This window comes from Streptomyces rubellus (genome assembly GCF_036323805.1).
Lineage (GTDB): Bacteria > Actinomycetota > Actinomycetes > Streptomycetales > Streptomycetaceae > Streptomyces.
This window is the reverse complement of record NZ_JAZDCX010000012.1, coordinates 115,344-172,701: the sequence shown is the minus strand read 5'-3', so window position 1 is coordinate 172,701 and position 57,358 is coordinate 115,344. Positions and strand designations below refer to the sequence as shown.

47 protein-coding genes and 4 pseudogenes (1 of these 51 running past the window's edge) are annotated in these 57,358 nt (G+C 72.8%); 19 read left to right on the top strand and 32 right to left on the bottom strand.

All coding sequences use genetic code 11. The features are described 5' to 3' along the window. Positions 1-170 precede the first annotated feature (170 nt). Both V1L54_RS16480 and V1L54_RS16475 read right to left on the bottom strand, forming a co-directional pair. A complete protein-coding gene (locus tag V1L54_RS16480) occupies positions 171-1,136 on the bottom strand; it encodes a hypothetical protein (protein WP_330118758.1) in 966 nt (321 codons plus the stop codon). A gap of 23 nt (positions 1,137-1,159) precedes the next feature. Further along, complete coding sequence (locus V1L54_RS16475; protein ID WP_330118757.1) at positions 1,160-1,954, bottom strand: transglycosylase SLT domain-containing protein; 795 nt, start codon at positions 1,952-1,954, stop codon at positions 1,160-1,162. A 218-nt stretch (positions 1,955-2,172) separates the two neighbouring features. On the opposite strand from V1L54_RS16475, the gene V1L54_RS16470 reads away from it, so the two are divergent. From V1L54_RS16470 to V1L54_RS16435, 8 genes are all read left to right on the top strand, one after another. Beyond that, positions 2,173-2,802 (top strand): DUF6668 family protein, encoded by a 630-nt coding sequence (locus V1L54_RS16470; RefSeq protein ID WP_330118756.1) that lies wholly within the window; start codon positions 2,173-2,175, stop codon positions 2,800-2,802. Beyond that, on the top strand, positions 2,799-3,182 hold the full coding sequence (locus V1L54_RS16465) for a hypothetical protein (protein WP_330118755.1): 384 nt from the start codon (positions 2,799-2,801) through the stop codon (positions 3,180-3,182). The genes V1L54_RS16470 and V1L54_RS16465 overlap by 4 nt, the downstream gene beginning before the upstream one ends. Before the next feature lie 39 nt (positions 3,183-3,221). Beyond that, positions 3,222-3,563, top strand: a complete 342-nt coding sequence (locus V1L54_RS16460; RefSeq protein ID WP_330118754.1) for a hypothetical protein — start codon at positions 3,222-3,224, stop codon at positions 3,561-3,563. A 29-nt stretch (positions 3,564-3,592) separates the two neighbouring features. Beyond that, positions 3,593-4,357 (top strand): DUF8175 domain-containg protein, encoded by a 765-nt coding sequence (locus V1L54_RS16455; RefSeq protein ID WP_330118753.1) that lies wholly within the window; start codon positions 3,593-3,595, stop codon positions 4,355-4,357. A gap of 1 nt (position 4,358) precedes the next feature. Next, complete coding sequence (locus tag V1L54_RS16450; RefSeq protein WP_330118752.1) at positions 4,359-5,516, top strand: hypothetical protein; 1,158 nt, start codon at positions 4,359-4,361, stop codon at positions 5,514-5,516. 227 nt (positions 5,517-5,743) lie between these two features. Next, a complete protein-coding gene (locus V1L54_RS16445) occupies positions 5,744-7,240 on the top strand; it encodes an SCO6880 family protein (protein WP_330118751.1) in 1,497 nt (498 codons plus the stop codon). A 233-nt stretch (positions 7,241-7,473) separates the two neighbouring features. Continuing rightward, positions 7,474-8,919 (top strand): putative type IV secretion/conjugal transfer ATPase, encoded by a 1,446-nt coding sequence (locus V1L54_RS16440; RefSeq protein ID WP_443076659.1) that lies wholly within the window; start codon positions 7,474-7,476, stop codon positions 8,917-8,919. After that, entirely contained in the window at positions 8,916-10,748 is a 1,833-nt protein-coding gene (locus V1L54_RS16435) for a type IV secretory system conjugative DNA transfer family protein (RefSeq protein WP_330118750.1), read from the top strand. Before V1L54_RS16440 ends, V1L54_RS16435 begins: the two co-directional genes overlap by 4 nt. A gap of 15 nt (positions 10,749-10,763) precedes the next feature. On the opposite strand, the gene V1L54_RS16430 is transcribed toward V1L54_RS16435, so the two are convergent. From V1L54_RS16430 to V1L54_RS16410, 5 genes and pseudogenes are all read right to left on the bottom strand, one after another. Beyond that, positions 10,764-11,966: a DUF418 domain-containing protein gene (locus V1L54_RS16430; protein ID WP_330118749.1), complete on the bottom strand. Its 1,203-nt coding sequence runs from the start codon at positions 11,964-11,966 to the stop codon at positions 10,764-10,766. A gap of 212 nt (positions 11,967-12,178) precedes the next feature. Next, positions 12,179-13,882, bottom strand: a complete 1,704-nt coding sequence (locus V1L54_RS16425; protein ID WP_330118748.1) for a hypothetical protein — start codon at positions 13,880-13,882, stop codon at positions 12,179-12,181. Between the two features lie 263 nt (positions 13,883-14,145). Then, positions 14,146-14,358, bottom strand: a complete 213-nt coding sequence (locus V1L54_RS16420; protein WP_330118747.1) for a DUF397 domain-containing protein — start codon at positions 14,356-14,358, stop codon at positions 14,146-14,148. Beyond that, positions 14,337-15,183: pseudogene (locus V1L54_RS16415) on the bottom strand (helix-turn-helix domain-containing protein). Before V1L54_RS16415 ends, V1L54_RS16420 begins: the two are co-directional and overlap by 22 nt. Positions 15,184-15,303: 120 nt before the next feature. Beyond that, positions 15,304-16,707, bottom strand: coding sequence for an MFS transporter (locus tag V1L54_RS16410; protein ID WP_330118746.1), 1,404 nt, complete (start codon positions 16,705-16,707; stop codon positions 15,304-15,306). Positions 16,708-16,916: 209 nt separating this feature from the next. On the opposite strand from V1L54_RS16410, the gene V1L54_RS16405 reads away from it, so the two are divergent. Continuing rightward, entirely contained in the window at positions 16,917-17,744 is an 828-nt protein-coding gene (locus tag V1L54_RS16405; protein ID WP_330118745.1) for a PaaX family transcriptional regulator, read from the top strand. Positions 17,745-17,805: 61 nt separating this feature from the next. On the opposite strand, the pseudogene V1L54_RS16400 reads toward V1L54_RS16405, so the two are convergent. Beyond that, a pseudogene (locus V1L54_RS16400) lies at positions 17,806-18,063 on the bottom strand (DNA-binding protein); the annotation flags it as partial. On the opposite strand from V1L54_RS16400, the gene V1L54_RS16395 reads away from it, so the two are divergent. From V1L54_RS16395 to V1L54_RS16385, 3 genes are read left to right on the top strand one after another with little or no spacing between them, the layout of a single operon-like run. Then, positions 18,061-18,690 carry a hypothetical protein gene (locus V1L54_RS16395; protein ID WP_330118744.1) on the top strand — a complete coding sequence of 210 codons (630 nt, stop codon included), beginning with the start codon at positions 18,061-18,063 and terminating at the stop codon, positions 18,688-18,690. The pseudogene V1L54_RS16400 and the gene V1L54_RS16395 overlap by 3 nt on opposite strands. A gap of 60 nt (positions 18,691-18,750) precedes the next feature. Continuing rightward, complete coding sequence (locus V1L54_RS16390) at positions 18,751-19,587, top strand: alpha/beta fold hydrolase (protein ID WP_330118743.1); 837 nt, start codon at positions 18,751-18,753, stop codon at positions 19,585-19,587. 22 nt (positions 19,588-19,609) lie between these two features. After that, positions 19,610-20,149 (top strand): TetR/AcrR family transcriptional regulator, encoded by a 540-nt coding sequence (locus tag V1L54_RS16385; RefSeq protein ID WP_330118801.1) that lies wholly within the window; start codon positions 19,610-19,612, stop codon positions 20,147-20,149. 258 nt (positions 20,150-20,407) lie between these two features. Here the strand turns inward: V1L54_RS16385 and V1L54_RS16380 are convergent, their stop codons facing one another. After that, the gene (locus tag V1L54_RS16380) at positions 20,408-20,989 is read right to left on the bottom strand and encodes a CGNR zinc finger domain-containing protein (RefSeq protein WP_330118742.1); all 582 of its coding nucleotides are present in this window, start codon (positions 20,987-20,989) and stop codon (positions 20,408-20,410) included. Between the two features lie 130 nt (positions 20,990-21,119). Between V1L54_RS16380 and V1L54_RS16375 the strand changes: the two are divergent. Together V1L54_RS16375 and V1L54_RS16370 are read left to right on the top strand one after the other, a co-directional pair. Beyond that, positions 21,120-21,521: pseudogene (locus V1L54_RS16375) on the top strand (MFS transporter); the annotation flags it as partial. A gap of 94 nt (positions 21,522-21,615) precedes the next feature. Then, on the top strand, positions 21,616-22,491 hold the full coding sequence (locus V1L54_RS16370) for an MFS transporter (RefSeq protein WP_330118741.1): 876 nt from the start codon (positions 21,616-21,618) through the stop codon (positions 22,489-22,491). On the opposite strand, the gene V1L54_RS16365 is transcribed toward V1L54_RS16370, so the two are convergent. The 12 genes and pseudogenes from V1L54_RS16365 to V1L54_RS16310 form a co-directional block, all read right to left on the bottom strand. Then, positions 22,427-23,971: a fused MFS/spermidine synthase gene (locus V1L54_RS16365; RefSeq protein ID WP_330118740.1), complete on the bottom strand. Its 1,545-nt coding sequence runs from the start codon at positions 23,969-23,971 to the stop codon at positions 22,427-22,429. The two genes, V1L54_RS16370 and V1L54_RS16365, sit on opposite strands and share 65 nt — an antisense overlap. A gap of 118 nt (positions 23,972-24,089) precedes the next feature. Beyond that, complete coding sequence (locus V1L54_RS16360) at positions 24,090-24,248, bottom strand: hypothetical protein (RefSeq protein ID WP_330118739.1); 159 nt, start codon at positions 24,246-24,248, stop codon at positions 24,090-24,092. Between the two features lie 29 nt (positions 24,249-24,277). After that, positions 24,278-25,276 carry a type I glyceraldehyde-3-phosphate dehydrogenase gene (gene gap, locus V1L54_RS16355; protein WP_330118738.1) on the bottom strand — a complete coding sequence of 333 codons (999 nt, stop codon included), beginning with the start codon at positions 25,274-25,276 and terminating at the stop codon, positions 24,278-24,280. A gap of 136 nt (positions 25,277-25,412) precedes the next feature. Beyond that, on the bottom strand, positions 25,413-26,372 hold the full coding sequence (locus V1L54_RS16350) for a GlxA family transcriptional regulator (protein ID WP_330118737.1): 960 nt from the start codon (positions 26,370-26,372) through the stop codon (positions 25,413-25,415). Positions 26,373-26,464: 92 nt separating this feature from the next. Then, on the bottom strand, positions 26,465-27,889 hold the full coding sequence (locus tag V1L54_RS16345) for a non-reducing end alpha-L-arabinofuranosidase family hydrolase (RefSeq protein WP_330118736.1): 1,425 nt from the start codon (positions 27,887-27,889) through the stop codon (positions 26,465-26,467). A gap of 800 nt (positions 27,890-28,689) precedes the next feature. Continuing rightward, positions 28,690-29,091 (bottom strand): annotated as a pseudogene (locus tag V1L54_RS16340) (ATP-binding protein); the annotation flags it as partial. A 334-nt stretch (positions 29,092-29,425) separates the two neighbouring features. Beyond that, positions 29,426-29,869 (bottom strand): PIN domain-containing protein, encoded by a 444-nt coding sequence (locus V1L54_RS16335; RefSeq protein WP_327190768.1) that lies wholly within the window; start codon positions 29,867-29,869, stop codon positions 29,426-29,428. Beyond that, positions 29,866-30,126, bottom strand: a complete 261-nt coding sequence (locus tag V1L54_RS16330; RefSeq protein WP_330118735.1) for a ribbon-helix-helix domain-containing protein — start codon at positions 30,124-30,126, stop codon at positions 29,866-29,868. Before V1L54_RS16330 ends, V1L54_RS16335 begins: the two co-directional genes overlap by 4 nt. Before the next feature lie 581 nt (positions 30,127-30,707). Further along, positions 30,708-36,788, bottom strand: coding sequence for a hypothetical protein (locus tag V1L54_RS16325; protein ID WP_330118734.1), 6,081 nt, complete (start codon positions 36,786-36,788; stop codon positions 30,708-30,710). Between the two features lie 112 nt (positions 36,789-36,900). Next, a complete protein-coding gene (locus tag V1L54_RS16320) occupies positions 36,901-39,102 on the bottom strand; it encodes a hypothetical protein (RefSeq protein WP_330118733.1) in 2,202 nt (733 codons plus the stop codon). A gap of 682 nt (positions 39,103-39,784) precedes the next feature. Then, the gene (locus V1L54_RS16315) at positions 39,785-41,176 is read right to left on the bottom strand and encodes a class I SAM-dependent RNA methyltransferase (RefSeq protein ID WP_330118732.1); all 1,392 of its coding nucleotides are present in this window, start codon (positions 41,174-41,176) and stop codon (positions 39,785-39,787) included. A gap of 68 nt (positions 41,177-41,244) precedes the next feature. Beyond that, positions 41,245-43,299, bottom strand: a complete 2,055-nt coding sequence (locus V1L54_RS16310; RefSeq protein WP_330118731.1) for an APC family permease — start codon at positions 43,297-43,299, stop codon at positions 41,245-41,247. A 137-nt stretch (positions 43,300-43,436) separates the two neighbouring features. Here V1L54_RS16310 and V1L54_RS16305 point away from each other — a divergent pair, with 137 nt between their 5' ends. Beyond that, positions 43,437-45,101: an SDR family oxidoreductase gene (locus V1L54_RS16305; RefSeq protein ID WP_330118730.1), complete on the top strand. Its 1,665-nt coding sequence runs from the start codon at positions 43,437-43,439 to the stop codon at positions 45,099-45,101. Here V1L54_RS16305 and V1L54_RS16300 read toward each other — a convergent pair. After that, positions 44,998-45,423 (bottom strand): MarR family winged helix-turn-helix transcriptional regulator, encoded by a 426-nt coding sequence (locus V1L54_RS16300; protein WP_330118800.1) that lies wholly within the window; start codon positions 45,421-45,423, stop codon positions 44,998-45,000. The two genes, V1L54_RS16305 and V1L54_RS16300, sit on opposite strands and share 104 nt — an antisense overlap. Positions 45,424-45,588: 165 nt before the next feature. On the opposite strand from V1L54_RS16300, the gene V1L54_RS16295 reads away from it, so the two are divergent. The 3 genes from V1L54_RS16295 to V1L54_RS16285 all read left to right on the top strand — a co-directional run bounded on the left by V1L54_RS16295 (position 45,589) and on the right by V1L54_RS16285 (position 49,311). After that, positions 45,589-47,736, top strand: a complete 2,148-nt coding sequence (locus V1L54_RS16295; RefSeq protein WP_330118729.1) for an MMPL family transporter — start codon at positions 45,589-45,591, stop codon at positions 47,734-47,736. Between the two features lie 110 nt (positions 47,737-47,846). After that, positions 47,847-48,515 carry a potassium channel family protein gene (locus V1L54_RS16290; RefSeq protein ID WP_100200003.1) on the top strand — a complete coding sequence of 223 codons (669 nt, stop codon included), beginning with the start codon at positions 47,847-47,849 and terminating at the stop codon, positions 48,513-48,515. Positions 48,516-48,597: 82 nt separating this feature from the next. Further along, positions 48,598-49,311: a potassium channel family protein gene (locus V1L54_RS16285; protein ID WP_330118728.1), complete on the top strand. Its 714-nt coding sequence runs from the start codon at positions 48,598-48,600 to the stop codon at positions 49,309-49,311. Positions 49,312-49,422: 111 nt separating this feature from the next. On the opposite strand, the gene V1L54_RS16280 is transcribed toward V1L54_RS16285, so the two are convergent. From V1L54_RS16280 to V1L54_RS16255, 6 genes are all read right to left on the bottom strand, one after another. Beyond that, the gene (locus V1L54_RS16280; RefSeq protein WP_443076652.1) at positions 49,423-50,220 is read right to left on the bottom strand and encodes a DUF3159 domain-containing protein; all 798 of its coding nucleotides are present in this window, start codon (positions 50,218-50,220) and stop codon (positions 49,423-49,425) included. A gap of 3 nt (positions 50,221-50,223) precedes the next feature. Further along, the gene (locus V1L54_RS16275; protein WP_330118727.1) at positions 50,224-50,622 is read right to left on the bottom strand and encodes an OB-fold nucleic acid binding domain-containing protein; all 399 of its coding nucleotides are present in this window, start codon (positions 50,620-50,622) and stop codon (positions 50,224-50,226) included. 93 nt (positions 50,623-50,715) lie between these two features. Further along, the gene (locus V1L54_RS16270) at positions 50,716-51,438 is read right to left on the bottom strand and encodes an ABC transporter ATP-binding protein (protein ID WP_330118726.1); all 723 of its coding nucleotides are present in this window, start codon (positions 51,436-51,438) and stop codon (positions 50,716-50,718) included. 333 nt (positions 51,439-51,771) lie between these two features. Then, complete coding sequence (locus tag V1L54_RS16265) at positions 51,772-52,551, bottom strand: DUF3710 domain-containing protein (RefSeq protein WP_330118725.1); 780 nt, start codon at positions 52,549-52,551, stop codon at positions 51,772-51,774. A 1-nt stretch (position 52,552) separates the two neighbouring features. Further along, positions 52,553-53,104: a dUTP diphosphatase gene (gene dut / locus V1L54_RS16260; protein WP_330118724.1), complete on the bottom strand. Its 552-nt coding sequence runs from the start codon at positions 53,102-53,104 to the stop codon at positions 52,553-52,555. Next, complete coding sequence (locus V1L54_RS16255; RefSeq protein ID WP_330118723.1) at positions 53,101-53,685, bottom strand: PaaI family thioesterase; 585 nt, start codon at positions 53,683-53,685, stop codon at positions 53,101-53,103. The genes dut and V1L54_RS16255 overlap by 4 nt, the downstream gene beginning before the upstream one ends. Positions 53,686-53,777: 92 nt before the next feature. On the opposite strand from V1L54_RS16255, the gene V1L54_RS16250 reads away from it, so the two are divergent. After that, positions 53,778-54,266, top strand: coding sequence for a DUF3093 domain-containing protein (locus V1L54_RS16250; RefSeq protein ID WP_330118722.1), 489 nt, complete (start codon positions 53,778-53,780; stop codon positions 54,264-54,266). A gap of 97 nt (positions 54,267-54,363) precedes the next feature. Here the strand turns inward: V1L54_RS16250 and V1L54_RS16245 are convergent, their stop codons facing one another. From V1L54_RS16245 to V1L54_RS16230, 4 genes are all read right to left on the bottom strand, one after another. Beyond that, a complete protein-coding gene (locus V1L54_RS16245) occupies positions 54,364-55,209 on the bottom strand; it encodes a hypothetical protein (protein WP_330118721.1) in 846 nt (281 codons plus the stop codon). 16 nt (positions 55,210-55,225) lie between these two features. Next, on the bottom strand, positions 55,226-55,525 hold the full coding sequence (locus V1L54_RS16240; RefSeq protein WP_031508810.1) for a DUF4193 domain-containing protein: 300 nt from the start codon (positions 55,523-55,525) through the stop codon (positions 55,226-55,228). Positions 55,526-55,976: 451 nt separating this feature from the next. Beyond that, a complete protein-coding gene (locus V1L54_RS16235; protein WP_330118720.1) occupies positions 55,977-57,242 on the bottom strand; it encodes a sensor histidine kinase in 1,266 nt (421 codons plus the stop codon). Between the two features lie 95 nt (positions 57,243-57,337). Then, positions 57,338-57,358, bottom strand: the end of a protein-coding gene (locus V1L54_RS16230) for a response regulator transcription factor (protein WP_330118719.1). Its footprint extends 633 nt past the window's final position; the window shows 21 of its 654 coding nt (coding positions 634-654); its start codon lies beyond the right edge, outside the window — the gene reads right to left on this strand; the stop codon is at positions 57,338-57,340.

Below are 57,358 nucleotides of genomic sequence, written 5' to 3'. Positions count from 1 at the left end.
ATTCGCAGGGAGTCTTGCGAGGGGAGTTCCACATCGTGTTGACGGGCGATTGACGGCACGATTGACGGCGCGAGCGGCGGGCAACGCCTGCGCGGGGGCGGGGCCGCACATCTCGCGGCGTCCCGCCCCCACTGCCCGGCTGAGGCCCGGCTGAGCTGCTCTTCTCCGTGTCAGGCCGCTCCGGTCACACCGGTGGCCGACCCGGCGGTGAGGGCGTGCATACGGCGATTGACGAGGTGCGGCACCGCGGCGTCGGGCACCGCCGCCCCGCCCTGTTCCGCGTGCTCGGGCCATACGGCGAGCACCGCGGCCAGCAGCGTTCGGCCATGGTCGACGGCGGACGGCAGGTCGTCGTTCAGCAACCAGGCCGCGGCCGCGCGCGTCAGGTCCGTACGGACCCGGGGGTCGCCCTGCCGGTGGCGGATCCGGGCGAGTTCGAGGCAGGTGACCGTGGCGAGACGGTGGTTGCCGCTGCGGTGCGCGACGAACGCCTCCAGGGCGTGGGCCTCAAGCGTGTGGGGGTGTTCGGGACCGAAGGCGCGCACGGTGTACTCCCGCAGCCGGAAGGCGAGCGCCGCGGCCCGTTCCCGTGCGCCGGCGTCCAGGGACCGGCACACGAGCCCGACCAGTTCGGCCAGTTCGGGCGGGACCGCCTCCGGAACCCGCGCGTCCGCGGCACCGGTCGGTGCTCCGTCCGGGTGCGCGGGCCCGGCCGGAGCGGGTTCGGGCGGCGGGACGTCGGCGGGTGGCCGTCCGGCGGCGGGGCGGGGCTCCGCCCCGGGCGTCCCGCCGTGTTCCTTGTCGTGTTCCCCACCGTGTTCCTCGTGGCGCAGCAGCCGACTGGAACCGTCGGGGGCGACCTCGACGAGTGTGACGTCGCCCTCCTGCCCGTCGAGGATCACCGCCTCGACGGGCTCGCCCCGGGCCCGCGCCCGGCGGTGCACCGCGTCGAGCACCGCGACGTGGACCGGCTCACCCTCCGGCACGCGGAGGGGTTCGCCGTCGATCGTCGCGCTGCCGTCGGCGCCGATGAGCACGCCGACGGGGGACTCCGGCCGCCCCGCCGTGCCGCCTCGGGCCCCGCGGTCCCGTTCGCCGTGGTCCTGCCGGTCCTGGCCGGTGTGTGTGTCCGACACGTGGTGGCTCCCTGCTGTACTGGTCACTGCTCGGGCAAGGGCAGCGGGGTGATGGTGGGGTACGGCGATCCGGACGGCGGTGCGATGGCCCCGGAGTACAGGGCGAACGACGTCCTGACGCCGATGATGTAGCTCTGCGCCCGCGAGCCGTCCGGCACGCCCTTCGCCTGCTTGACCGCGTCCAGGCCCAGGTCGTACGCCGCCAGGGTCATGTCCAGGCGGTCGCCCTCGACCTCGTTGTTGGCGATGAGCGTGTCGATCTCCTCGGCCAGCGAGCACATGTACTTGCCCTGCGCCCCGATCGAGTCCTCGAAGTCCAGGGCGGAGGTCTCGTCGTTGTCGTCCTCGTCCTCGCCGAACTCCTCGAACTTGTCCGGCGGCACCTGGGAGATGCCCTCGGCCCCGTCGGGGCCGACCAGGCTCTCGTTGAAAGCGGACTCCTGCTGGATCTGCGCGGCGATGACGACGGGGCCGATCTGCGTGCACTCCGCCCCGGCGTCCTGGATGGGCTGGTGGTACTTCGAGGGCAGGCTGTCGTAGTACAGCTCACCCCCTCCGTCGCCCTGGAACGCCTCCACGACCTGGTCACTGTTCACCTGCGCCGAACCATCGCCGTCTCCGCAGCCGAAGATGTCGCAGATGATCACAAGGGGCCACAGGATGAACCCGATGGCGCACACCACGAACACCCCGATGAGGAGCAGGGTGATCAGGAGGAGGCCCCCTCCCATGGACCCGAGTCCGATACCGGCGCCGATGAGCGCGAGGTTCCTCCCCTTCTCGGCTGAGCTCTGCTCCTCCTCCGCGGTACCACTCACGACCAGTCACATCCCTTGCGTTCGCCTGCACGACACGGATCCTCGGCGGCCTTGAACCGGGTCACCCGATTTCCCGTAGTGGCTGCCCGACGGATCACCGCGAGCCCGCACGCCGCAACGGACACGGCGGCCCATCAGTTCAATTCAGTTCATTGCGGGGCGATACGGGGTCCGTCGCGATACGCGACACGAGGGAACACGAGGAAGGGGGGAGGCACATGGACGTCCCATCGGCGACGTCCGCCGGCCGGCAGTTGTGGGTCCGCGGACCGACCGCTCAGCAGGCCGCCCCGGCACCGGCCGCGCCGAACACGCGGGCCCGGCCCGCGGCGCAGGCCGCACCGCCGCCCGCGGCGGTGACCGGGCCGGCCGGGCCCGCCGCGCCGGCCGAGCGGTCCGGGTCGCCGCACCGGGGACAGCCGGTCGCCTGGGTCAACGCGCACGGCGGTGCCGGGGCGAGCACGCTCGCGCACGCGCTGGGCGGCGCGGACGTGGGCCGCCGGTGGCCCGAACCGGCCCGGGGCGAACCCGGCCGGGTGCTGCTCGTCGCCCGCACTCACGCGACGGGCATGCGGGCGGTGTCCCAGGCACTGAACGCACTGCGCAAGGGGGACCACCCCACGGGGGTGCGCCTGATCGCCGTCGTACTCGTCGCCGACGCACCGGGGCGGCTGCCGCGCCCGCTCGGCCGACGCGTGCGCGTGCTGCGGTCGGCCGCCAAGGTCCACCGCGTTCCCTGGGTCCCGGCCTGGCGCCTCGGCGAGGAGGCCGACCCGCCGCCGAGGGAAGTGCGCAGGCTGGCCGGCCTCGTCCCGGACTCTTCCGGACGTACGGGGGGGCCGCGGTGAACTCCACCGCCACCCCGGACGGCTGCGCGGCCCGGCGCGAAGCCCTGGAGCTGTCCGGGGAATGCCCCGACGGGTGGGTGACGCTGGGCGCGGCGTCGCCGGCATCGATCCGGCCCGAGGACTTCGGGCCCAACGGCCCCTTCAACCCCAGTCCCCAGGCCGAGCAGTTGCTCGGCTACCTCGCCTGGTGCGTCTCGGCCGCCGCCGTGGCGGGCCTGATCATCGTGGGCCTCCAGATGGCCATGCAGTTGCGCCGCGGCGAGATGGGCGAGGGGGCGACGTACTTCCGGGGGGCGTTCTTCGTCCTGGGTGCCTGTGTTCTCGGCGTCACCGCGGGACCGATCGTCCAGTTCGTGGTGTCGCCCTATCTCCTCCGCTAGCGGCACCCACCCTGACTCATTGCGACAACGGAGAATCTCATGAAGGACACCCTGCTCTCCCTCCACCCGGCCGGGGAGAACTACCTGGCCGCCCCCGACGGCGGTACGACCGGCGGCACCGACGGAACCAACAAAGTCCCCGACCCGACGCGAAACGCCCCGGGCGCCCTTGCCGACGCGGTCGACACCGTACTGGGAATCGCCGCGTGGGCCGGCACCGCCGCCGGTGTGGCGGGCGTGATGATCACGGGGGTCATGATGGCCGTCTCCATGAAGCGCGGAGAGGGCTCCGAACACCTCAGCCGCCTCGGCATGGTGCTGGGCGGCTGCGTCCTCGTGTCCACCGCCGGACCCGTGGTCCGGTTCCTCTTCGGCGCCTAGGGCCGGTCGACCGCAGAGAGGCCATCGACGTGTTCGGCACAAGACGCAAACAGGCCCCGCCCGACGGGCCCTTCTACAAACAGCGCGGCTGGATCAACTCGGCCGCGTTCCTGGGTGTCCTCGTGGCCGTGTCGCTGCTGGCCCTGGTGACGGGCGGCAAGGGCGCCGACATCACGGCCGGCAGCCAGGAGGCCCTCGCCGGGCTCAGCGGCCCGCTGTCCCCCGGCGACCCGCACGGGGTCCGGAGCGGTCCGGACGGGCGGCCGGAGAACTGCCGCACCGACGACGGGGACACGGCGCGGCCGACCACCGCGCCGGCGGACGTGCGGTGGCGGAAGCTCGTCGTCCTCATGGTGCCCACCTCGCCCTCGGCCGGGCCGCTGCGCACCGGCACCGCGCCGTGGTGGTGCTTCGCCCGTACGCCCCTGGGGGCGGTGCTGGCGGCGCACATCATCCCCGTCCAGTTGAGCGGCGCCGGCTGGCGCGCCGTCGCGGAGCAGCAGCTCGTGCCAGGGAAGGCGCGCGACCGGTTCGTCATCAGCAAGACGGCCCAGGAGACGAGTTCGGAGGAGAGTGCCGTGGGGAGGTTCACGGGCTTCTCCCTGACCTCGTACTCGGGCGACTCCGCGACCGTACGGCTGCTCGTGACCAATCCCATCGGCGGCCACCTGTCGACATCGGTGTCCGTGCGCTGGCGGGACGGCGACTGGAAGGTCGTGCCCCGGGACGACGGGTCCCTCTATTCCCTGGTGCGGCGGGCGGAGCCCGGCGGTTTCGTCCTGTGGGGAGCGTGACATGCACCTGGCCGACAAGTGCGAGGGCGGCATCGACTTCCTCGGGATGTTCGGTGACCCCGTCGGGGAAATGATCGAGATGGTGGCCAAGATCGTGATGCGCGGCGCCATCGGGATCTTCGAGGCCGTGGGGGACATCGACTCGACCGATCAGGCCGTGTCGGACAAGATCGGCAACCAGACGCAGTGGATCATCGTGTATCTCGCGTTCGGCTCGATCCTCTTCGCCGCCGTCAAGATGGCTCTGGACCGGCGCGGCGACGCGGGCCAGACCGCGCTGAAGGGCGTGCTGCGCATCGTCGTGGTCAGCGCCGCCGCGAGCACCGTGATCAACACGTTCGCCATCCTCATGGACAGGTACTCCGACCACCTGTTCAGAGGCAGTCTCGACGCCCTGATGTCGTCCATCGACTGCGACGACTCGATCCCGGACATGCTGCTGCTGGTCATCGGGTGCCTGCTGCTCATCGCCGGCATCATCCACGCGCTCCTGATGTGGATACGGCTCGGCGTGATGATCATCCTGATGGGCACGCTCCCCATGGCCGCCGCCGCGTCCATGACGGACTGGGGCGGCACCTGGTGGCGCAAGCACATCGGCTGGCTGGTCGCCTGGCTGCTGTACAAACCCACGGTCAGTCTCGTGCTGTACTCGGGGGCCGTCATGGTCAACTCGGCGGGCGAGGACCAGATCGACACGCAGATCGCGGGCATGGGCGTGCTGCTGCTGTCGGCCATCGCCCTGCCGGCGCTGATGAGAGTGGTCGTCCCGGCGACGGCCGCTCTCGGCGGCGACTCGGTCGGGAACGCCACCATGGGCATCGCCACCGGTGCCGCCTCCTGGGCGAAGGGAGCCGCCGAGGACAGTACCCGTGGCGCGGCCGGCGGCGGATCGCCCTCCGGGGCCCAGGGCCCGTCGGGGGCCCAAGGCGGGTCGGGGGCCCAGGGCGGGTCGGGGTCCGGGGGCGGCCACTCCACGGGCTCGTTCGGCGGAGGCGGAGGCGGAGGCGGAGGCGCCTCGTCGGGCGGAGGCCAGGCGGCCGGCGGCGCCACCGCGGCCACCGCGGCGATCGCGGCGGCGGCCGTGGTGGCACAGGGCGCCAAGGGCGTCGCGGACATCACCAAGAGCGGGGTCGAGGGCGCCAACCGGGAGGACTGACACTGACTGCGGCCGGGTCGGGTGCGGAGGTCCCCGGGACCCCGCCACGCCCGGCCCCCGGCCCCGGTCCGCAGGCCGCACCGTGAGCGCCCGCTCCGCCGCGGAGACCCCACGGCGGAGCGGGCGGGTGCCCGCCGGCGAGAGCCCGGGAACGCGGGCGCAGTGCGGGCCCGGCCCTTCCCGCGGAACCATCACCCCACGACCATCCAGAAAGGGACAGGTATCCCATGTCCATCGAAGCCGCTGTCGTCGACCCCACCTACGGGAACTGGCGCAGGCCCCGGCGGGCCGGGCTGGGGCCGTTCGGCCTCATCGGCACCGTCGGAGTGTTCGGCGGGATCGTCCTCGCCCTGTTCGTGTCACTGGCCTCGCTGAAGGCCGCGCTGGCCGTGGTCGTCCTCCTCTCCGCGGTCCTGCTGCCGATGGCGGTGCGCACCCAGGACGGACGCAACATCTACCAGCTCCTCGCCGTGCGCGTCGGCTGGTTCCGGCGCAAGGCCAAGGGGACGACCACCTATGTCTCCGGCCCGCTGTCCCCGCGGCCGGGAGGCCGGTTCCGCCCGCCGGGACTGCTGAGCCGGGTCCGGGTCCTGGAGGGCCGGGACGCCTACGACCAGCCGTTCGGCGTGCTGCACCACCGCAGCCGCAACCTGTACACCATCGTGCTCGGCTGCGAACCGGACGGCGGCTCCCTGGTCGATCCCGACCAGGTGGACAACTGGGTGGCGTCCTGGGGCCAGTGGCTGGCCCGGCTGTCCGGCGAACCGGGCCTGCGCGGGGCCTCCGTGGTGGTGGAGACCGCTCCGGACACGGGAACCCGGCTGGCCAACGAAGTGCTGCCGCGCATCGACCCCAAGGCCCCGGCGGCGGCGCGGGCGGTGATGGAGGAAGTGGTGGAACGGTATCCGGCCGCGTCGTCGGAGATGCACACCTACCTCACGCTGACCTACGGAACGCCTTCCGGGCAGAAGCGCAGGACCGAGGACATCGTCGCCGACCTGGCCGTCCGCATCCCCGGTCTGCTGGCGGGCGTGGTGAGCGCGGGCGGCGGCCCCGCCTCCCCCCTGTCGGCCGAGCGCATCGCCGAGGTCGTACGGGTGGCGTACGACCCGGCCGTGGCGGGAGACGTCCTCGACGCGCGCACCCGCCACGGCGGCACCGGCCTGGACTGGGAGGACGCCGGTCCCGCGGCGACCGTCGAGAAGGTCAACGCGTACCAGCACGACTCGGGGGTGTCGCGGACCTGGCTGCTCACCCTGGCACCGCGCGGCACGGTGCGCGCCAACGTGCTGCGCGGTCTGCTGGAGGACGCGCCCGGCACCCGCCGCAAGCGGGTGGCGCTGCTGTACCGGCCCATCGATCCGGCGACCTCGGCGCGCATCGTCGAGTCCGACCGGCGGACGGCGCAGTTCATGGCCACCTCCCGGCGCGGCATGGTGCAGGCGCGGGCCGCCAACGAGGTGCGCGCCGCCGAGCAGACGGCGGTCGAGGAGGCCACCGGTGCCGGCCTGGTGGAGTTCTCCCTGATGGTCACGGTGACGGTGGACACCGACGAGGAACTGGCGGACGCGAGTGCGACGGTGCGCAACCTGCTGGCCGGGGCACGGCTGCTGATGCGCCCGGCCGACCGGATGCAGGCGGCGGCGTTCAGCTGCACGCTGCCGGCCGGGATCCTGCCGTGGGAGTACACGCTGGTACCGCGCGAGCTGAAGGAAGCACTGTGAGGACCAAGGACGCACGCGGCACGGACGAGATCGTGGACGAGACCACGGACGGGATCGTCCACCGGGACGAGGACCCGGACAGGAGACCCGAGCGGAACCGGCGGCGCGAGAACAAGCGGAACAAGGGGAAGGCCGGCGGTGGGAAACCCGTCCAGCCCCGCGACGAACCGGCCTCCTCGCTCGGCTGGCCCGGTCCCGGCGGCGGCCGGATCGCCAATCTGGACCCGCCGGCGATGTGGCGGGCCACCACCGTGCAGGCCTGCGGGCTGTGGCCGTTCGCGGCGGGCTCCGGCGCGCCCATGACCGGCGTCCCGCTGGGGCAGCACCTGTACACCGGGGCCACCGTGTGCGGCGACCCGCTGTCGTGGTTCACCCGCGCCCACTACATCTCCAACCCCTCGCTGTTCATGCTCGGCATGCCGGGCCTGGGAAAGTCCACCCTGGTCAACCGCATGCTCATCGGTCTGACCGCCACCGGTGTGGTGCCGCTGGTGCTGGGTGACCTCAAGCCCGACTACGCCGACACCGTGCGCGCCCTGAACGGCCAGGTCATCTCCGTCGGGCGGGGCATGGGCGGCATCAACGTCCTCGATCCCGGCGCCATGGGTGCCGCCGCCGTCCGGATCGGCGGCGAGGCCGGCCGGATGCTGGCCGCCGAGGCCCACGGGCGGGTCCTCAACGTGGTCGCCGCGCTCGTCACCATCGTGCGCGACCGCCCCATGGACGACCACGAGCAGTCCGTGCTGTCCGCGGCACTGCACCATCTGCGCGAACGCACACCGGCGGGCCGCGCGCCGCTGCTGCCCGACCTGCTGCGTGTCCTCACCGAGGGGCCCGAGCGGGTACGGGCGGTGACCCTGGACCGCGGGGACGACGCCCGCTACCGCGACGCCGTGGACCCGCTGCACCGCTCGCTGCTGGGCATCCTGGACGGGCCGCTCGGGGACACGTTCGCCTCCGAGACCTCCACCCGCATCGACCTCAACGCGTCCGCGGTGTGCGTGGACATCTCCCGGATCGGGGAGGCGGACACCCAGCTCACCGCGGCGGCGATGCTGGCGGCCTGGTCCGACGGGCTGGGCACGGTGGCCGCCTCGCACGCCCTGGCGGACGCCGGGCTCACCCCCCGGCGCTGGTTCTTCACCGTGCTCGACGAGCTGTGGCGACCGCTGCGCGCGGCCACCGGCATCGTCGACCGCATCGACGCCCTGACCCGGCTCAACCGCACCCTCGGTCTGGGCGACGCCAAGATCACGCACACCCTGAAGGACGCCGAGGCGCTGGGCACCGACGCCGACCGGGCCAAGGCCCGCGGCTTCGTCGAGCGCGCCGGCATGGTGGTGTGCGCGGGGCTGCCGCGCCAGGAGATGGAGGAGTTGGGCCGGATCGTGGGCCTGTCCCGGCGGGAGATCTCCCTGGTCTCCTCCTGGTCCTCGCCGCCGGGCTGGGCCGCGCACGGGGAGCGCGAGGAACCACCCGGCCGCGGCCGCTTCCTGATCAAGGTCGGCGGCCGGCCCGGCATCCCGATCCAGGTCGCCATCACCGACACCGAGCGGCACCTGCACGACACCAACAAGCGGTGGGCGGCGAACAAGCCCCCCGGCGAAGAGGCGTCCGCGCACGTCCCCGGCCTCCCCGGTCTCCCCGGGCCGGCACCGCAGCGGGGGTGGACCGCATGACACAGGCCGCGGCCAAGGGCCGGATGTACGGCAGCGAACTGGCGCCCTGGGCGATCGTGCTGGTGGCGGGGACGGGCCTGGTGGTGTTCGGGGGCGTCTGGCTCGGTGGGACACTGGGCGCCGCGCTGACCGGAGGGGGCTGGCACCCACCGCCGTTCACCCTGTCGACCTTCGGCACCCTGTTCACCGGCGGCCCGGGGAGGCTGTGGCCGGGCGCGTCGCCGGCCGGGGTGATCACCGGCATCGTGCTGCTCTTCGGCACGGTCGCCGCCGCCGGCGCCCTGGTCCTGCGCCGGGTGCTGCGTTTCCTGGCCCGGCCCAAGGGGCTCGCCGGGAAGCGGGAGCTGGCCGCCCTGGGCCCGGCGGGCATCGCGGCCCGCGCCCGCGAGCTGCGCCCCTCGCTCAAGGGCCGGGAGCGGCTCCATCCCGACGAGACCGGCAACCTCCTCGGCGACCTCGCGCCGGACGGACCCGAACTGCGCTCCTCCTTCGAGGACGTGGAGCTCGACCTGATGGCGCCGCGCGCCGGCAAGTCCACCGGCATCGCCGTCCCGCGCGTGCTGCGCGCTCAGGGCGCTGTGCTGCTGACCTCCAACAAGTCCGACGTGTACGCCGTCACCCGCGCCGAGCGCGAGAAGGCCGGCCGGGTGTGGACGTTCGACCCGCAGGGCATCGCCCACGCCCCGCGGGAGATGTGGTGGGACATCCTCTCCGACTGCCACACCATCGAGGGCGCCCGCCGTCTGGCCGGGCACTTCGTGGCCTCCGTCAACGACGACCAGTCCAAGAAGGACTTCTGGATCTCCGCTGCCCAGAACACCCTCACCGCGCTGTTCCTGGCCGCCGCCCGCGGAAAGGGCTCCGTGCTCGACCTGCTGGCCTGGCTCGCCGACCCCGCCGACCGCACACCGGTCGACCTGCTGCGGGACGTCGGCATGATCGCCATGGCCGAGCAGTTGCAGGGCACCGTCCGCGGCGCGGTGGAGACCCGCGACGGCATCTACGAGACCGCCCGGCAGTGCGTGGCCTGTCTGCTCGACCCGGAGATCGTGGCCTGGGTGACGCCCGACCCGCGCATTCCGGAGTTCCGGCCGCACGAGCACGTGCTCGGCCGGGACACCCTCTACCTGCTGTCCAAGGACGGCGGCGGCTCGGCCGCCGGGGTGATCGCGGGCCTGGCGGACACCACGATGCGCGCGGGCGTCGTGGCGGCCGAACGCATGGGCGGCCGGCTCGACCCGCCGATGACCGCCGTCCTGGACGAGGCCGCCAACGTCTGCCGCATCTCCGACCTGCCCGACCTGTACAGCCACTTCGGCTCCCGCGGCATCAACGTCGTCACCCTCCTCCAGAGCTACCGCCAGGGCAGCCGCGTGTGGGGCGAGGCGGGCATGGACGCGATGTGGAGCGCGGCCACGATCAAACTGCTCGGCGCGGGTCTGGACGACGCCGACTTCGTGGAGAAGATCTCCAAGCTCGTCGGCCAGCACGACGTGCGCACCCCGTCGGTCTCCAAGGGCAAGGAGGGCACCTCCCGCTCCTACTCCTACCGGCTGGACCCGGTACTGCCCCCGGACAAGATCCGCGCCCTGCCCAAGGGCAGCGCGCTCCTGCTGGCCACCGGGGTGCGGCCCGCCCTGATCCAGCTGCGCCCCTGGTACAAGGAGCCGGGCGCGGGGGCCATCTCGGCGGCGGCCAAGGCGGAGACGGCGGCGATCACCGAGCGCGCCGGCCGGGCCTGGTCCGGGACCGCCGCGTCCGGGAACGCCGGCGGCGCGGACAGGTGGCAGCGGGACGCGGTGTCCCTGCGCAAGGACACGGTCCGGTGATCGGTCCGTAGTCCGTCACGGCCTGCGCGCCAGCGTCGCGGCGCGCAGCAGCCACTCGGCCGGTCCGTACCGGAAGCGGCGCGTCAGCCACCCGCTGAACGCGAGCTGCGCGGCGTACAGCACGAGGCACCCGGCAACGACCGCCGAACCGCCGAACCGGCCGTACCAGGCCAGGCCATAACCGGTGAACACCAGCGCCATCACCAGCGACTGGGCGAGGTAGTTGGTCAACGCCGTCCGGCCGGCCGGGGCCAGTACAGCGCCGACGCGCCGGCCGGTCCGGGTGTCCAGCAGGAGCAGCAGGCCGCAGACGTACGCGGCGGTCAGCGCCGGGGCGGTGAGCACACCGACGGCGGACCCGACGTCGTACCAGCGCACGTCGAGCGGCCCGTTGCGGCAGACCGCCATGAGGACGCCGCCGGCCAGCCCGGCCGGCAGACCGGCGGCGACGACGCGCCGCAGCCGCGCGCGGTGCCGGCCGGGCTCGGCGAGCACCCCGAGCCGGCCCGCGGCCAGCCCCGCCAGGAAGGCCGCCAGCATGTCGGCGCCGTAGGCGGCGTTCCAGACCAGCACCCCGCGCAGCCACCCGAGATTGGCCCCGACGACCGTGCCGGGATCACCCCGCCGTTCCGCCACCGTCTCGCCGACCGCGGCCGTGACCTCCCGCGGGGGCACGGGCTCCGCGTAGGCGACGGTGAGCAGACCCCAGGCCAGCAGGCACGCCGCGGTCCCGGCGACGAGAACGGCCGCGATCCGCAGCGCCGTGCGCGGCGCGAGGTTCCGCAGCGCGAACAGCGGCAGGCTCAGCACCGCATAGACCATCAGGACGTCGCCGGGGAACAACAGGACCCCGTGGGCGAGGCCGAGCAGGAACAGGCAGGCCAGGCGGCGCAGATGCCGGGGGGCGAACGCCTGACCCGCGCGCTCGGCCGCGGCCCGCTGCAGGGTGAAGCTGTATCCGAACAGGAACGAGAACAGCAGATAGAACTTGGCGCTGACGAAGGCGGTGACCAGCCACCCGGCCACCTCGTCCGCGCCCGACGTGACGGGCTCTCCGCCGGGACCGACGTGCGGCCCGGCCATGAGCCGCGCGTTGACCAGGAGGATGCCCAGCAGTGCGAACCCGCGCAGGACGTCGATCTCCCGGACGCGGCCCGGCGCGCGTGCGGGCGCCGGGCCGGCGGGGGAACGTGCCGGGGTGCGGGATGAGTAGGGCATTTCGGGCCTCCCTGGTCGGTTCGGCGTCATGGCAGCCGAGTCCGCGGGGGGCACCTCCCGTGAAGGGCTGCACCGACCGCGGCTCAGGGGGTCACCACGGCACGCGCCCGGCGACGGTTCAGCGGCGGCGCCGGGGCACGGCAGGACAGCCGACGCGACACGGCCGCCGGGCACCCGAGGGTGCCCGGCGGCCGTGGTCGTTCGCCGGATCGCTACGGCCTGCCGGTGACCAGCGGGCGGGCCGGGCCGAACGCGGAGCCGTCGGCGAGAGCACGGCCGGAGAATCCGACCAGGTCGCCCCGGTCGTCCCGGGCCCACAGGTCCGCGAAGCCGTCGCCCTCGAAGTCGCCGTTGGTGGACAGGTGCGGGTACGCGGCGGCGGTGAAGCCACCGCCGATGGAGGTGGCGCGGACGGCCGGGTCGGCGTACACGCTCAGGTCCGCAGCGGCGACCTCGTCCGCCACCGGGTTCGGGCGGCTGGTGTACTGGTGGATCGCGCCCTTCACGGTGTCGCGGGCCCACAGCTCGGGCAGGCCGTCGCCGTTCAGGTCGCCGGGCGCGAGGAGCGTCATGTCCTGCCAGTCGGCGCCGCCGAGCCGGACCGGCTGGGGCCAGTCGATGAGCGGGCTCCCCCGGTGGCCGAAGTAGAGCCACAGCTCCCCGCCGGACTTCACCAGCAGGTCGGGCGCGTCGTTGTCGTCGACCCTGCCGTCGCCGTCGTCGTCGTCGAGGCTGCCGACGGACAGGATCTGGTCGGCGTCCGCCCAGTGGTTGTCGGCGTCGTCCACGACGTCCAGCCGCCAACTGCCGTTGCCCGTGCCGTCGAGTCCGCCGTCGCCACTGCCCTCGTGGACCCACAGCTCCTTGACCGACGGGTCGGCCCAGCCGGGGCGCAGGATGACGACGTCCTCGTAGTGGTCCTCGTTCCAGGTGCCCCGGTGGGTGATGACCGCGTCGCCGAAGGACCGCTCGTCACCGACCCGGCGGCCCGGCGCGAACGTGCCGTCGCCCCGGCCCAGGTGGAACAGCAGGGCTCCGCTGTCCGGGTCGACGAGCCACAGGTCGACGGCGGAGTCGCCGTCTAGATCACCGGGCCTGTCCCGGTGCGGGGGGCTCGCCGGATAGAAGAGGTAGGACTTCCGGTCGGAGCCGTTGCCCGCGGCGTCGAGGCTGCGGACGTACAGGAACTGCGGACCGGGCCGCAGCGGCCGGTGGGTGATCGTCGCGGAACCGCCGGGCCCGTCGGCGTCGACGGACCGCTCACGGCGGTCGGAATCGGTCCACCACACGTAGCGGGCGACGTCGTCCACGCCGTTGGCGGTGAAGGTGAACTCCCCCTCCGTACGGACCGGGTTGCCGTCCCTGTCCTCCGGGAACTCCTCGGAGTACGCCCCGGGCGGGCTCGACGGGCGCTCCTTGTCCAGGCTGAACGTGCACCGGTCGGTCCAGGGGCTGTGGGCGGTGCCGTCACCGGCCCTGACCTCCCACCAGTACGTCACCCCTTCCCGAAGGCCGTCCGACGGGATGCGCACGCTCGCCACGGAGCCGCTGGCCGCCCCGACCTCGGCGGTCACGGCCGGACCGCCCTCGGGTGCGTAGCGGAACTCGGCGGTGAGGCTGTCGTCCTCCGCGTCGTTCACCTCGGCGCGCAGCGTGACGTGGGTGGTGAGGCCGATGACGCCGCCGGCGCAGGGCACGGACGGGCTGGTGGAGTGATTGGAGGGCCTGTCGGGCGGGGTGTTCGACTGCGTCGGCACCCGCGCGGAGTCCTCGTGCGCGGAGTCCTCGGCGGCCGTCGCGGCTGCCGGGAGAAGGGCGAGCGTTCCCACCGAGAGGGCCGTCGTCAGCACGGCTGACAGCGCCTTCCGGCAGATCCCCCCGGGGCCGCCCGCGGCCCGTTTCAGAGTCTTCCTCATATGGATTTTTCCCGCCCGTCTCTCGCGGTGCAGTGGTCGGTGTGCACAGGGCGGCGCACACACCTCGCGGTGTGGGGCATCCCGGTTCCCCCGACCTCGCACCGGATGTCGCCCGGCGCGGCGGCCGACCGAAGTGCGCCCCCCGGCGGGCTTTCTAGCGGGTCCGGCGGCATGGGTGCGACGGGTATCCCGTGCCGCCGCCTCCCGGACAAAGCCGGTGGCCCCGCGATCATCCGGATCGCGGGGCCACCGGCTTTCCGGGTTCAGGCGGTCGGGTGCCCGTTCTTGACCGCCGACACGAACGAGGACCAGCCCTCCGCCGGGAAGACGAGCACCGGTCCCTGCGGGGTCCTGCTGTCCCGTACGGGTACGACGACGGCGAAGTCGTCGCAGACCTCGACGCACTCGCCTCCGTCCGAGTTGCTGTAGCTGCTCTTGCGCCAGTCAGCGGTGCTCAGGTCGATGAGTCGTCGCACAGCACTTCCTCCGGGATGGCCAGGACGAACTTCTGCGACTCGGCAGGGGACAGCGCGGAGTCGCGCATCGCATCGTACGCGCGTTGCAGGCGTTCGACCGGGGCGTCCGCTTCGACGAGGTCGCCCCGGTAGCCGTTCTCCAGGTAGGCCGCCGTGTGTCCGCCCGGGAGCCGCAGGAACATCACGGTAACGTTGGCCAGCCCGTGCATGCCGGCGCTCAGCGGCAGCACCTGCATCGTGACGTTCGGCCGCTCGGCCGTCTCCAGCAGGTGCTCCAACTGCTCCCGCCACTCCCCCGCGTTCCGCAGCGGTGTGCGCAGCACCGCCTCCGAGAGGATCGTCCTCAGCGGCGGGGCGTTCTTCCCCTCCAGCAGTTCCCGCCGGCTCGTCCGCGCCTTGACCTGCCGTTCCAGTTCCTCCCCCGTCAGCCCGCCCGCGGCCAGCACCTCCCGCGCGTACGCCGGCGTCTGCAGCAGTCCCGGCAGCACGCTCACCGCGAAGTGCCACAGGCTCGTCGCCTCCGCCTCCAGCTCCATGTAGCGCCGGTACCGCTCGCGGAACTGCGTGCGGTCGCCCGTCGCCGGCTCCCACAGCGCCAGCAGCAGCCCGGGGGTCTCGTAGTGGGTGTCGAAGTGCCTCGACGACCTCCGGGCTGCCGAGGGTGTCGCCCGATTCCATCTTGGAGAACAACGACCAGTCCCAGCCCACCTGTTCACCGAGCCGGCGCAGGCTCACCCCGCGTGCCGTCCGCAGTCTGCGCACCTCCTCCGCGAAACGTCGGCGTGGCTCCTGGCTGCGGCCGGTGACGGGACGCCGTTGGGACATGGCGCTCCCCCTTCGGACTTCGGGGCACTGCGGTGGACGACGGCCGGACGCGTTCGTGTGGCGATCGCGCCACGCGCCGTAGTCCGCCTCGCGTGACCGGGCGGGGTGAGCCGGTCGGGCTCACCCGAGGGGGGCGGTCTTCGCCGGGTCCCCTGTGGCCGTCTTCGCCGCACCGTCCGGGACCGCGCCGTCCGGGGCCGGGCCGGCCAGGTCGGTGCGGCTCGTCTCGCCGAGGACGGCGATGCAGACCACCGTCGCCAGGCAGAACGCGGCGACGATCACGGGGATGATCAGTGTGGCGTCGTCCCCGGTCTCGGCCTGCACCTTGGTGAAGATCAGCGGTGCGAAGCCGGCGCCGAGACCGGCGATCTGGTAGCCGAGGGACGCGCCGGTGTAACGGTTGCGGGTGGCGAACAGCTCCGTGTACAGGGCCGCGAGCGGGCCGTACATCAGCGGGTGCAGCAGCGACTGCCCGACCACGAGCGCCAGGACGAGCATCCCGGTGCTGCCGCTGTCGACCATCGGGAACAGCACGAACGAGTAGGCCGCCACCGCCAGTGCGCCCGCCGTCACCACCGGGCGCCGTCCCAGCCGGTCGGAGAGCGCCGACCAGCCCACGATGCCGGCCACCGCCAGGGTCGAGGAGAGCGCCAGGCTGTGGAGCACCGTCTGCCGTTCGTAGCCGCCGTTCACCGCGTAGGCGATCAGGTACGTGGTCAGCATGCCCTGCACGACGAACGCGGACAGACCGACCCCGATCCCCAGCAGCAGCACCCGGGGGTGGTGGCGTACGACGTCCCACAGCGGCAGGGACCGGCGCGGCGCCCGCCGCAGCCGCCTCTCCTCCTCGGCGAACACCGGGGTTTCGGCGACCCGTAGCCGGATGAACAGGCCGACGGCCAGCAGCGCCAGGCTGAGCAGGAAGGGGATGCGCCAGCCCCAGGAGACGAAGGCGTCCTCCCCCACGACCGCGGCCGTCCCGGAGAGGGCGACGGTGGAGAGCGCCATGCCGAAGGGCGCCCCGGCGTTGGTGAAGCTGGCCCACAGCCCCCGCCGCCCGGTCGCGTGTTCGGCCGACATGAGCACGGCGCCGCCCCACTCGCCGCCCACCGCCACGCCCTGCACGATGCGCAGCAGCACCAGCGCGACCGGCGCCAGGGTGCCGGCCTGCTCGTAGGTGGGCAGGACGCCGATGAGGAAGCTGGCGACACCCATGAGGGACATCGTCAGGACCAGCATCCGCTTGCGGCCGATCCGGTCCCCGAAGTGCCCGAAGAGGATGCCGCCGAGCGGTCTGGCCAGGTATCCGGTGGCGAAGGTGCTGAAGCTGGCGAGGGTGGCGGCCAGCGGGCTGAGGTTGGAGAAGAAGACCTCGGCGAAGACCACCGCGGCGGCGGTGGCGTACAGGAGGAAGTCGTAGTACTCGATGACGCTCCCGATGAAACTGGAGGTCACCGCCCGGCGCAGTTGTACGGGGTCGTGCGCTGCCTGCCGGTCTGGCTGTCGGGGGGAAGCGGCCTGCATGTCGTGAGCTCCCTTGCTCGGCCGAGGGGGGCCGGCCCGGAGGGAACCGGTGTTCCCGGGGCGGCTGACGTGGCTGCCCGTACCGCCCGGGGCGCCCGGTGGGTGGCGGGCCGTGACCGGCCGGTCGGCCGATCCACTCGAAGTGAGGCATTTTCTTTGCCTGCGTCGAGATTGTGACCAACATCGGCCGCCTCGTCTACCCTCGTGACGTGACATCCGACAACGACGAGCCCACCGCGGCGGCCTCGGCCCGTCCGCAGTCGCTCATGTTCAGCTTCCTGGGCATCTACGTGCTGGACCGCGAGGTCGCCGTCTACTCCGGAAGCATCATCGACGTCTTCGCCCGCCTCGGCGTGTCGGAGGAGGCGGTGCGCTCCACCCTGGCCCGTATGACCAAGCGCGGCCTGCTGGCCCGGCACCGCAGGGGGCGCAAGGCGTACTTCGGGCTCACGCCGCACGCCGCCGAGGTGCTGGAGGACGGACGCCGCCGGGTCCGCGACACCGGCGCGATCAACCGGGACTGGGACGGCACCTGGACCCTGGTCGGCTTCACCCTGCCCAACGACCGGGGCAGCGCGCGCCACGACCTGCGCTCCCGGCTGACCTGGGCCGGCTTCGCCCCGCTCCAGGGCGGCCTGTGGATCGCGGCGGGCTCCCGGGACGTCGTGGCGGCCCTCGCCCCCCTCGGCCTGGGGGACCACATCACCACCCTGCGGGCCCGGCCCACGGGGCTGACCGACTCCGCCGACCTGGTCCGCCGCGCCTTCGACGTCGAGGCCGTCGCCGCCCGCTACCGGGCGTTCCTGGAGCGGTGGGACACCAGCACCCCGCCGGTCGCCGACGACGACCTCGCCTGCCAGATCCTGCTGCACACCGACTGGCTGCAACTCGTCCGCCAGGACCCGCACCTGCCGGCCGAGCACCTGCCCGAGCACTGGCCGGCCATCCGCGCCGAGCAGGTCTTCCGCCTGCTGGACCAGAAGGTCGCCCCGGGCGCGCGGGCGGCGGCGGAACTGCTGGACGAGATCGAGCTCTGACGACGACGGTGCCACCGGCTCCGGCTCCGGCGCGTCCCGTGCCGCCGCCGGAGCCCGCCCCTCAGACCTTCTCGACCGCCACCCGGCCCTGCCCGGCGGTGAGCGCCCGTAGGTCGTCCGGATCGGAGGTCAGGATCGTCACCCGGCCCGGCAGGGCCAGGGCGGTCGCGCACAGCACGGCGTCGATGGCGTACTTGTGGCCGTGCAGCCCGGCACCGCGCAGCAGAGCGGCGGCGGCCTGGGCGAGAGCCTGGGTGACGGGCTCCACCCGGAGACGGGAAAGGGTCCACCGCAAGGCGGCGTCCTGGCCGAGGGCGTGCCGCTGGCGGCGTCGGCCCTGTTCACCGGTGTCGCGCTCGCCGTCACCGCGTTCCCGGTGCCGGCCCGCATCATCAGCGAACGGGGCCTGACCGGCAGCCGGTTCGGGTCGGTCGCGCCGGGTGCCGGTGCCGTGAACGACGCCGCGGGTCGGGTGCTGATGAACGCGCGGGGCCTGGTCCAGCTCATCGCGCTCAACCTCGGCCCGGCGGGGATCGTGACGCAGGCGATGTTCAGCGCCCTGGTCGTGGTCGCCGTCGTCACCACCGTCATGGCGCCGCCGCCACTGACGCTCCTGTACCGGCGGGAGCGGGCGCTCGGCCGCTTCTCAGCCGGGCAGGGACAGGTTGCCCCGCCGCCCGAGCCCGGCCCGGTCCGCATCGCACTCGTCTCTCCTGTGCGCTTTGCGGGCGGCGGCACCGGACTCCGACACGCGCGCCGGAGTCGCGCCCTCGACGGCCCCGAACCGGGGCTCGCCGTGACCGGGACCGCGGTGGGCGGCCCCCGCGGGGGCGCGGCGGTTTCCACGCCCCGGCGGGAGCGGGCCCCGCACGGATCCCCGACGGCGCTCCCTGCGCCTCCCCTCCTCCGCCCTGCCCTTCCGGCCGTGCCGGGGGTTCGCCGTTGACAAGTTCAGCTAATACAATTAGCTTCTAGCTAACTACATTAGTCAACTCCGGAGGACGCCATGACCGAGTACCTCGCCGTCGACGGCGGCACGCTCGCCTACGAGGTGACCGGGGCCGGCCCGCTGGTCGTCCTCGCGCACGGCATGGGCGACAGCCGCGCCGCGTACCGTGCCGTGATCCCGCCGCTGGTGGCGGCGGGTTACCGGGTCGCCGCGGTCGACCTGCGCGGCTGCGGCGAGTCCAGCACCGGCTGGCCGGACTGGAGCCGTACCGCCGTCGCCGGCGACCTGCTCGCCGTGATCCGCCATCTGGGCGGCCCGGCCGTGCTCGTCGGCCACTCGTTCTCCGGCGGGGCCGCCACCATCGCCGCGGCGCGGGAGCCCTCGCTGGTCACCGCGGTCGTCGAACTGGCGCCGTTCACCCGCAAGCAGTCGTTCCGCCCCGGCGACCTGCGGGTGAGGCGCTTCCGGCAGGGCATGCTGCGGCTGCTCGGCACGGGCGCGTTCGGCAGCGCGCGGCTGTGGCGCTCGTACCTCGACGTGGCCTACCCCGGCGTGAAACCGGCCGACTGGGCCGAGCGGCTCGGCCGCGTCGACTCCCTGCTGCGCGAGCCGGGGCGGATGGCGGCCCTGCGGGGCATGGGCCGCAGCGCTCCGGCCGACGCGGGCGCGCGGCTCGGCGACGTCCGCTGCCCGGTCCTGGTCGTGATGGGCACCCTCGACCCCGACTGGGCCGACCCGCACGCCGAGGGGTCGGCCGTCGTCGACGCCCTTCCCCCCGGTCTCGGCCGCCTTGAGATGATCGAGGACGCCGGGCACTATCCACATCACCAGTTCCCCGACCGGGTGGTCTCGCTCATGCTCGCCTTCCTCCGATCGGACGCCGCCCGTGCCTAGGCCCGGCCTGACCCCGGCGTCCGTGGTCGCGGCCGGCGCCGCCCTCGCCGACGAGGTGGGCCACGCCCAGCTGACGATGGGCCTGCTCGCCGAGCGGCTGGGGGTACGCACCCCGTCCCTGTACAAGCACGTGGGCGGCCAGGAGGACCTCAACCGGCGCATCGCGGCCCTGGCGCTGGGCGAGGCCGCCGACTCCGTCGGCGGCGCGGTCCAGGGGTACGCGGGCCGCGACGCCCTGGCGGCCGCCGCGCGCGCCTTCCGCGCCTTCGTCCTGGCGCACCCGGGCCGGTACGCCGCGACGATCGGCGTGGAACCGTCCGGCCCGGACGATCCGCTGGCCACCGCGGGGCGGCGGCTGCTCGACGCGTTCACGGCGGTACTGCGCGGCTACGACATCGGGGAGTCCGACACCGACCACGCCCTGCGCATGCTCCGCAGCCTCTGCCACGGCTTCGCCACCCTGCAGGCGGCCGGCGGCTTCCAGTGGGGCACCGACATCGACGAGAGCTTCGAGTGGCTGATCGCCTTCGCCGACCGGGGCCTGCGCGCGGCCGGCGGCTGACGTCCGCCGGCCGGGGCGGCGATCCGGAGTTCTCCACCACCCCGACCGGGGGTGCGCGGTCACGACCGTGACCGCGCACCCGGCGGACTCCGGCGGTGCCCGCCGCGCGCCGGGAGCCGGGAGCCGGCGAACCGCCACCCGCCCCCACGGCCTCGCCCGCCGGACAGCCACGGTGGCGGACCGGGCGTCCGGGGCCATGCCCATCACCCGGCCGGGCTCGCGGCCGGTCTGCCACCGGTCACCACCGGCCCGACCGGCTCAGCCGGTTGACCCGGTCCCGGCCCGGCGGGCGGTGTGCCGCCGGGCCTTGGCCCGGTTGCCGCACACCTGCATGGAGCACCAGCGGCGGCTGTGATTGCGGGAGGTGTCCCAGAACACCTCGCCGCACCGCCGCTCCGCGCACCGCTTCAACCGCCGCACCTGCCCGGTCAGCACCAGCTCGGCCCAGGCGACGGCCAGTTGCGCCACGGCCCGGGACACACCGGTGAGATCGGGCGACGGCACGAGGACGGCGGGCGGCCGTCCGCCGTCCGGCGGCGCGGTGGCCGCGGTCAGGGTGACCATGACCGGCAGCCGCGCCAGCACGGCGTCGGCGAGTGCCAGCCGGTGCGGCGACGCGGGCGCGCCGCCGTCGTCCAGGGCCTCGCGCATGCCGGTGCGCAGGTCCAGACAGGCCCGGAGATCGGCTTCCGTGACGTCGGGTGACCGCTCGACGAGCCCCCCGTCGGCCAGCCAGCGGGCGAGCCCGGCGGGCGTGGACAGCTCCTCCCGTCCGCTCTCCAGGTCGACGGTGTTGGTGAAGTTCATGATCAGCTCGGCCGCCGCAGGCGGTTCGGACATGCGCCCTCCTCGTTCCGGCCAACCAACGAAACATAACCAGCCATTTCGATTGGCAGGTTAGCAGTCTCCTCGCTTCTCATGGGTAGTTCCGTACCAGACTAACTATCTATAAGCGTTGGAAGGTTAATCGATGGAGAAGGCCGCCTCCGGACCGGCCCCCGCGTCCCCGCCGCAGGCACCGCCGCAGCCCCCACCGAGCCGTCCACCGGACGCCGTGGCCACGCGGAACACCACCGTGCTGGTGCTGTTCACCTCTCTCACCAACCTCGCGGACGGTGTCACCAAGGTGGCACTGCCGCTGCTGGCGACCCGGCTCACCCGCTCCCCGGTCCTGGTCTCGGCCGTGGGACTCACCCTCACGCTCCCGTGGTTACTGGCCGCTCTGCACGTCGGCGTGCTGGTCGACCGCTACGACCGCCGACGGCTGCTGTGGATCGCCAACGCCGTCCGGCTGGCGGCCGTCGCGGCGCTCCTCGGCACCACCGTCACCGGCACGACCAGCCTCTCCGCCCTCTACCTGGGGGGTGTCGCCCTGGGCGTCGCCGAGGTCGTCGCCCTCACCTCGGCCACCGCCCTGGTGCCCATGGCGATCGCCCCCCGGAAAACTGGAGCGGGCCAACGCCTGGGTGGCCGGCGCCGAGACGGTGTGCAACGAGTTCTGCGGCCCCCTCGTCGGCGGACTGCTGGTGGCGGCGGGCGCGAGCGTCGCGCTGGGCGCCACCGGCGTGGCGTACGTGACCGGCATGATGGTGCTGCTCCTGCTGACCGGCCGGTTCGCACCGCACGCCGCCGGGGACCGGCCCACCGGCTCGGTGAACCAGCGGATCGCCGAGGGCCTGCGCCTCCTGTGGCACCAGCGGCTGCTGCGGACGATGGCGCTCGCCCTGACCGTGCTGTGCGCCTGCTGGGGCGCCTGGCTCGCCCTGATGCCACTGGTGGCGACCGGGCTGATGGGGCTGAGCGCCCAGCAGTACGGCATGCTGCTCAGCGCCCTCGGAGCCGGTGGCCTGGTCGGCGCGCTCACCGTGGGTCCGCTCAACCGGCTCCTCGGCCGGCGCCGGGTCATGTTCGCCGATCTGCTGGGCACCGCCGCCATGATGGCCGCGCCGGTGTTCACCACCGGTCTGTGGCCGGTGGCGGCGAGCGCCTTCGCCGGGGGCATGGGCGGCGTGCTGTGGACGGTGAACTCCCGGACCATCGGCCAGCGCATGGTGAAGACCGAACTGATGGGCCGCTACAACGCCGCCGCGCGCCTGTTCAGCTGGGGTGCGATGCCGCTGGGCGCCGGACTGGTGGGGGTGCTCGCCCAGTGGTTCGGGCCGCGCGCGGCGTTCGCCGTGGCCGCCCTCCTGGTGGCCGTTCCGTTCCTGCGCACCGTGACCCCGCGGGCCCTGGAGGAGGCGACGGCGCGGCGGCGGGGCCCGGACGCGCGTCCGGTCAGCGGCCGCCCCCGGGGGCGTAGGGCTGGAGGAGCTGGTCGACGGGCGCGTAGTCGTCGGTGAGCGGTCGGGCGTCGCCGATCCAGGAGGTGAGGTCGTCGCCGGTGGCGATCCTCCAGCCGGTCCGCCGGGCGTCCAGCGCCTCCTGGATCGCGCGCGGGTCGACCGGGCGGTCGGAGGCGAGCACCACCATGTTGCCGCCCCTGGAGGCGGCGGCCGGGTCGAGGCCGATGTCGGCGGGTTCGCCGAGGAGGGCGACGTGCTCGAAGACCTCGTCGAGGGTGGCCGCCTCGGCACGCGCGAAGGCCAGCTCACCGTGGTCGATGAGGTTGGCGACGTACAGGCCGTCCTCGTTGAGCACCCGCCGTACGTCGGTCATCGCCTCCACCGTGGTGAGGTGCCACGGCACGCTGACGCCCCCGAAGGCGTCACCGACGACGAGGTCGCGACTGCCGCCGTCCAGCCGCCGCAGGCCGAGCCTGCCGTCCTCCACGCGTACGTCGACACCGGCTCCGGGCCTCAGCCCGAGCTGGTCGCGGTCGATGCGCACGACCCCGCTGTCGATCTCGGACACGACGCTGCGCGTCCCGGGCCGCGTGGCCGCGAGGTAGCGGGGAAGGGTGAGCCCGCCGCCGCCCAGGTGGTGGGCGGCGAGTGGCTCGCCCTCGGGAAAGGCGGTGTCGACCACCGACGCGATGGCGCGCACGTAGGTGAACTCCAGGAAGGTCGGGTCCTCGAGGTCCACATAGGAGTGCCGCAGGCCGTCCAGAACGAGGGTGCGGCCGCTGTCCCGGTCGGGGTCGGCGACGACCCGTGCGCAGTGGTACCTGGTCTCCGCGTCGCAGTCACCGGGCGCGACCGTGGCGGCCAGGCCGCCGGCGACGACCACGAGTGCCAGGGCGGGGACGCCGCTCCACCCGCGCGTTCGCCACTCGACCAGCGCCGAGCCGGCCACCAGCAGTGTTCCCAGGCCGATCAGTATGCCGCTGACGGGCAACCGCGACACGAGGACGAAGCCGGTCAGGACGGTGCCGACGATGGCGCCGACGGTGCCGACGCCGGACAGCCGGCCGACCACCGTTCCGGTCTCGGCGAGGCTGGTGAGCCGCAGCTTGGTCACGATCGGCGTCACCGCGGAGAGCAGCGCGCCCGGTACGAGGATGGTCAGTGACGCGATCGACAGGAGCAGCGGCGGCGCCCACTCCGCGGTGGTGCGCAGCACGGCGGGGGTGAGCGCCACGACCGCTCCCGACACCCCGAGCGCGGGGCCCAGCAGCCGGCGCGGATCGATCCGGTCGGCGATGCGCCCGCCCAGCCAGGAGCCGAGGGCGATCGCGGTGAGGGCGATGCCGATCACCAGGGTGCTGGTCTCGAGGGTGAGGCCGAGGTAAGGGGCCAGCAGCCGCAGGGCGACGATCTCGACCACCAGGACCGCGGCCGAGGCCCCGAACACGAGCACGGCGGCGGCACGGGCACCCAGGCCGCGGTCGCGGGGGGTGCCCTCGGCGGCGGGCGGGGAGGACGATTCGGTCACGGAGGACATCCTCGCATGCGGCGCGCGGCCGAACGGTGTGCCGGGGATCCCCGGGACGGTGGCCGGTGCGACAGCCTGCCGCGTCCGTTCGGCGGGTCCCTGTTCGGCGGGGCCCGGGCGGCTGTGCTCAGGCCGCCTGGAGGGACCGCCTGGCCAGGCCGAGGGTGTAGCCGTCGATGGCCGCAGTGGGCGGTGCCGTCGGGTCGGTGGCGGCACCGAGGGTGACGCAGAGCGGCGTGAGGTGCTCCACGCTGGGGTGCGCGCAGGCCGCCGCCGGTGACCGCACCGGCGGCGGGGTACCGCACCGGTGTGCGGTCAGCCGGCGGCGAGGAGTTCGAGCGTGTCGATCACGCGGTTCGAGAAGCCCCACTCGTTGTCGTACCAGGCGACCACCTTGATGTGGCGGCCGTCGACGCGGGTGAGGGCCGAGTCGAAGACCGACGAGGCGGGGTTGCCCGTGATGTCGGAGGAGACGAGCGGATCCTCGGAGTACTCGAGGATGCCGGTGAGCGGCCCCTCCGCCGCGGCGCGGTACGCCGCCAGCACCTCCTCACGCGTCACGTCGCGGGCGACGGTCGTGTTGAGTTCGGCGAGCGAGCCCACCGGCACCGGGACGCGGATCGAGTCGCCCGACAGCCTGCCGTCGAGGTTCGGCAGCACCAGGCCGATCGCCCTGGCGGCGCCGGTCGTGGTCGGCACGATGTTGACGGCGGCGGCCCGGGCGCGCCGGGCGTCGCGGTGCGGACCGTCCTGCAGGTTCTGCTCCTGGGTGTAGGCGTGCACCGTCGTCATGAACCCGTGCTCGATGCCGGCGAGTTCGTCGAGCACCTTGGCCAGCGGCGCGAGCGCGTTGGTGGTGCAGGAGGCGTTGGAGACGATCGTGTGCGCGGCCGGGTCGTAGGCGTCGGTGTTGACCCCGAACGCGAGGGTGACGTCGGCGCCGTCCGAGGGTGCGCCGACGAGCACCTTGCGGGCGCCCGCGGCCAGGTGGCCCCGGGCGGCCGTGGCCGAGGTGAAGCGGCCGGTGACCTCCAGGACGATGTCGACGCCGAGCTCGGCCCACGGCAGCCGCGCCGGTTCGCGTTCGGCCGACACCGCGATCCGGCGGCCGTCGACGACCAGGGCGTCCCCGTCGGCGCCCACCGGGCGCCCGAGCCGGCCGGCGGTGCTGTCGTAGGCGAGCAGCCGGGCGAGCGCGGCGGGCTCGGTGAGGTCGTTGACGGCGACGATCTCCAGGACGCTGTCGCGCTCCAGCAGCGCGCGCAGCACATTGCGTCCGATGCGGCCGAATCCGTTGATGGCGATGCGAGTCATGGGCGTTGTCCCCTTCCCCTTCTTCCCCTTCTTCGCCTTCTTTCCCTTCACCACCAGGCTCGTCCGCGGCCGGCGCCGCCGACAGTGGCGCCATCGCCACGGTCCACAAGGATCCCGCCACGCGGTGCCGGGCGGGTCACTCGCCCCGGGTGAAGGTGCGCCGGTACTCGCTCGGTGTGGTGCCCAGGACGCGCCGGAAGTGCAGGCGCAGGTTCGCGCCGGTGCCCAGCCCGACGTCGGCGGCGATCTGCTCGACACCGCGCTGCGAGCGCTCCAGCAGTTCGCGGGCCCGGTCGACGCGGGCTCGCATCACCCACTGCATCGGCGTGCAGCCGGTCTCCTGGACGAAGCGCCGGGAGAACGTACGCGGCGAGACGCCGGCCTGCCGCGCCAGCATGCCGAGGGTGAGGGGCTCACCGAGCCGGCGCAGTGCCCACTCGCGGGTGGCGGCGAACCGCTCGCCCAGCGGCTCGGGGACGCTGCGCGGCACGTACTGGGCCTGGCCGCCGCTGCGGTAGGGGGCGGCGACCAGGCGGCGGGCCGCGTGGTTGGACGCGGCCACCCCCAGGTCGCCGCGCAGGATGTGCAGGCACAGGTCGATGCCGGAGGCGGCGCCGGCCGAGGTGAGCACCCCGCCCGCGTCGACGAACAGCACGTTCTCGTCGACCCGGACGAGCGGATACCTGGCCTTGAGCGCCTGCGTGTAGTGCCAGTGGGTGGTGGCGCGCCGGCCGTCGAGCAGACCCGTGGCGGCCAGCGCGAAGGCGCCCGTCGAGATGGCCGCGAGCCGCGCGCCCCGGTCGTGGGCGGCGGTCAGCGCCTCGACGACGGCCCGCGGCGGGTCGTCGCGGTCCGGGAACCGGTAGCCGGGGACGAAGACGACATCGGCCCAGACCAGCGCCTCCAGACCGTGGGCGACGCGGTACGCCAGACCGTCACCGCCGGTCACCGGTCCGGGCGTCGCCCCGCACACCCGCACCTCGTACGGCATGCTCGCGCGGGTCGTGAAGACCTGCGCGGGAATGCCGACATCGAGCGGCTTCGCGCCCTCCAGCACCAGGACGGCGACACGACGCAGACGGGGCGCAGCGGACACAGGAGGAGATTACGCGGAGCACGGCGCCGGTGTGCCGGGCGCCCGCCGCGGACCGGGTACCCGGCACACCGGGCGGGCTGCCCGCCACAAGGTCAGCGCTGCAGGGTGAGGAGGCCCGGCCGCCACGGCAGCCGGTTGTAGTCGCCGCCCGCGCCGGGGGACTTGCCCTGGTAGAGGAACCGCAGGTTGCAGGGGTCGATGGTCATGGTCTGGTCCGGGTTGTCGCGGACCAGGTCACCGTGGCTGATGTCGTTGGTCCAGGTGGCGCCGCTGTTGGCCCTGCCCGCGAAGGGGTTGCTCTCGCTTGCGGCCTGCGGGGTCCACGAGCCGCTCAGGCTGGAGGCCGTGAAGGAGCGGAAGTAGCGCCCGTTCGCGCCCATGGCCTCGACGATCATGAGGTACTGGTTCTGGCCCTGGACCTTGTAGACCTGTACGCCCTCGAACAGGTTGGCCTTCGTGTCGCTCATGATCGTCGTGTACGACGAGCCGAAGTTGCCCGGGAAGTTGCCGATCGGCATGCTCGCCCGGTAGATCCTGCCGTTGTCGCCGGCGAAGAACAGGTACATGTTCCGGTCGTCGGCGATCAGGGTCTGGTCGATCGGGCCGGTGTCGGAGTCGGAGATGCTCCCGGTGAACAGCGGCTGCGGAGCGGACCAGCCGTTGGGGTTGGTGGGGTCGCTCGACGTGCGGTAGATGAAGGGCCACTGACCCCACTGGTACGCCAGTACCCAGACGTTCTTGGGCGCGAAGTAGAACAGCGTGGGCGCCACCGCGGCCTGGTTCATCCCGGTCTGGCCGGCCGACGCCATGTCGGACCAGTTCGTGAAGGGGCTGAACATCATCGAGCCGTACGACGATCCCGAGTAGTTCGTCGCGTAGACCAGGTGCCTGCCGTTGTGCTTCACGGCGGTGAAGTCCTTCACCGCGGCCCACCCGTGTGCCGGCTGCGCCAGCACACCCGTCGACGTCCACCGGTACGTCGACGGAAGGGAACACGCGCCGTCCGTCGGCGGCGTCCCGGACAGGCCGGTCCACTTCTGGTCGCTGCCGCCGTCGCACGTCCCGATCTGCACCGCCGTGCCGTTGGCCGTACCGGCGCCCGCGGCCTCCAGGCACAGCCCGGACTCCACGCCGACGGCCGTGCCGTCGGAGTTCACCCGCCACTGCTGGTTCGCACCGCCGTTGCAGGTCCAGATGTGCACCCGGGTACCGGGCGCGGTGGCGTGGCCCGGAACGTCCAGGCACTTGTCGCCGTACACGGTCAGCTCATTGCCGTCCGTCAGCGTCCACTGCTGGTTGGCCCCGCCCCAGCAGTCGTAGAGCTGCAGGTACGTGCCGTCGGTCTGGTCGGCGCCCAGCACGTCGAGGCACCGGTCCGAACCGACACCGCGCAGGGCGCCGCTGTCGGCCGCCTGGGCCGAGGGGGCGACGAGCACCGCCGCCAGCACGGCCAGGGCCGCGATCGCGGCGGCTAACACCGCGGACGGGTTCCCGCGGATGGAACTTCCTCTGTGCATGGGGACTTCTCCTACCTTGAGCAGGCGGACCCGGCCGGCCTCGTCAGAGGCTGTCCGGGCTGTCGGTGCGGTACGTGTGCGGCGATCTGCGCGTACCGCGGCAGACCGCTTGCGGCTCCCTGGTCCTTCGCGGCTTTCCGGAAGGCCGGTGGCGCCCGGCACCTTCGGGCCGCGCGGGCGGGTCGAACGGCTGACATCGATGTCCGCGAAACCCTGCCGGATCACCGGGTCCGCGTACTTCCCGGTGGCGGTCGCGGCGCGCGGCAACAGAGGAAAAGACGACAAGGCCTTGGCATTGACATGCGGCGGACTCCTTGCGGCTCGGCATTCGGGGTACGCCCCGGAGCGACCCTGCTGGGCGGTGGAGCGATCCCAGTACGTTCGATATATCGAATGACAGTCGGAGTATCGATCAAACTGAATGATAAGGAGTAGGTGGACGACGTCAATGCTTCTCGCATGTACTGCCGCCGACGCCGAGACGTCCCGTAGGGCCGGCGCGCGAGACGGCTCCGCCCCACATGCGACTGACACATCCTGCGCCGCCCCCGGCCCCCCGGGCCAGGACGCGAGGAGAGACAGGTCAGGCGCTCCCCTTTCCACCGGGGTCTTTCGGCGGATGCTGCGCACCCTTCGGGCCTCACTGCCCGTGGTACGTACGGCGCAGGTCGACGAGTTCGACATCGCCGCGCCGGTCGGCTTCGCGCCAAGGTCGTCGGTGAAGCCGGAGTGGTGAGCGGTCGCGGTCCTCGAACGTGCCGGTCGGAGGGGTTGCGGCGATTTTCCGTGAAGCCGCTCGGCTACCCGATCCCGTAAAGACCCGGCAGGTCGACCAGCAGGAGATCATCGCGGCGAGCCACTGCGTCAACCAGATCGGGATGGAAACCGTGGAGGGAGAACAGGGCCAGCGTGGCGCCCGTCGTGTCGTAGCCCTGGTCGGCGAGCAGGCTGCGGATGTGCTCCAGGCGTTGCAGATCGCCGGTTCCGCGGCGGGCGGCGGTGGCCTTGGCCTCGCCGACCAGGGCGATCCGAGCGCGCGGCGCCTGCGGACGCTCGCCCAGGGCGAGGGCGATGACGTCGACCTCGTGCTTGGTGCGGGCCACCGGGTCGGCGACCTCGGTGGTGCCGACCGGGCCGGGCAGACCGCCGGGGAGCAGGGTGTGGGCGTAGCGGCGGGTGAAGGTGCGGGCGAGGTTCTCGTACCGCAGTGGGCACGAGGGGTGCTTCGCCAAAGAACCGCAGGTCAGATCACTTTCGTGGAGGGAACGGCCATTCCGCCCGGTGAATGACCGGAAACAGGTCGAGCGCGGTGTCCGGCTCGGTGGGACCGCAGGTCAGGAGCCCTTCTCGGCGGGCTTGAGGATCGCGACGCACTCCATGTGGTGGGTCATCGGAAAGATGTCGGCCGGAATCAAGCCCGGGAAACTGCAGGCCAGAGAGGTCTTTCTGTCCCCCCGGGAGTCCACGGGCACCGTGAGCGTCAAACGAGCGTCATGGCCCACGGGATCCACGACACGGCCGGGCGGCCCTCCGGTGTCAGACCGGAAGGTCGTCGGGCAGGACCCGGAACGCCTTGTATCGACCCAGTGGGCGCACAGCCCGGAAATCACGACGGTCAAGCGTGAGTACGGCGTCGGTGTCGTACTCGGCGGCGAGGGCCACGTTCACCGCATCCGCGAGGTCCAGGTCCAGGTCGCGATACCGGGCACGCACCGACTGGGCTACATCCAGATGGTCTTCCGTGATCTCGGGCAGGGCGATACGGCCTCGACGCATCCAATGCCGGATGTCGTCGACCGCGCTGAGCGCCGCTTCACGGCCGAGCTCGCGCGTGGCGACGTGGTCGATCTCCGCGAGCAGCAGTGGGGACATCACAAGGAGCCCAGCTGCCATGATCGCCTCGTTCGACGCGTGATGCTCGGGATGGGCGGAGTCGAGCGCCGCGAGGAGCCCGGAGGTGTCCGCGATGACGATGATCACGCGGCGGTCCCGGACTCGGTCTCGCGGCTCACGGCGTCGGCGACGGTGTCACGCACCTCGCTCTTGCCGGGAGTACGACCTGCCCCCCGGAAAGTGCGGGAGAAGAGAGGCTCGTCCCAGAGACGGTTGGCCATAGCTGCGAGATGGATGCCCTGACGGATGATCTCGGCCTCGCTGACGCCGCGCCGCTTCGCGGCCTCCTTGATGATCGCGAGATCTTCCGGATCGGCGTAGACATTGGTTCGCTTCATAGACATGTACCATGCATAGCACATGTACCACGGCGGTGCATAACCTCTACAGTCGTGCGCTCCATGAACGACGCGACCAGCACGGACGACGGAAACGGAGCAACTACCTCCGCTCGTCGGCAACCGGTGCTCCTGCAATGCCAGACCTCGGCAACGCGTAACCAGTCTCACTGGTCTCGGAACTCGAGGGCTTCTCCGGTATGTACGAGCCAGGGTGAGGCGCGTGGTCAAGCCTTCCCTCGCAGCGCAGGAATCCTGGCTGCGAGGGAAGTCGAGGATCACGGCAGGCAAGGGGCGAAAGTTCTACAGAGTGTCCGTGAGAGGGCTGGGCAGATCGAGAGCGGCAAGCCGGTCGGGCAGGGCGCGAAGGAGCGCGGGGCCAACGAGACAACGTTGGCGAGCTGGGTGTCACTGGCCCGTCGGGTCGGTGCGCGCAACAAGGAACGGTGCTGCGGGCAGGTCGGCGGTGGGACGATCGGCGTGAAGCCCCGCTTGCCCGTCTTGTCGGCCACCAGAGACCCGGCCGTAAACCGTGCCGACTGCCCGGATAGCCGGGCAGTCGGCATAGTACGTGCTGTCAGCCGCCGTCACGCGTGGAGCGCCACGCACTCCCGCAACAGCGGTTCCAGGCACAGCTGAACGCCTTCACGGTCGAAGACCTGGAGGGCTTCAAGGCACGTCACGATCCAACGCGCCTCGTCCTCATCGACCTCGCATCTGACCGCGACGGCGGTCAGCGCACTCTCTCGGTCGAACAATCCGCCCTTGTACTCCTCCGCCAGGGCCCGGTATCCGGTGGCAAGCAACGGGTCCGCGTACAGGCCCGTGTCCTTGACAAAGGCGTGGGCACGGGCCCGGTCGGTGCGCAGGCCGGCCAGGCGGCGCAACGCCTCCTCGGGGCCGTCCAGTTCGCGGTGCAGCCGGTGGGCATCGCCGACCAGCCGCGGCCAGCCTCCGGTCAGCTCGTAGAGCCTGTCCAACCGGTCCTCCCGCTGGAACATGTCTACGCGCTGCGCCCAGCCGCGCAGGCTGCGGCGGTCGTGCCGACGCAGCACCACCCGGGCGGCCGAGGTGGGTTCAGTACTGGTCAGCAGGGAGCGCCACAGCGCCAGCTGGGCGGTATCGGTGACGAGGACGACCGCGCGGGTCACCCCGGGGGTGAGGGGCAGCAGCGTCTCGGCGAGGTCGACGGCTTCCCGGCAGGTCTCGGGACGCACCGGGTCGCGGTAGTTGACGAAGTCGCTGATGATGACGCGTCGTTCGCGGGGACGTCCGCCGGTGAGCTCCTGCTTGTAGACGCTGGGCTTGCCGACCGGCGGCAGCGTCCAGCCAGCGATGCCCGCGGTGAGAGCCCGCAGGGTGTCGGCGACATCGCCGACACCGGTGGCGGGGGTACCGAGGACGACTCTCGTCTGGTTGGACCACCGGCCGAGAAGGTCGTCCAGCTGAACATTGGTGAGCGATGCAGGCCGGCCGTCGGGAAGCTCGGGACGGCCTTCCTGCACGATGCTCTCCTGAAGCTCGCAGTCCTCCTCGGCCCTGAGCAGGCGGGCTTCCACCTCATGGGAACTGCCGATCATGCGCAGGGCGTTGGGACCGCGTAGATGCCAGCCCAGGCCGTCGTGGTTGGGCGCGAGGATGCCGAGACCGACCATCTCGGAGAGGTAGGCGCGGAACCCCTCGGTGTCGAGCTGTTCGAACCCCTTGCGCCAGTACGTCTCGCACTCCTCACGCAGTTCGGTATCGCTCAACCGCACCTCCAGACCGCGGTGGCGGGCGTGGTAGGCCAGCACGTTGGCGATCACGTCGTACCGGTGGTCGAGGCTGAGGGTGTCCTTGAAGGCCGCCGAAATACTGTCCCGGAGCCCGGCGTCCGACTCCACGACCTCGATGTCGGCAAGTTCCACCGGGTACGGAGGGCCCTCGGCACCGCGCCGCGCCCGCTTGCGGTGCATCAGTTCCACCAGCCGGTGACCGAACATCTGAAGCAGGAAGGGCTGGTAGGAACAGTAGCCGAGTACCCGGTTGACCAGGTCCATGTCCTGGAACTCGAAGCCGAGTGCCCGCATGGGCTCGACCAGTAGCTCGGCGGCGAACTGGGGGGCGAGCGGGCCGACCACCTTCGGAGTCTGTGCGAGGTGGCCGAACGGCCCGTTGCTCGCGAGCTTGGCGAACCGCTGCACCGAGTGCAGCCCGGCGAAGACGACCTTGGCCCGGTCCTTGGTGTCGTCCCCGAGTCCCTTGAGCTTCTTCGTCTGGTTGAACCGGGGGGCGTCCGCCTCGAAGAACTGGTCGCACTCATCGAGCAGGATAAGCAGCCGACGACGCGAGTCCGCATCGGTCCAGGCCCGGATGCCCGTGCGCACACGCCCGGAGATGTCGGCAGTGCCCTTCGCGGTCCTGCGGCGCTGCAGCGGTTCCAGTACCCGCGCCTCGGTCAGCTTCCGGTCCAGGACACTCCACAGCGCCTCCGGGCCGAGCGAACTGCCCTTGCCGATGTTCTCCTGGTCCAGGTTCACGTACACCGTCTGGTGGTAGCCGGGGCGCTGCTCCACGAACCTGTCCCCGGCGTCGGCGAGCAGCGCCGACTTGCCGAGTCCCCGGCCGCCGTAGATGACCTGGGTGCCGCGCGGGTCAATGATGCTCTTTCGCTCGGCGTCACGGCCGTAGAACATCTCGCCGCCGATCCGGCCGCGCTTTTCCCTGATGTACGGGTTAACACCGGAGAACGGCAGCAGCGTCTGCGTGGACGTGCTGACCTGCCGGTTGCCATGAGCCGCAAGGTAGGCGAGGGCGGCGTCGTCGACGACCAGCAGGGGCTGCAACCGGTCAGAGCCGACGGCGAGTTCCACGCGGGCTTCGCGGCTGAGCGTGCCGAAGTAGGCGACGAGGAGACTCGCTCCGCTGGTGTCGCGTTCCGCGAGGCTCATGACAACCTTGGCGGGCGGGCGACCCCACACCATCAGCACCCGCAGCGTGCCGCCCTGTTCCCGGATCTGCGAGCCGAAAGCGGGCGCCTTCGCCCGGCCGTTGATCTCCACCTCGGTCGCCTCGAAGAAACGGTACTCGCGCCGGCGCAGATTGGGGGATCGCTCGTCGAGCGGTCTGGCACTCTTGGCGTCGTAGCCGAGGAGCTTGAGCAGCGGCGGCAGCTGCCTCCTTCCCGACACTTCGAGCCGGTCCTTCGGCTCGGTCGCGCCGAGCCCCCGCCACCCGTCGAGGGCGTCGGCCGCCAAGGCGGCCTCATCGGTGGACAGGGCACCGTAATCGAGGACGGGAAGCGTCGGATGCTTGGCGCAGGTACGGACGAGGTCCACGAGCTCGCGGTCGATGCCCCGGGGCAGACCATCGGGCACCCCCGGGAAGAACTCGGTCAGGTGAGGGTCGCTGCCCTCGATCTCCGGAACGGGTTCGCCGATCTCCAGGAAGTAGACGAGGTCGGCCGCGGTGGCCAGGCCGCCGGTGTCCAGGTGGCGCAGAACCTGGGCGCGCCCGTCAACGGTGAGGTCCAGAGCGTCGAGCCGGGCCCGGATCCGGTCGGCCGCCTGCTGCCGGAATTCGGGCAGGTCGCTGCACACGGTGTCGAGGGCCTGGCGTACGTCCCTCAAGTCGCGCGTGCCGGTGCCGTCAAGCCAGTCACGGGCGTCGGCCAGCAGCTCCTGCAGGCGCAGGTCCTGGTCGTCGGTTACGGCGCCGTCGGCCTGTGCACGATGCAGCTCGGCGACGAGTTCGTCGTGCTCTCCGCGCAGCTCCGTACGTCGGGCGCCCTCCCGTGCCTCGATCTCGGCCAGGGCGGGCGGGACGAAGTCACCGGACTGCGTGGCGGGCAGCAGCCCACGGCCGGCGAGTTCGACGATGATACGGGTCGCAGTGAAGGCATCACGGGAGAGCCGCTCGGCGAGGGCGTCCTGCCAGGTGCGGTCGACCGCGGCGAGGAGCCGGTCGAGCGACGGGTGCTCGTCAGGGGTGTCGCAGACCTTCAGCAGTTCCACGTCCAACACCGCCTCGGGGGCGACCGAACCACCCGCGCGTGTGGTCGCGGACTCACCGGCCAGCAGGGCGAACAGCTCCTCCATCGAGGCGCGTGCCGCCCAGGCGGCCGCGGCGGCGACCGCACCCGAGCGGCGCGCCAGCTGTTCCAGCTCGGCGAGCAGTGCCTCCTTGCCGTCCAGGAGCGACCGGCACAGGGAGGAGATCTCTTTGATCGCCCGGTTGCCGTCGGAGCGGTCGCCGCGGCGGATGCCGTCGACCGCCAGACACCACTCCTTGACCAGGCCGACGGATCGTTCCACGAGATGCACCAGGTCCTGCCGCCCGGAGCCTTGGAGCGGCTTACCGCTGGACGCACGGTACTTGCGGTCCATGCGGTCGATCTCACTGTTGATCTCGTTCAGCTTCGACAGGCGCTCGACCTGTTCCCGAACCTGTGGCACCGCGTCACGCTGGTCGCGGACCACCGTCGTCAGCAGCTTCCCCAGCATTCCTCCGTCAGAAGCCAGCCACCGTTTGGCGATCTCCGTCGCCCGCGCGAACCGCAGCCTTGGCGGCACGAGCAGCGCACGGCACTGCTCCCCCAGCTCCCGCAATCGCGCCTCCGTCTCGGAGACATCGGCGATGACGACCAACGGGGAGACAGTCATGAGAACACCGCTGAGGGCACGGTCGGCGACGACGGTCGCGGCTTCGGCAAGCCGATCCGGCAGACGGGGCACCAACACCTTGAGCTGGGCACCCGCCAAGTGGTCGCCGGTGATCAAGGCCGTACGCAGCAGAGCGGGCAGCAGCAGGAGCTCGCTGCCCTCCACGTCGCGGCCCGTGTGTTCGCCGCACTGCTGGAGCACGCCCGTGGTCAGCCGGGCACCCTGGCTGTCACCGGAAGTGAGTAGCGCGGCGGCACCGGCCAGGCGGAGCGCCGTCACCTGCGGTTCGGGATGGCCGGTGGCACGGGCCACGTGGTGGGCGAGTCCGAAGCGCCGCTCGACGACGAGCCGCGCCATGATCCGCTCAATGGCGCTCTCGTCCTCGTCTCCCTTGTCCTGGGCCATGGACGTGATCGGGGCGGGAACCGTTCCAGGGACCGAAGCCGTTACCGGCACGGATGCGTACTGCTCACGCGGTGCGGTGTCGGTGAGCGTGGGCGCGGTGTCGCCGTCCGGGGCCGAGAGCGGTGCCCGGTCGCTGTCGGTGCCTGCCTCGCTCTGTCCGTCGTCGGTGTCGACAGGACCGGGGACCTCCGTGACGGGCGCGGCCGCTTCCGGTCCGGGGGCGGGGTCAGGCACAGTTTCCTGTGCGGAGTGGTCTGGGGTTACGTCCGCCGGCGGCTTCGTGTCCGCCTGCTCGGCCTCCTGAGCGGCGCCGTGTTCCCCGGCCTCCGTACCGGCGGCAAGCCGGGTCGCGCCCACCGCCGCCTCGGTGCGCTCGTGACCGGCCCCCTCCGGTTGGGCGAAGGCCAGTTCATGAGCCATGACCGCTGCCATGGCACACGTGGGCAGCCCTCGCACGACCTGCTCTTGCAGAGCAAGGATCTCCGCTGCGGCGTCCGCCTGCCGCCCCAGCCGGATGAGCCTGGCCAAGGCGGTGAGTGCGGCGCACTCCTCCCGTTGCGCCTGCTCCCACACCGATGTGTCCAGCAGGCGGCCGGCCGCACCTCGCACGGCTTCGGCGGCAGAGGCGGCGGGGCTGTCCGGACCGCAGACGACACCCAGGAGTTCCCGCAGGGTGTCCCGTGTCCGAAGGTCGTGCTCGCGTGCTGCCCGGTGCGTGCTCGCGGCGCGCGTCATGTCCTCCAGCCGACGGGGCACCCCGTCGATCCCCGCCGCGTGGAACACGGCCTCGGCGCTGTCGAACACCGCATTCAACGCAGCGAGCGCTGCCAGGTCCTCGTCCTGCGGAGGGCGGCCATCCGCGACCGCATCCGTCACCTTCTCAGCGGCTTGCCGGGCTCGAGCGAGGGCCGACTCCACATCCCCGCAGACCTCGTCCGGCCTCCTCGCCTCGCCGGTCCGGCCAGTGTCGACCGCCGCTGCGGACGCGTCCTTCGGGGCGGCCACGAGCGGTGGCTCCCGCTCCTCCGCCGGGCCGGACATGATGCCCGGGTGCGCCGCCGCGATCGACCGCGCAACGTCACCGACAGCGGCGAGTCGTGCCCTCTCGTTCGCGTCGGCCGTCACCGCGAACCAGTCCTGGTCCGCGGCCCAGCCAAGGATGCGGGCATCGACGACAGAGGCATTGCACCACGCGAACACCGCGGCCCGGATCAGCGTCGTACCCCACCGGGAAACGGGGTCGGAAGCGGACCAGTCGTCCGGCGCGACGACGTACGCGTTCACCTGGTCCATCACGGTCTGCGTGAGTTCCCTGACCCCACAGCTACAGGTGTGCTGCCGGGCGCCGCGCCGCAACCGGGCGAGAACGTCCTGGCAAAGAGCATGACCGGCCCGTCGAGGAGCCGCCATGCGGATACCCAGGTTGCCGAGCAACTTCTGCCGGTGCTTGGGCGGCAGAGAGTTGAAGGCGAGTTCCACCATGTCGACCGTAAGGTCGTTCAGGGCGGCGACGGCCGGGTGATCCAAGGCGTTGAGAGCGGCGGCCAGGGCCGAGAGTTCCTCGGCCGAGGCTCCGGGCGGGGACGACGGCGGCCCCGTCACGACGTGGTAGCGGTCATGCATGTACGCGCACTCCGTTTCTGTGGCCGGGTTTACCGGGTCGGCTCACCTGACGCCGGGGAGCCTGGAGAGAGGAACGGGATGTGAAGGAATCGGCGGAAGCCTTGGGTTGCGGTCAGCGGCCGCGCGTGTGCTCGGTGACGAATGTGTAGCCGTCGGGCAGTTCCCAGCCGTCCGCCTTGCCGAGCCTGCGGCAGTGCTCCCGGAAAGCCGCTCGCTGGCCGTCACTGGGCAAGCACCCCGGGCGCAGGCGACGGAGATGGCCGGAGACGAACTGAGACGCGAGCAGCCCCGCGGCACCCGGTTCCGTATCCGTATCGCCCCAGGGGCGTATCACCCGCCGCCGGACCGGACAGTAGCCGACGAGGGGGATGGTCGGCTCCCTGTCTCGCGCCGGGAAGTGTGGCTGCCCCCAGGCGTCCCGGCTGCCGAGGGCCGGCTCCAGGAACCGTTCGGCGAGCAGTTCCGCGACCGCGGCTTCCAGGGCGGCGGCCTGTGACCGGGCCGGCCGACGCCCGTATACCGCGCTCGGCAGGACCGAGCGGTCCATCAGCGCGTGGCCGTCCAGGGTGAGCAACCCGCAACGGCGCACGGTGCGCATCACCAGCTGCCGGGGCCCGAGCCCGGCCGCGCTGTCACCGTGGCGATCACTGCCCGGGGCGTCCTCCCTGGTGAGCACACGAGAGTCGTAACAGTGCCCGGTCTCGCGGTCGCCGACCTGCACCCGTTCCTCGAGCCGCGTCGTGGCCAGGTGGATCACCGGGTCGCCACGGCGGCGGCGCAGTTCGAGCATCAGTCCGGGAAAGAAGTCGCGGGGCCAGGCGATTCCGGTCAACCGGCCCGAGTTGTGGCCGAGTTCGGCGACGACATCGTGCGCCGCCTCCGCTTCGTCCGACTCCTCGACGAGGTGATGGAGTTCGAGGCGCACCTTGGGGCGCGCACCGTGAGACCGGTGAAGGTCCCGTACGGCGCACGAAGGCAAGGGGAACCAGCCGCCGATGAGATGGGTCAGCCGCAAAGGCGCCCGCCAGACAGCTTCCTGCGCGTCGTCCCGCAGGAGTTCGCCGGCGCCCAGGGAGACGTCGTCGGCGAGTGGCAGATCGACCGGGTCCAACTCCGCTTCCGGTTCCGGCTCCGACGACGCAGGCAGTGTTGACGTCCAGCCGCGTCCGGCCGGTGCAAGGGGATCTCCGGGCGCCTCCGCATCACCGGGGTGATGGGACCGCCACACGCCTCCGCCCTCGAAGGGGTCGTCGAGAGTGATCCGAGAGCCGTTCTCGAACAGGCCCTGGTCACTGTCCTCCCGGACACTGTCTGCGAGCGCTATGTTCGCCCGGCATACCGCGGTCGCGTAGCCCACTCCCCTGAGCCGTTCCGTCGCCCCTGGGACCCGCCGAAGCCTCGGTCCGATCGCCGTGTACACGGTGACCGGCGTTGCGAGGCCGAAGCGCCGCCTCCCCGGGGTGGCCGTGCGTGCCACCTCTGCCGCGAGAGACCTGAGGTCATCACCACCCAGCGGCCCGGTGTCCCGCCGGCAGTCCGCGAGAGACGTCCGGGGCATGGCGTAGTGACCCCATGTGCTCAACACAGCACTGGACTCGAGGACCCCCCGCACCGTTTCGAGGAGGCCGAGCAGACCCGCCCGCAGGTCATCGCCGAGCGTGCCACCCACCAGCGCGGCGAGGGATACGGGAACGAAGGGACTGAGCAGTTGCTTCTGTGCCGTCGTCAGAAGATGGTCGGCATAGGCCGTCAGGTCGTCGCGCCGGGCTGCCTCCGGGGACGGATAGCACATGTCAACGACGACATGCCCGTCCTCGTTGATCCAGCGCCGACGCGTGCGTAAACGGTGGAGCTGGGCTGGCGACAGGCTCAGAGCCGGCCCGAAGGCGTGAAGATCCGGCACCAGGAGTTCTTTTCGCCGCGGCTCGGCGTCGTTCCCCGGTCTGCCCGGACCCTCGGCACCCGCAGGAGCCCCCGACACCCAGCCCGGTACGTCACCGAGGGCGTCCACCTCCGGGTGGGCGCCCTCCTTGTGGACGATCTCGGCATACAGCGGCTCCGCCCCGGTGGCGACACACACCATGGCACCGACCGGCAGCACGGGAGCGCGCTCGCCGAAGGTGATCACGGGGAAGTCGTCAAGGCACAACGGACTGCCGCCATAGCCGTCGCCCCCAAGGTCGTACCCGAAGTACACGGCGTTGAAGGCGACGGTGGTGTGCACCGGCGCCGGACGGACCGCGACAACGGCTTCGAGATAGCGCAGCAGCCGATCCCGTTCCCGGTCGGGTACGGCGTCGTAGCCCCGCGTCATAGCGGAGGTCAGCAGAGCCCGGTCGCCGTACGGATCCGGTACTCCTGTCCCCCCGTGTTCGCCGACCGTTGCTGATACATACGGGTCCCCACCCATGACACCTCCGCCGCACTACAGGTCACCCCGGCCCGCCTGCGGTGTTCCCGAAGACTATGCCCGCGCTTGGGGTTCCTGCGGCACTTTCGTCATTTTGTGATGGGCAACAGCGGCTTGCGACGAACACTTCAGCGGCTATAAGACAGACGTTCGGTACAGAACTGATGACACCACGGTGACCGGTCGGCGCTGCCCCGTCTGCATGACGGCGGGGCAGCGCCGAGTGCGGGGACCTCCTCGACGAGCCCGGGACACGGCGGTCGGCCGGTCCATGTCCTGAAGTCCGGAGAGCAGGTGCGCCAGCACGCTGCTCGGCCGCCACAGCGGAGCCCTCCGTCCGGCGACCGCGCCAGCGTGCTCAACGGACTGCCGCACAGGGTCAGCCGGATCCGGCTGTGACGGTCCTTCGGCCGAGCGTCATATGAGCGTCAGGATGCCGGACGACACCCTCGTGCCGCGCCGGCACGAGGGCCGCTCCGACTGCAGAACCGCAGGCCGGGCCGCCTCCGCGGGCGGAGCGGCCGTTCCACCCGGTGGATGGCCGGAAACAGGTCGAACGTGGTTCCCGGCTCGGTGAAACCGCAGGTCAGGCGCCCTTCTCGACGGGCTTGAGGATCGCGACGCACTCCATGTGGTGGGTCATCGGGAACAGGTCGAAGGCCTTCGTGAAGTGCGGTACGTAGCCCTCGGCGCGGAAGTACGCCAGGTCGCGGGCCAGGGCCGCCGGATCGCAGGCGACATAGGCGACACGACGCGGACCGAGCGCGGCGATCTGCCGCACCGTCTTCTTCCCGGCGCCGGAACGGGGCGGGTCCAGGACGACGATGTCGGCCTCGGTGATGCCGGTGCGCGGCAGGACCCTCTCGACCGTGCCGTGCTCGATGCGGACCCGGTCGCAGTCGGCGAGGTTGTGGCGGGCGTCCTCCACCGCGCGCTTCGACGCCTCCACGCCGAGCACCGCGCCCTTCTCCCCCACCCGGTCGGCCAGCGCGCCGGCGAACAGCCCGGCGCCGCAGTACAGGTCGAGGGCCATGTCGCCCTTGTGCGGGGTCAGTCCGGTCATCACGGTCCGCACCAGCAGGTCGGCGGCCTGGGGATGGACCTGCCAGAAACCGCCCGCGCCGATCCGCCAGGTGCGCTCGGCGGCGCGTTCGCGGACGTAGGGGCGGCCGTGGACGCGGTGCACCGTCCGTTCCCCGTTGCGGCCGCGGGGCTCCTCCACCCGCATGACCGAGACCGGCCGGTCCAGCTCCACCAGGGGGAGCCGGCCGTCGGGACGGGGGGTGATCAGCACCTGGCGGTCGTTGGAACCGGTGGCGGCGACGGCCTCCACGGAGGCCGTCTGCGGCCAGGCGCGCTTCTCGACGCCCAGCTCGCTCACGCCCGGCGCGGCGATCAGACAGCGGTCGATGACCTCGATCTCGTGGGAGCGATGGCGGCGCAGCCCGGCGCGGCCGGAGGCGTCGACGGCGTACTGCACCCGGGTGCGCCAGGCGGGGACCTCGCCCCGGGGGACCTTGTCGCCGGGCGCGGGCTCGACGGTGCCGTCCCAGCCGGCCTCCTCGGCGGTCAGTCCGGCCAGCCGCTGGAGCTGCTCGGCCAGGACGGCCGCCTTCAGCCGGCGCTGGGCGCCCGGTGCGGCGTGCTGCCAGTCGCAGCCGCCGCAGCGGCCGGGACCGGCGAAGGGACAGGGTGCCTCGACGCGGTCCTTGGCGGCGTCGAGGATCTCCACCGCGTCGGCGCGCAGGAAACGGGAGTCCTCGTGTCCCTCGGTCACCCGCGCGACGACCCGCTCGCCGGGCAGGGCGTGGCGGACGAACAGCACCCGCCCCTCCTCGGTGCGGGCGACGCAGTGGCCGCCGTGGGCGACGGGGCCGATCTCGACCTCGTACTCCCGGCCGGCCAGCGACGCGGGCGCGGCCCCGGTTGCGGTCTCGGGCGCGGCGGAGGACTCGGCGGGGGGTGTCGCGGGGGGCATGGGAGGGCGCTCCAGGGGACGGCGGGGGCCGGGACGGCAGTCGTCCAGCCTACCGCTCCCGGGGAGGGCTACGGCTCGCGCCCGTTCCCGTTCCCGTCCCCCGGCCCGACCGGGCCGCGCCGCACCGCGCCGGGTGCGCTCCACTCCGCGCGGCGGCGGGCCCGCAGTCTGGCGCGCTCGGAGGACTCCAGCTGGTACGGCACGGAGGTGACCATCACCCCGGGGGTGAACAGCAGCCGTCCCTTCAGGCGCAGCGCGCTCTGGTTGTGCAGCAGCTGCTCGTACCAGTGGCCGACGACGTACTCGGGGATGTAGACGCTGACCACCGCGCGCGGGTCGGCGCGGCGCAGGCTCTTGACGTACTCCACGACCGGCCGGGTGACCTCGCGGTAGGGGGAGTCGAGGGTCTTGAGGGGGATGTCCATGCCGTACCGGCTCCACTCCTCGCGCAGGGCGCGGGTCTCCTCCGGGTCGACGTTGACGCTGAGCGCCTCCAGCACGTCGGAGCGCGCCAGCCGGGCGTACGCCAGGGCCCGCAGCGTCGGCCTGTGGATCTTGGAGACGAGGACGATGGAGTGCACCTTCGAGGGGCGGGCCAGCAGGTCGCCGCCCGGCTCGGCGGGCATCGCGAGCTCGTCGGAGACCCGGTCGTAGTGGCGGCGGATGGCGGTCATCATCAGATAGAACAGGCCCATGCCGATGAGGGCGACATAGGCGCCGTGGGCGAACTTGGTGACCAGCACCACGACCAGGACCAGCCCGGTGAAGAAGGCGCCGAAGGCGTTGATCGCGCGGGAGCGGATCATGCGGCGGCGGGCGGCGGCGTCCCGCTCCCCGGCCAGCAGGCGGTTCCAGTGCCGGACCATGCCGGTCTGGCTGAAGGTGAAGGCGACGAAGACGCCGACGATGTAGAGCTGGATCAGCCGCGTGGAGTCCGCGTCGTAGACGTAGACCAGGACGGCCGCGGCCACGGCGAGCAGCACGATGCCGTTGGAGAAGGCCAGCCGGTCGCCGCGGGTGTGGAGCTGGCGCGGCAGGTAGCGGTCCTGGGCGAGGATCGAGCCGAGGACGGGGAAGCCGTTGTAGGCGGTGTTGGCGGCCAGGAAGAGGATCAGCGCGGTGGCCCCGGCCAGCAGCAGGAAGGGCGCCGAGCCGTCGCCGAAGACCGCGGCGGAGACCTGGGCGATGACCGGGTCCTGGTGGTAGTCGGGTCCGGCCGGACGGCCGTCGATGAGGATGTCGGTGGCCGGGTTCTCGGACATCTTCACGTCCGTGGCCAGGGCCAGGGCGATGATGCCGCAGAACATGGTGGCGGCCAGGCCGCCCATGAGCGCCAGGGTGGTGGCGGCGTTGCGGCTCTTGGGGCGGCGGAAGGCCGGGACGCCGTTGCTGATCGCGCCGACCCCGGTGAGGGCGGCGCAGCCGGAGGAGAAGGACCGCAGCAGCAGGAAGACCAGCGCGAACCCGGCCAGCGAGCCGGCCTCGGCACGGACCTCGTACCCGGCGCTGGGCGCGGTCATGTCGTCACCCAGGACGAACCAGCGGAAGGCGCCCCAGCCGATGGTGAGCAGCACTCCGGCGACGAAGACGTAGGTGGGGATGGCGAAGACCGTGCCGGACTCCCGTACGCCGCGCAGGTTCATCAGCGTCAGCAGGGCGATGACGGCCATCGCCACGGTGACCTTGTTCTCGGAGACGAACGGGACCGCCGAGCCGAGGTTCTCCACCCCCGCGGCGACCGAGACCGCCACCGTCAGCACGTAGTCCACCAGCAGGGCGCCCGCGACCGCGCGGCCGGCGCGGGGGCCCAGATTGGTGGTGGCGACCTCGTAGTCGCCGCCGCCGGAGGGGTAGGCCCGGACGTTCTGCCGGTAGGACGCCACCACCGCGAACATCAGCACGACGACGGCGAGGGTGATCCACGGCCCGTAGCGGTAGGCGGAGAACCCGGCGATGGAGAGCACCATCAGGACCTCGCCCGGTGCGTAGGCGACCGACGACAGGGGGTCGGAGGCGAAGACCGGCAGGGCGATGCGCTTGGGGAGGAGCGTCTCGGAGAGACGGTCGCTCCGCATCGCCCGGCCGATCAGGAGCCGCTTGGACACGTCGGTCAGCTTGGACACGCAAGGGATCGTATGCCGCTGTCCGCCAGGGGGACCAACCACCGTCCCGAAGCGCGGTACGGCGGGGGACCGGGCGGCGCGGGCGCCGGCGGGCGGCCCCGGTTGCGGGCCCGTCGGACGGTGCCGAGCATGGCCGTATGGGCGGCGGCACGGGTGAGGACACGGACGGTGCCACAGGCGACGGCACGGCGGCCGGCCGGCCGGTGCGCTGCCTGGTCACCGGGGCGAGCGGCTATCTGGGCGGGCGGCTGGTGCCCGAACTGCTGGCGGCCGGCTACGCGGTGCGCTGTCTGGCCCGCAACCCGGCCCGGCTGCGCGACCACCCCTGGGCGGGGCGGGCGGAGGTGGTCCGCGGCGACGTGACCGACGCCGCCTCGACGGGCGCGGCCCTGCGCGGCGTGGGCGTCGCCTACTACCTGGTGCACTCGCTGGGCGGCGGACCCGGTTTCGAGGAGACCGACCGGGCGGCGGCCCGGGTCTTCGGGGAGCGGGCGCGGGCCGCGGGGGTGCGCCGGATCGTCTATCTGGGCGGGCTGACGCCGCGCGGGGTGCCCGAGGAGGAGCTCTCCCCCCATCTGCGCTCCCGGGCGGAGGTGGGGCGGCTGCTGCTGGCCTCGGGGGTGCCGACGGCGGTCCTGCGGGCGGCGGTGGTGATCGGCTCGGGTTCGGCCTCGTTCGAGATGCTCCGCTATCTGACCGAGCGGCTTCCGGTGATGGTCACCCCGAGCTGGGTGCGGACCCGGCTGCAGCCGATCGCCGTCCGCGACGTGCTGCGCTACCTGGTGGGCTGCGCCACGCTGCCGGCCGGGGTGAACCGGACCTTCGACGTCGGCGGCCCGGAGGTGCTGACGTACCAGGAGATGATGCGGCGCTACGCCGAGGTGGCCGGGCTGCGGCGGCGGATCGTGCTGCCGGTGCCGGTCCTGTCCCCCACCCTGTCCAGCCACTGGGTCGGCTGGGTCACCCCGGTGCCCGCCGCGCTGGCCCGGCCGCTGGCGGAGTCGCTGCGGCACGAGGTGGTCTGCGCCGAGCACGACATCGCGCGGTACGTGCCGGATCCGCCGGGCGGCCGGATCGGGGTGACGGAGGCACTGCGGCTGGCCCTGAAGCGGGTGCGGGAGGCGGACGTGGCCACCCGCTGGTCCTCCGCGTCGGTGCCCGGCGCGCCCAGCGACCCGCTGCCCACCGACCCGGACTGGGCGGGCGGCAGCCTGTACACCGATGTGCGGCGGCGCGCCGTCGCCGCCTCGCCCGAGGCGCTGTGGCGGGTGGTGGAGGGCATCGGCGGGGAGAACGGCTGGTACTCCCTGCCGCTGGCCTGGACGGTACGGGGCTTGCTGGACCGGCTGGCCGGCGGGGTGGGGCTGGCCCGGGGGCGGCGGGACGCGGCGCGGCTGCGGGCGGGCGACGCGCTGGACTTCTGGCGGGTGGAGGAGATCGAGCCCGGGCGGCTGCTGCGGCTGCGGGCGGAGATGCGGCTGCCGGGTCTGGCCTGGCTGGAACTGTGGGTGGAGCGCGGGCCGGAGGGTGGGACGGTCTACCGGCAGCGCGCGCTGTTCCATCCGCACGGACTGGCCGGGCAGGCGTACTGGTGGGGGGTTTCGCCCTTCCACGCGGTGGTATTCGGCGGGATGGCCCGCAACATCGCGGCGGCCGCCGAGGCGTCGGAGGCCGCCGCGTCCGCCGGGGCCACCGGGGCTACGGCGGAGGGGGCGGGGTCCCGTCCGGCCGGCGCGCCGCGGCCAGCTCGTCGTTCATGGCGGCCAGGAAGCGTACGACGACGCGCAGTTCGGCGTCGCTGAAGCGCCGCCGGACGGCATCGGTGGCCTGGGCCAGCGGGCGGAAGTACTCGCGGGCCACCTCCCGGCCCCGGGAGGCGTAGTGGAGGTGGACGGTTCTGCGGTCGGCCGAGTCCCGGGTGCGCCGGATGTGGCCCGCGCGCTCCAGCCGGTCCAGGCAGGCGGTGACCGCTCCGGAGGTGAGCCGGAGCCGTTCCCGCAGCATGCCCGGGGTCACGGGCCCGTCGTCCGCGTCCAGGATCTCCACCAGGGCCTGCACGTCGGTGGGGTGGAGCCCCTGGGAGCGGGCGAAGTCGTGGGCCGTCCTGCCGAACTCGCCGTTCATGCGGCGGAGCAGTACGGCGAACGTCTGCAGACCGGTGGGGTCCTCTGAGCCGGGCACTCCTCCAGGATATACATTCTCGGCAATCGGCTATCTCAATGGGAAAGATTTCCGCCCACCGGGGTACCCGTCGGTGCGGAGCCCGCGTCCTTCAGCTCAGGGGAGTCCATGAAACCCACACCTCGCCTCCTGCGGTGGCTGGTCCCCGCCGCGTTGATCGTCGTCTGGCTGGCGGTCGGCGGCGCCTTCGGACCGTACGCCGGGAAGATCAGCGAAGTCTCCACCAACGACCAGTCCTCCTTCCTGCCCGAGAGCGCCGAGTCGACGAAGGTGACCGAGCAGCGGAAGGCCTTCCAGCAGACCGATAGCGTGCCCGCCATCGTCGTGTGGGAGGCCGAGGAGGGCCGGATCGGCCCGGAGCAGCGGCAGCGGGCCACCGCCGCCCTGCGGGAGCTGTCCGGCGCGGAGTGGGCCGTGGGCCGCCCCTCCCCCGCGGTGCCGTCCGAGGACGGCCGGGCCCTGCAGGGGGTGGTCCAGCTCTCCGCCGGTCTGGACGACGGGCTGCCCGGGGCGATCGACTCGATCCTGGAGACCGCCGGGCAGGTGCCGGGGACCGAGGTCCACGTCGCCGGGCCGGCCGCCACCCAGGCCGACCTCTCCGAGGCGTTCGCCGGGATCGACGGGCTGCTGCTGGGCGTCGCGCTCAGCGTGGTGCTGCTGATCCTGCTGCTGGTCTACCGCAGCGCGCTGCTCCCGCTGGCCATCATCCTCGGCTCCGTCTTCGCCCTGTCCCTGGCCACCGCGATCGTCTACTTCCTCGCCGACCGGGACCTGGTGCGGGTGGACGGCCAGGTGCAGGGCATCCTGTTCATCCTGGTCATCGGTGCCGCCACCGACTACGGCCTGCTGCTGTCGGCCCGGTTCCGCGAGGAGCTGGGCCTGCACGGCGACCGGCTGCTGGCCGGGCGGACCGCGCTGCGCCGCTCCCTGGGCGCGATCCTCGCGAGCGGTTCCACCGTCGCCCTGGCGCTGCTGGTGCTGCTGCTGAGCGATCTGCGCAACAACCAGGCCCTCGGGCCGGTCGGCGCCATCGGCATCGCCTGCGCGATGCTCAGCGCCCTGACCTTCCTGCCGGCCGTGCTCGTGGTGCTCGGCCGGGCCGCGTACTGGCCCGCCCGGCCCAAGCCGCCGCAGAACCCGGACGATCCGGGGGGCGCCCGCGGGGTGTGGGGACGGGTCGCCACCGCCGTGGACCGCTCCCCGCGCCGGGTGTGGGCGATCTCGCTGGCCTCCCTGGCGGTCGCCGCGGCGTTCTCCCCGATGCTGACCTCCAAGGGGACGCCGCTGGAGGAGCTCTTCGTGGGCGAGACGCAGTCCGTCACCGCCCAGCGGGCGCTGAACGAGCACTTCCCCGGCGGCACCGGCAACCCGGCGGTGATCATCGCCGACGCCGACCGCCTGCGGCAGGTCACCGCCGCCGCGCAGGAGACCGAGGGGGTGTCCTCGGCCGCGCCGGTCACCGAGTCGGGCCGGCCCGGCGAGGGCGAGCCGCTGGTGGTCGACGGGCGGGTGAGCATCCAGGCGACCCTGGAGGCCGAGAGCGACTCCGACGCGGCCCGGCAGGCCGTGGAGCGGCTGCGGGAGTCGGTGCACGCGGTGGACGGCGCGGACGCCCTGGTGGGCGGCTACACCGCCCAGCAGCTGGACACCCTGGACACCGCGCGGCACGACCGCGCCCTGATCATCCCCGTCGTCCTGGTGATCATCCTGCTCGTCATCATGGCGCTGCTGCGCGCGGTGGTGATGCCGGTCCTGCTGGTGGCGACCGTGGCCCTGAACTTCCTGGCCACCCTGGGGATCGCCGCCCTGGTATTCGAGCACCTGCTGGGCTACAGCGGCACCGATCCGTCCATCCCGCTGTACGGCTTCGTGTTCCTGGTCGCCCTGGGGGTGGACTACAACATCTTCCTGATGACCCGGGTCCGTGAGGAGACGCTGCGCCACGGCAACCGGCTGGGCGTGCTCAAGGGGCTGACCACCACCGGCGGGGTGATCACCTCGGCCGGTGTGGTGCTGGCCGCGACCTTCGCCGCCCTGGTGGTGATCCCGCTGTCCTTCCTGGCCCAGATCGCGTTCATCGTCGCGTTCGGCGTCCTGATGGACACCATCGTCGTGCGGTCCCTGCTGGTGCCCGCCCTCGCCCGGGACATCGGTCCCGCCGTGTGGTGGCCGAGCGCGCTGCGCCACCGGGACGGGGAGCGGTCCGGACAGGCCGGGAAGGACCGGGAGGAGATCGGTGCGCCGGATGCCGGGTAGCGTTACGACCCGGAACACCTCCGGGCAGCTGCCCCCGTCGGGGCGGGAAGGGTGATGCGCGATGCCGGCCAGGGTCGTGGCAGCAGGAGAGAGTACGGGGTAGCGGCCTTATGCACGTCGTCATCATGGGGTGCGGGCGGGTCGGTGCCGCGCTCGCGCAGACGCTGGAGCAGCGGGGCCACACGGTCGCGATCATCGACCGGGACCCCACCGCCTTCCGCCGGCTGGGCCCGGCCTTCGGCGGACGCCGCGTGGAGGGTGTCGGCTTCGACCGCGACACCCTGGAGGAGGCGGGGATAACGGAGGCCGGGGCGTTCGCCGCGGTCAGCAGCGGCGACAACTCCAACATCATCGCCGCCCGGGTGGCCCGCGAGACGTTCGGGGTGGAGAACGTGGCGGCCCGTATCTACGACCCCCGCCGCGCCGAGGTCTACCAGCGGCTGGGCATCCCGACCGTCGCCACGGTCCGCTGGACGGCCGACCAGATGCTGCGGCGGCTCCTGCCCTCCGGGGCGGAGCCGCTGTGGCTGGACCCGACCGGCGGCGTCCAGCTCGCCGAGGTGCACGCCGCCGCCGCCTGGGTCGGGCACCGGGTGAGCCGGCTCCAGGAGGAGACGGGCACCCGGGTCGCCTTCATCACCCGGCTGGGCGAGGCCATGCTGCCGACCTCCGACACCGTGATCCAGGAGGGCGATCTGGTGCACGTGGTGATGCGCTGCGACCGGGTCGGCGACGTGGAGGCGGCGTTCTCCAGGGGACCGGAAGGAGACCTGCGATGAGCACGACGGCAGGCGCGCCGGGAAGGGCCGCGCCCGGCCGTCCGGCGTTCCGGACGGGCGCGGGGACGACGGGAGGCGCGCGATGAGGGTCGCGATCGCCGGGGCGGGCGCGGTGGGCCGCTCCATCGCCGGGGAACTGCTGGAGAACGGCCACGAGGTCCTGCTCATCGACAAGGCGCCCGGGGCCATCGCGGTGGAGCAGGTGCCGCAGGCCGAGTGGCTGCTGGCCGACGCCTGCGAGATCACCTCGCTGGACGAGGCGGCGCTGCAGCGCTGCCATGTGGTGATCGCCGCGACGGGCGACGACAAGGTCAACCTCGTGGTCTCCCTGCTCGGCAAGACGGAGTACGCCGTGCCCAGGGTGGTGGCCCGGGTGAACAATCCGCGCAACGAGTGGCTGTTCAACGAGTCCTGGGGCGTGGACGTGGCCGTCTCGACCCCGCGGCTGATGTCCGCGCTGGTCGAGGAGGCCGTCAGCGTCGGCGACCTGGTGCGGCTGCTGCGGTTCAGCCAGGGCGACGCCAACCTGGTCGAGCTCACCCTGCCCCCGGAGTCGGCGCTGGCCGGGACCAGGGTGGGCGAGGTGGAGTGGCCCGAGGACACCGCGCTGGTGACGGTCATCCGCGGCAGCCGGGTGCTCACGCCGGGCCCCCAGGAGGCCCTGGAGGCGGGCGACGAGCTGCTGTTCGTCGCGGCGCAGGCCCGCGAGCAGCAACTGGAGGAGCTGCTGTCGGTGCGGCGCGAGGCCGAGGAGCCGCGGCCCGGCACGGAGGAGGAGGACCCGGGGAAAGGCTGAGTTCCCGGCGTTCCCGGATCTTCCGGCCGGCACCACCGGCAACCGGTACGGCCCGCCCCCGCTGCGAGCGGGGGCGGGCCGTACCGGTTGCCAAGGGCGCCGCGCGCCCGGTCAGGGCTCCGCCGGAGCCTCGTCCGGCCGGCCGCGGACCCCGGCGCGTTCGCGTTCCTTCCTCCGCTCGGCCTCCTCCTCGGCCGCCAGTTCCGCCTCCATCTCGGCGATCACGTCGATCGGCGGCGGTGCCTTGGCCAGGAAGATGTAGGTCAGATAGACGCACAGCAGCAGCGGCGGGATGCTCAGCGCCACCTTCACCCAGCCGAGCTGGGTGGCGTCGCCCCACAGGTAGATCGGGAAGAGGATCGCCGACTTGGCCAGCAGGATGATCCCCCAGGCCCAGGTCGCCTTGGTGTACGCCTTCAGCCGGCCGGGGTTGCGGGTGCGCCAGGAGAGGTTCTCGCGCAGGATCGGCCCGAGCAGCACCCCGATCAGCGGGAAGCGCAGCATCGCCGAGAGGCAGTACACCACCGCCAGGCCCAGGGTGTAGAGCATGCCCGGCAGGTAGAAGTTCTTCGCGTCGCCCGACATCATCGCGAAGACCGCGCCGAAGGCGACCCCGAAGACACCGCTGAAGGCGTGCTTGAGGGTCTCGCGCCGCACCAGCCGGGCCAGGCCGAGCAGCAGGGTCAGGCCCAGGGCGGCGCCGGCCGAGAGATGGATGTCCCGCTTGACCGTGTAGACCAGGACGAAGACCAGGCCGGGCACGGTGGTGTCCACCATGCCGCGCACCCCGCCGAAGGCCTCCAGCACCGCCTTGTCCGAGACCGTCGGCGGTGCCGGGGCCGCACCGGTCCCGGCACCGGCGGTCCCGTCCGGCCGGCCGGGACCGCCGGGTTTGTCGAGAGAGGTCACCCGCTACTCCTGTCCGATGGGTCGCAGCTCGTACTTCGGGTTGAACAGCACCGGACGGCCGCGGTTCATCGCGATCCGTCCGGAGGCGATCAGCCTGCGGCCGGGCTCTATCCCCGCGATGGACCGGCGGCCCAGCCACACCACGTCCAGGGGTGCGGACCCGTCGAACAGCTCCGCCTCCAGGGCGGGCACTCCGGCCCGCGGACGCTGCGTCACCGTGCGCAGCGTACCGGCCACTTTGACGATCTGCCGGTCACCGCAGTCGCAGATGCGCGTGCATCCGCTGTCCTCGGTGTCCTGCCGCAGCTCGGCGGAGAGCAGTTCCTCCTGCGAGGACGACAGCCGTCCCAGCATGCGCCGCAGCCGGCCGCCCCGCTTGTCCCCCCGGGTAACGCCACTCATGCGGCCAGCGTACCCGCGCGCCCGGACACCGGTAACTCCGCCGGCGCCCGGAGGCCGGAACGGGCCGCTCCGGGCCGGAACGGGCCGTCCGGTTCAGGGCGGGGTGGGCAGGACCGGCCGACTCTCCGGTCCGTTCTCCGGCAGCCGCCCGTCCCGCAGTTCCAGGACCCGGTCGGCCCGGGAGAGCAGCCAGTCGTCCCCCGTGGCCACCAGGGTGGTGACCCCCCGGTCGCGCACCAGGGCGTGCAGCAGCTCCAGCAGGGCGGCGCCGGAGGCCGCGTCGAGCTGCGCGGTGGGCTCGTCGGCGACGAGCAGTACGGGGCGGTTGGCCAGGGCGCGGGCTATGGCGACGCGCTGCCGCTGCTCCCCGCTCAGTTCGGCGGGCCGCCGCCCGGCGTGCTCGGCCAGACCGACGTCGGACAACAGCCGGGCCACCCGCGCGTCGCGCTCCTCCGGCGGCACGTTGCACAGCCGCAGCGGTACGCCGACGTTCTCGGCCGCGGTGAGGACCGGCAGCAGCCCGGAGGACGGGAAGACGGTGCCGATGCGGTCGCGGCGCAGCCTCAGGCGTTCCTGCTCGCCCAGTTCGTCCAGCCGTACGCCGTCGACGGTGATCCGGCCGGCGGCGGGGGTGTCGAGCCCGCCGACGAGGGCGAGGAGCGTGGTCCGGCCGGCCCCGGGACGCCCGGTGACCGCCACGAGCTCCCCGCGCCGGACGGTGAGCGACAGACCGTGCAGGACCCGGCCGGCGGCCTCGTGGCCGTAGGAGTGGTGCAGATCCTCGACCTCGACCACGGTCTCGACCCCGACGCCCATGCGGCCTCCCCCTTCCGGACCCCCCGGACGGTTCGAGACTAACCCCCCGCGGACCGCCGCCGCCGGTGAACGACCGCTCATTGTCACAAGTGCGAGTGCCCTTGTGGGCAGAGGTCCCGGGCGGCGCACGAACAGCGCACGAACAGCGCACGAACAGCTCGCGGACGACTCCGGACCGTGAGCGGAAAGGTGCGGGGGAACGGAGGGGAACACCGGGGGCGGCCGGAGAGAGCCGGAAGGATCCCGGAGGGAACTCGAAGAGGCCCGGGAGCCCCGGGGAACGGTGCGGCCCTGCCACTCCCCACAGCGGCAGGGCGCTCGCGCCGGACCCGGTCAGCGGACCTCGGTGATCTCCGGACCGCGCTGGAGCTTGTCGATGCCCCCGGCGAAACGGGAACCCTGCTCGCCCTGCTGGTCCTGCTGGACGTCGGGCACCATCTGGGCGTCGTCGGGCAGCTTCAGGGTGATCGGGTCGCGCGGGGCCATCGGGCCGTCGCCGCGCACCACGACGGTGTCGCGGAAGATCTGCTCCAGCAGCCCGGCCGCCTGCGGCTGCACCGCGCCCTGGCCGGAGATGACCCCGCGCAGGAACCAGCGGGGGCCGTCCACCCCGATGAAGCGGACGACCTGCATGCCGCTCTTGCCGTCCGGGAGCCGGACCGGCACCTGGGCGCGCAGCTCCCAGCCCAGCGGGCCCTCGGTCTCGTCGATGATCCCGCCCTGCTTGGTGATGCCGCCGGCGATCTCCTCGCGCACCTCGTCCCAGATGCCCTCGCGCTTGGGCGCGGCGAACGCCTGGAGCTGGATGGCGCTGTCCTTCAGCACGACGGTCGCGGCGACGATCGATTCGCCCGCGACCTCGACCCGCAGTTCCATCCCCGGCACCCCGGGCACGAACATGCCGCCCAGGTCGACCCGTCCCTCGCCCGGCGCGTGCAGCTCGCTCACGTCCCAGGGGCCGTCCGGCCGGGGGGCCGGGGGCAGCTTCACCCGGCCCCGGGCGCCGTCGGCGGACTCGTCCGACGCGTCGGTGCTCTCGTCGGATCGTTCCGTCTCGAACTCGTCCGAGGCGCCCTCGGGCCCTGCTTCCTTCTTGCGACGACGTCCGAACACGTCACTGTCCCTTCAGGTCCGCGGTCTCGTCGACCGCGTCCGCAGCGTAATGAGCGTACTGATTGTGCTGTGCGGCGTGGCCGCCCGTCGATCCGAAGCCCCCAGCCGCGCGCTCCGACCCGGGCAGCTCGGCCACCTCGTGGAAGCGCACCGTCTCGACTCGCTGGACGACGAGCTGGGCGATGCGGTCGAACCGTTCGAACCGGACGCTCTCGCGCGGGTCCAGATTGGCCACGATCACCCTGATCTCCCCACGGTACCCGGCATCGATGGTTCCGGGGGCGTTCACCAGGCAGACCCCGCAGCGGGCGGCCAGGCCCGAGCGCGGATGCACGAAGGCGGCGTACCCGTCGGGCAGGGCGAGGGAAACCCCCGTGGGCAGTACGGTCCGCTCCCCCGGCGCCAGTTCGGCGGCCTCGGTGGTGACCAGATCGCATCCCGCGTCGCCGGGATGGGCGTAGGAGGGGACGGGCACCGCGGGGTCGAGACGGCGGATCAGCACCTCGACGGGAGGGCGACCGCCGGGACCGGCCGGGACCGCGGGCCGGCTCACGGGTTCACCTCGAAGGCCCGGGTGCGCCGCACCGTGTCGGGATCGGCCATCGCCTCCTCGATCTCCTCCCGGCGGCCGTGGCCGGTGAAGTGCTCCACCCGTACCTCGACGAACAGCGCGTCGGCGCGCACCGCGACCGGTCCGTCCGGGGCGCCGAGGCGTCCCTCGGCGGTGCAGTAGATCTTGCGCCCGTGGCGTGCCAGGACCCGTGCCCGGAGATGCAGCACGGTGCCCACGGGCACGGGCCGGAGGTAGTCGGTCTCCAGCCGCCCGGTGACCGAGATGGTGTGCGTCAGCAGGTTCAGGGCCCCGAGGGTGTCGTCCAGGGCGGTGGCCAGCAGTCCGCCGTGGGCGAGACCGGGCGCCCCCTGGTGTTCGGGCCGGACGGTGAACTCGGCCGTCACGCTGACGCCCTCGCCCGCCCGCACCACCAGGTGCAGCCCGTGGGGCTGCCCGGCGCCGCAACCGAAGCACCGGTCGTAGTGGGCGCCCAGCGGCTCGCCGGGCGCGGGGGCGTCGGGATGACGCGCCGGCGGGACGGCGTCCCGGGGCGGTGTCAGCGATGTCTTGGTGGCACTCACGGGTGCTGACCCTACCGCCGCCCCCCTACCGCCGGGTCACCACCGGGTCGCCGGATCGGGAGCGGCGCCGGGGGGCGTGCCAAGCTGGTGGCATGCATCCTCCTGGTCCCTCCCCCGAGGCTTCCGGCGTCCCGCCCCGCGTGCTGTACGACGAGCGGCTGACCGCACCGCGCTCCTGGTGGCTGATCGCCGCCCTGGCCGGGATCTCCTGCGGGCTGATCCTGCTCCCGCTGGGCACCCTGCCGCTGCTGGGCGGTCTGGTGGCCGGTACGGCGCTGGTCGCGGTCGGCGTCAGCGCCTACGGGTCGGCCCGCATCCGGGTGGTGGCCGGTTCCCTGGTCGCGGGGGACGCCCGGGTGCCGGTGCGGGTCCTGGGCGAGGCGCACGTCCTGGACGCCGAGCAGGCGCGGGCCTGGCGCACCCACCGCGCCGATCCGCGCGCCTACATGCTGCTGCGCGGCTATGTGCCCACGGCTCTCCGGGTCGAGGTCACCGATCCCGGGGATCCCACCCCGTACCTGTACCTGTCCACCCGGCGGCCGCGGGCCCTGGCCGAGGCGCTGGAGGCGGCCCGCGCGTAGCCGGCCGCCCGGTGCGGTCCGGGCGGCGGGAGGGCGCGGAGAAAGCGTGGGAGGGCCGGGCGCGGAGGGGGAGAGCGGAGCGCCCCGGCCGCGCCGGTCAGTCGCCGGCCTCCAGCGCGCGGTGGCCGCCGGCCTCCGGGGCCGGGAGGACGTCCCAGGGGACCTGCCGCTTCCGCAGGTCGCCGCGGATCCGCTCGGCGAGCTTCCTGGTCTCGCGCCGGTTCATCAGCGCGCCCGCCACCGCACCGATCATGAACGGTGCGAGGTTGGGGAAGTTGCGCAGGGTGCGTCTGAGGAGCCGCTGGCGGAGCTGGCGCCGCAGCTGGCTGCCGAACGCGGCGTTGAGCGAGGCGACGCTGGTCAGTTCCACGCCGCGCTCGTCCGTCCAGGCGGTGAGGTACACGGCGGCCCGCTCGCGGGCGTTGCCGGGCGGCCGCCGGCCGTAGACCTCGTACAGCTCGGCGATGAGTTTGAGCTCCACCGAGGCCACCCCGACGACCTCGGCCGTCAGCTCGGCGGGCATGGCCGGAGGCACCGGCAGCATCGCCGAGGCGCCCACCCCGGCGCCGACGGCCGCGCTGCCCTTGACCGCACCGGATATCAGCCGGTCGGCGAGCTCCTCGGGCCCCAGTCCGGGGAACTGGCGGCGGAGGGTGTCCAGGTCGCGGACGGGGATGCGGGGGGCGAGCTCGATGATGCGGTCGGCGACCACGCCGAGGAACGCCTTGACCCTGCCGGGCTCGTGCGGCTCCCGCCCGGTCCCGCCGCGCGGTCCGGGCGACCGCCGTCCGCGCGGCAGCCGCAGCCCGCGGCCGCGCCCCGCCGGGGGCCCCGCCTCGGTTCCCGCCATGGGTGCTGGTGCGAGCGAGGCCTCCTGGTCAGGGCCCCGCCCGCCGTCGTGCGCGCCGCTGTGTTCGCCGTTGTACTCGCCATCGACCGCCATCAGCCGGCGCTCCCGCTCAGGCCGCGCAGTCGCGGCAGATGGGGTGGCCGTTCTTCTCCGCCGCCAGCTGTGAGCGGTGGTGGACCAGGAAGCAGCTCATGCAGGTGAACTCGTCGGCCTGACGAGGCAGCACCCGCACGGACAGCTCCTCGTTGGAGAGGTCCGCGCCGGGCAGCTCGAGGCCCTCGGCCTGCTCGAACTCGTCGACGTCGACGGTCGAGGCGGCCTTGTCGTTCCGCCGGGCCTTCAGCTCCTCGATGCTGTCCTCATTGACATCGTCATCGGTCTTGCGTGGAGTGTCGTAGTCGGTTGCCATGTCGCTCTCCCCCTCTGGGTGTCTGTGGTTTCTCCAGCGCACGTAACGCGCGAGAGGCCGGACTTGTGCCCGACCCGAGGCGGAGATTTTGCCTCACATCAAGCCCTGTTACTCAATCGACACCCAACCGCACCCCTGATGGGGTGACCGGGCCGGCCGCCGACCAGGGCCGGGGGCGGCCCGAATGTCGCACTTTGCGTGCACCGTCTCCCCTCTTTTCCACAATGGAGACCTGCGAAAACATGGATTTTCCGGCATTTTTCGGCGGTTCCTTGATCACCGGTCACGGGCGGCGGAAAAAATCGCGTGTGTGATCGATCACAGTCGTTCGGACGTGCCGCCACAACCGTCCGAAAACCTCATTTCCCTCTCGCCCGGAGAGCTCCGCCGGTCCTGCCGGGTACCCCGTCTCCCGCCGTTCACCGGCACCGGAGCAGGATCCGCGGCACCGTCAGGCGGGCAGGGTGACCCGTACCGTCAGGCCGCCCTGCTCCCGGGGGGCGGCGGTGACCGTACCACCGTGTGCGCGCACCACCGACCGCACGATCGACAGCCCCAGGCCGACGCCCTTGTCGCTGCCGGTGCGCTCGGTGCGCAGCCGCCGGAAGGGCTCGAAGAGGTTGTCGACCTCGTACGCCGGCACCACCGGGCCGGTGTTCTCCACCTCCAGCACCGCCTGCCCCGGCTGCGCCCGGGTGCCGACCGAGACCCAGCCGTCCGCCGGGACGTTGTAGCGCACGGCGTTCTGCACCAGGTTCAGCGCGACCCGTTCCAGCAGCACCCCGTTGCCGTTCACGTACACCGGCAGCCGCGCGCCGCGCAGCTCCACCCCCTTGGCCCGGGCCTCGCCGCGCGTCTGGTCCAGGGCCCGGTCCGCGACCTCGGCCAGGTCCACGGGCCTGCGGTCGACGATCTCGTTCTCACTGCGGGCGAGCAGCAGCAGCCCCTCCACCAGCTGCTCGCTGCGCTCGTTCGTGGCGAGCAGGGTCCTGCCCAGCTGGACCACCTCCGGCGACGCCTCGGGGTCGGAGAGCTGCACCTCCAGCAGGGTGCGGTTGATCGCCAGCGGGGTGCGCAGCTCGTGCGAGGCGTTGGCGACGAACCGCTGCTGCGCGGTGAACGCCCGGTCCAGCCGGTCCAGCATCTGGTCGAAGGTGTCGGACAGCTCCTTCAGCTCGTCGTCCGGCCCGTCCAGCTCGATCCGGCGGTGCAGATCGGAGCCCGCGACCCGCTGGGCGGTGCGCGTGATGCGCTCCAGCGGCGACAGCACCCGGCCCGCCATGACGTAGCCGAAGGCGAAGGCGGCCACCGCCAGGCCCAGCAGCGCCAGCAGGGAGCGGTTCAGCAGCTCGTCCAGGGCGAGCTCCCGCTGCAGCTCGACGCACTGCTGGACGGCGGCGGTCAGCTCCTCGGGCGTGAGGCTCCGGCCGTCCCGGGATGCGGGAAGGCTGCAGACGGTGTCGGAGGCCTGGATCCGCACGCTCAGGATCTGGAACGGCAGCCGGCTGCCGTCCCGCAGCGCCTGGGCCGCCAGCAGATAGATGATCGCCAGCAGCACCATCCCGGCGATCAGGAACATCCCGCCGTACAGCAGGGTCAGCCGGATGCGGATGGTGGGCCGCAGCCAGGGGGAGCGGCCGGGCTGGAAGGGGTCCCAGGTGGGCTTGGGAGGCGGCACGGGGGGCGGCGGGGGACCGGCGGACACGGAGGAGGTCATGAGGGCTCGCAGACGGATCGGACGGCTGGACGGCTCGGACGGCCCGGGCGGGCGGGGCGGCCCGGGCGGGCGGGGCGGCCGGAGCGGCCGGCGGCTCAGACGCGGTACCCCGAGCC

Excerpts from the sequence above, each read along its gene's own strand:
- V1L54_RS16300 (WP_330118800.1), bottom strand. The coding sequence starts at position 45,423 with ATGAACGGCGAGTTCGGCAGGACGGCCCACGACTTCGCCCGCTCCCAG.
- V1L54_RS16295 (WP_330118729.1), top strand. The coding sequence starts at position 45,589 with ATGAAACCCACACCTCGCCTCCTGCGGTGGCTGGTCCCCGCCGCGTTG.
- V1L54_RS16460 (WP_330118754.1), top strand. The coding sequence starts at position 3,222 with ATGAAGGACACCCTGCTCTCCCTCCACCCGGCCGGGGAGAACTACCTG.
- V1L54_RS16450 (WP_330118752.1), top strand. The coding sequence starts at position 4,359 with ATGCACCTGGCCGACAAGTGCGAGGGCGGCATCGACTTCCTCGGGATG.
- V1L54_RS16345 (WP_330118736.1), bottom strand. The coding sequence starts at position 27,889 with ATGCACAGAGGAAGTTCCATCCGCGGGAACCCGTCCGCGGTGTTAGCC.
- V1L54_RS16325 (WP_330118734.1), bottom strand. The coding sequence starts at position 36,788 with ATGCATGACCGCTACCACGTCGTGACGGGGCCGCCGTCGTCCCCGCCC.
- V1L54_RS16320 (WP_330118733.1), bottom strand. The coding sequence starts at position 39,102 with ATGACGCGGGGCTACGACGCCGTACCCGACCGGGAACGGGATCGGCTG.
- V1L54_RS16290 (WP_100200003.1), top strand. The coding sequence starts at position 47,847 with ATGCACGTCGTCATCATGGGGTGCGGGCGGGTCGGTGCCGCGCTCGCG.
- V1L54_RS16470 (WP_330118756.1), top strand. The coding sequence starts at position 2,173 with ATGGACGTCCCATCGGCGACGTCCGCCGGCCGGCAGTTGTGGGTCCGC.
- V1L54_RS16330 (WP_330118735.1), bottom strand. The coding sequence starts at position 30,126 with ATGTCTATGAAGCGAACCAATGTCTACGCCGATCCGGAAGATCTCGCG.
- V1L54_RS16390 (WP_330118743.1), top strand. The coding sequence starts at position 18,751 with ATGACCGAGTACCTCGCCGTCGACGGCGGCACGCTCGCCTACGAGGTG.
- V1L54_RS16285 (WP_330118728.1), top strand. The coding sequence starts at position 48,598 with ATGAGGGTCGCGATCGCCGGGGCGGGCGCGGTGGGCCGCTCCATCGCC.
- V1L54_RS16305 (WP_330118730.1), top strand. The coding sequence starts at position 43,437 with ATGGGCGGCGGCACGGGTGAGGACACGGACGGTGCCACAGGCGACGGC.
- V1L54_RS16365 (WP_330118740.1), bottom strand. The coding sequence starts at position 23,971 with ATGTCCTCCGTGACCGAATCGTCCTCCCCGCCCGCCGCCGAGGGCACC.
- V1L54_RS16435 (WP_330118750.1), top strand. The coding sequence starts at position 8,916 with ATGACACAGGCCGCGGCCAAGGGCCGGATGTACGGCAGCGAACTGGCG.
- V1L54_RS16270 (WP_330118726.1), bottom strand. The coding sequence starts at position 51,438 with ATGGGCGTCGGGGTCGAGACCGTGGTCGAGGTCGAGGATCTGCACCAC.
- V1L54_RS16240 (WP_031508810.1), bottom strand. The coding sequence starts at position 55,525 with ATGGCAACCGACTACGACACTCCACGCAAGACCGATGACGATGTCAAT.
- V1L54_RS16235 (WP_330118720.1), bottom strand. The coding sequence starts at position 57,242 with ATGACCTCCTCCGTGTCCGCCGGTCCCCCGCCGCCCCCCGTGCCGCCT.
- V1L54_RS16430 (WP_330118749.1), bottom strand. The coding sequence starts at position 11,966 with ATGCCCTACTCATCCCGCACCCCGGCACGTTCCCCCGCCGGCCCGGCG.
- V1L54_RS16445 (WP_330118751.1), top strand. The coding sequence starts at position 5,744 with ATGTCCATCGAAGCCGCTGTCGTCGACCCCACCTACGGGAACTGGCGC.
- V1L54_RS16315 (WP_330118732.1), bottom strand. The coding sequence starts at position 41,176 with ATGCCCCCCGCGACACCCCCCGCCGAGTCCTCCGCCGCGCCCGAGACC.
- V1L54_RS16250 (WP_330118722.1), top strand. The coding sequence starts at position 53,778 with ATGCATCCTCCTGGTCCCTCCCCCGAGGCTTCCGGCGTCCCGCCCCGC.
- V1L54_RS16245 (WP_330118721.1), bottom strand. The coding sequence starts at position 55,209 with ATGGCGGTCGATGGCGAGTACAACGGCGAACACAGCGGCGCGCACGAC.
- V1L54_RS16425 (WP_330118748.1), bottom strand. The coding sequence starts at position 13,882 with ATGAGGAAGACTCTGAAACGGGCCGCGGGCGGCCCCGGGGGGATCTGC.
- V1L54_RS16410 (WP_330118746.1), bottom strand. The coding sequence starts at position 16,707 with ATGCAGGCCGCTTCCCCCCGACAGCCAGACCGGCAGGCAGCGCACGAC.
- V1L54_RS16440 (WP_443076659.1), top strand. The coding sequence starts at position 7,474 with ATGTGGCGGGCCACCACCGTGCAGGCCTGCGGGCTGTGGCCGTTCGCG.
- V1L54_RS16380 (WP_330118742.1), bottom strand. The coding sequence starts at position 20,989 with ATGTCCGAACCGCCTGCGGCGGCCGAGCTGATCATGAACTTCACCAAC.
- V1L54_RS16275 (WP_330118727.1), bottom strand. The coding sequence starts at position 50,622 with ATGAGTGGCGTTACCCGGGGGGACAAGCGGGGCGGCCGGCTGCGGCGC.
- gap (WP_330118738.1), bottom strand. The coding sequence starts at position 25,276 with ATGACTCGCATCGCCATCAACGGATTCGGCCGCATCGGACGCAATGTG.